A 54,023-nucleotide genomic window follows, 5' to 3' on the forward strand; every position below is an offset into this window, starting at 1 on the left:
TCCTCGTACTGGACGTACTTGGATGACTCCGACAACGCAGCGAGCGTGCGTGCCAGGCGTCGCAGGCCAGGAGGGACTTTCGACACACGCCCTAGGACCTGTCCGGCGCCTCTCGGGGGCTGATCAGGGTCTACGCGGAGACGACCGGGCTTCCGGTCAGCTCCACGCCCGCCGCGCGCAGCTCCTCCAGGGCCCGGTCCGTGGTCTCCCGTGCCACGCCCGCCGTCAGGTCGAGCAGGACGTGGGTGCGGAAGCCCTCGCGGGCCGCGTCCAGGGCGGTGGCGCGCACACAGTGGTCGGTGGCGATGCCGACGACGTCGACCTCGGTGACGTGGCGGGCGCGCAGCCACTCGGCGAGCGTGCTGCCGTTCTCGTCGCGTCCCTCGAATCCGCTGTACGCGGCCTCGTACGCGCCCTTGTCGAAGACGGCGTCGACCGCGCCGCCCGCGACGGCGGGCGCGAAGTTCGGGTGGAAACCGACGCCCTCGGTGCCGGCCACGCAGTGCCGGGGCCAGGTGGCGACGTAGTCCGGGTGCGACGAGAAGTGCTCGCCCGGGGCGACGTGGTGGTCGCGGGTGGCGACGACGTGCTGGTACGCGGCCCCGGCCGCCTCGCCGACCAGCTCGGTGATGGCGGCCGCGACGTCGGAGCCGCCCGTCACCGCGAGGCTGCCGCCCTCGCAGAAGTCGTTCTGAACGTCCACAACGATCAAAGCGCGGTGCATGGCGGGTGTCCTTCGCGGTGTGGGGGAGGGTGCCCGAAGGTGCTCGGGCGGGCCTGGTCGGGGCCGGTTCCGAGCCTAGGTACTTCCCCCTCCGGGCGGGAGGGGGAGGCGCGATCCGGATCAGCCGCGCGGGGTTCGGACGCGGGGTTCGGACGCGGAGTTCGGACGCGGAGTTCAGGAGGCCGGGTTCAGGAGGCCGGGCGCGCGGCAGCCCTCACGCGTACTCCGTCGGCAGCACCGGCTCGCCCCGCGACAGCTGGATCGCCGACATCGGCAGCCCCGCGCGCGCCGCGATGTGCCGGGCGCGGGCCGTCTCCAGGGGCTCGCGGGCCACCACGTCACCGCCCTTGACCAGGGGAATCAGAAGCTGCTTGTCGACCAGCTCGGGCGGCACCGGTCCGGTGCCGACGACCTCGGCCTCGGCGATCCCGTCCGCGTCCGTCCGGCGGGCGGCCCACTTGCGCCCGCCAACGGACACCTTGCCGCCCACCGACTTCTTGGCGACCGGCGTCAGCGGCGCCTTCGGATCGGCCGAGTCGGCCCGGGCGACCAGCTTGTAGACCATGGAGCAGGTCGGGTGCCCGCTGCCGGTGACGAGCTGGGTGCCCACCCCGTACGCGTCGACCGGCGCGGCGGCCAGCGAGGCGATGGCGTACTCGTCGAGGTCGGAGGTGACCACGATCCGGGTGTCGTGCGCGCCGAGTTCGTTGAGCTGCGCCCGTACCCGGTGGGCGACAAGCAGCAGGTCGCCGGAGTCGATGCGGACCGCGCCGAGGCCGGTGCCCGCCACCTCGACGGCGGTACGGACGGCCTCGGCCACGTCGTAGGTGTCGACGAGCAGCGTGGTGCCGTTGCCCAGCGAGTCGACCTGGGCCTGGAAGGCGTCGCGCTCGGTGTCGTGCAGCAGGGTGAAGGCGTGCGCGGAGGTGCCGACGGTCGGGATGCCGTAGCGGAAGCCCGCAGCGAGGTCGGAGGTGGAGTCGAAGCCGCCCACGTAGGCGGCGCGGGCGCAGGCGACGGCGCCCAGTTCGTGGGTGCGCCGGGCGCCCATCTCGATGAGCCGGCGCCCGCCGGCGGCGGCCGACATGCGGGACGCGGCGGCGGCGATGGCCGAGTCGTGGTTGAGGATGGAGAGGATCACCGTCTCCAGGAGGACGCACTCGGCGAAGGTGCCCTCGACGCGCAGGACCGGCGAGCCGGGGAAGTACACCTCGCCCTCGGGGTAGCCCCGGATGTCGCCGGAGAAGCGGTAGCCGGCCAGCCATTCCAGCGTCGGCTCGTCGACGATGCCCTGCTCGCGCAGGAAGCCGAGCACGCCGGCGTCGAAACGGAAGTTCTCGACGGCGTCCAGGACGCGGCCGACGCCGGCGAGCACGCCGTAACGCCGCCCCTCGGGCAGCCGGCGGGTGAAGACCTCGAAGACGGACCGGCGGTCCGCGGTGCCGGCCCGGAGGGCGGCCTGGAGCATGGTCAACTCGTACTGGTCGGTGAAGAGCGCGGTCGACGGGACGTCGACCGGCAGGCCGATGCCGCTCTTCAACGCGTGCGCGTCGCGCGCTTCGTCGTTTCGCAGCCCAAGGTCAGCAGCGTTCATACGATGATGCTAGCGCACTATTCGTCATACTGACGAATAGTGGGGTGGCGCGGCTCCCGGAGGGTGACCCGTTTGTGCGACGGGTCGCCTCAAGTGGCAGCATGGGCCACGTGAGCGTTGCGCCTATCGAGATCGAGCGGACCGAGTCGGCCGAGGAGGTCTCCGCAGTCGTCGAACCGGACGTGCCCTGGGTGACCCTGGTGCACAACGACCCGGTGAACCTGATGAGCTATGTCACCTACGTCTTCCAGGCGTACTTCGGTTACTCCAAGGACAAGGCGCACAAGCTGATGCTCGATGTGCACAACAAGGGCCGCGCGGTGGTCTCCAGCGGCACCCGCGAGGAGATGGAACGGGACGTGCAGGCGATGCACGGCTACGGGCTCTGGGCGACCCTCTCGCAGGACCGCGGCTGATGGCGGGGAGGTTCGAGGCGCGCCCGGGCGGCGGCGCCGCCGTCGCGCTCGACGAGGTCGAGATCTCCATCCTGCGCTCGCTCGCGGTCCAGCTCCTGGAGCTGATCGGCCCCGGCGACGAGCCCGCCGAGGGCGAGGACCCGCTGGCCGCGCTGTTCGCCGAAGGCCCGAGCGAGCCGCCCGCCGACCCGGCGCTGCGCCGGCTCTTCCCCGACGCGTACGCCGACGACACCGACGAGCTGCGCCAGGCCGCCGCCGACTTCCGCCGCTTCACCGAGAACGACCTGCGCGCGCGCAAGCGCCAGGACGCGCTCGCCGTGGTCCGCAGCCTCGACGAGCTGTCCTCGTCGATCGCCTCCGGCGACGGCGGCAAGGGGTTCGGTGGAGGGCCCGGTGAGGGGCTCGGTGAGGGGCTCGGCGCGGGCGAGGGCAAGGCCGGCGACGCGGACGGGGACGGGGACGGGAACGGGAACGGGGACGGCGGCGAGGGCGGCGGAATCCTCGAACTCGCCCCGGAGGGCTCCCGCGCCTGGCTCGGCACCCTCAATGACCTGCGGCTGACCATCGCCTCCCGGCTCGACATCACCGAGGACGAGCAGAGCGAGCGGCTGTACCGGCTGCCCGACTCCGATCCGACCAAGCCGATGGTGATGGCGTACCTCTGGCTCGGCGGTCTCCAGGAGACCCTCGTCGAGACCCTGATGGCCTAACGGCCGACTTCCGGCCCCGGCGGGATCCCGCCGGGGCCGTGTCGCGCGGCACGGAGCTCCGCGGGGCACCCGGTCGCGGTGCCGGGAACCCGAAGGGCTCCGCCATCAGGGCGCTCCGGCGCCCCGCCGTCCCCCGCGTCCGACGCGGCACCCGACCCGTCGCCCATCCGGCCCTGAGCCGCCAGGCCGGCCTCCGGGCCCCGCTCCCGCCTTGCGTGTTCGCTCAGCGGACGCTCAAATCCGGATAACGAATACGTTATTCAAGTGACCCCCTTGCCGTCTTGGGTCACCTTTGTCCACATTTCTCTGTGGCGCAGATCACGCGATCGATCGTCGATCGGCGTCACCCCCGTGATAGATCTTCACGACCACCCAGGGACGCCACCCTTGTCCCCGGGGGCGCTTCGACCGGCTGACCGCCGGTGGCACTCCATCCATATCCGGGGGGATCAGGACCTGGTCCGCGGCACGACGCAGCCCATGAGCTGCAGCGCGGATCGGCATGGAGAAAGGCGCACCACCATGACCTCAGCGCAGGTCGGCACTCAGCCCGAGGGCATCGAGGCGGCGGAATCGGACTCCGCGGCGGGCGAGGGGTATCACCGGGCACTCGGCGCCCGCCAGATCCAGATGATCGCGATCGGCGGCGCCATCGGCACCGGTCTCTTCCTGGGCGCGGGCAAGGGTATTTCCAAGGCGGGACCGAGCCTCATCCTCGCGTACGCGATCGCGGGCCTCGTCATCTTCTTCATCATGCGGGCGCTCGGCGAGCTGCTCATGTACCGCCCCGTCTCCGGTTCCTTCTCGGAGTACGCGCGGCAGTTCATCGGCCCCTTCGCCGGCTTCGTGACCGGCTGGACGTACTGGCTGTTCTGGGTCGTCACCGGCATCACCGAGGTCACCGCCGCGGCCACCTACATGACGTACTGGTGGAACATCCCGCAGTGGCTGTCCGCCCTCGTCTTCACCTTCGTCCTCTACGGCGCGAACCTGATCTCCGTGAAGCTCTTCGGCGAGCTGGAGTTCTGGTTCTCGATGGTCAAGGTCACCGCGATCGTCGGCATGATCCTCATCTGCGCCGGCATCCTCACCCTCGGCTTCTCCGACGCCGGCGACACCGCGTCGGTCACCCACCTGTGGGACCAGGGCGGCTTCTTCCCGAACGGCATCGGCAACACCCTCATGACCCTCCAGATGGTCATGTTCGCCTTCCTCGCCGTCGAGCTGGTCGGCGTCACCGCGGGCGAGTCGAAGGACCCGAAGACCGTCCTGCCCAAGGCCATCAACACCGTGCCGTGGCGCATCGCCGTCTTCTACGTCGGCGCGCTGATCATGATCCTGTCGGTCGTCCCGTGGACCGAGTTCGAGCCGGGCGTCTCCCCGTTCGTCCACGCCTTCGAGAAGATGGGCCTCGGGATCGGCGCCGCCATCGTCAACTTCGTCGTCCTGACGGCCGCGCTCTCGTCCTGCAACTCCGGCATGTACTCCACCGGCCGCATGCTGCGTGACCTCGCGCTCAACGGCCAGGGCCCGGCCTTCTTCACCAAGCTGACGAAGAGCGGTACCCCACTGGTCGGCACCACGTTCTCCGCCGCGCTGATGATGGTCGGCGTCTGGGTCAACTACCAGTGGCCCGGCGACGCCTTCAACTACGTCGTCTCCTTCGCCACCATCTCCGGCATGTGGGCCTGGATCGTCATCCTCGTCTGCCATGTCCGCTACCGCCGCAAGGCCGACCAGGGCCTCCTGGCCGAGTCGCCCTTCAAGGCCCCCGGCGGCATCTGGGCCAGCATCGTCGCCCTCGCCTTCATCGGCATGGTGATCGTGATGATGGCCCTCGACAAGGACGCCCGCGTCTCGCTGTACTGCGCGCCGCTGTGGGGCCTGCTGCTCCTGGTCTCGTACCTGGTCCTGAAGGCCCGCAACCCGGAGTCCGCCGCCTTCGCCAAGCGGTCGTAGTCCTGACTCCCCTGCGCGTACACCTGCTTTGACCTGCGGATTCTCAACATGCGGGCCGTTTCGTACCACTCTCCGGTACGGGGCGGCCCGTCGGCTTATCCTGTCGGCATGCTGACCATCACCCGGGCCCTGTACGACCAGATCGTGGAACACTCCCGCGCGGACCACCCCGACGAGGCATGCGGCGTGGTCGCGGGACCGGCCGGCACGGGCCGCCCCGAGCGCTTCATCCCCATGCTGAACGCGGCGCGCTCGCCCACCTTCTACGAGTTCGACTCGCACGACCTGCTCAAGCTCTACCGCGAGATGGACGACCGGGACGAGGAGCCCGTGATCGTCTACCACTCGCACACGGCGACCGAGGCCTACCCGTCCCGTACCGACATCAGCTACGCCAACGAGCCGCAGGCCCACTACGTCCTGGTCTCCACCGCGGACACGGACGACGCCGGACCCTTCCAGTTCCGCTCGTACACGATCGTCGAGGGGGTCGTGACGGAGGAGGAGGTCAAGATCGTCGAGGCATATGCCTGACCGGACGCCCGACCCCGCTTCCGACCCCGCTTCCGACGTCACTTCCGGAGCCGCGTAGGCCGCTCAAGCGGTGCGCATATGCCCGTACGAGCGGCCGTACGCGGTGATCAAGCCGTACGGGCGGGTGCGGCGCCCGTACCCGTACCCCGCGCCCACCTGCCCGATCGCCCGCCCGGTCCGACAGACGAACGTGATCAGTCCGTCATGTGAGATCACATTCCGGAACCCGGACCGGGAATCGATACGATGTCCGCATGGTTTCCCACGACGTGAGCGAAAAGACGCCGAGCGCACCCCTGCTGCTCGTCGCGCGCCTGCACGTCGACCTGTGCCGTCTCGCCAGCGCGATGTGTCCGCCCCGCGCCGCGCTCTGACCGCCGTACGGCGCCCCTGAGCGCCGCCCGCCGGCCGAGCCCGATCCCGCGGCAGCACCCCAGCAGCAGCACCCCGCACCCGTAACCGGTCACCCCGTACCCGTACTCCGGCACCGCGCCCCCCGCGGGGCCGCGCCGCGCGCCTGCCCCGCACGCCCCGCCCCGCCACCTGCCCCGCCTTCCGACCCAGGAGTCCACATCATGGCCATCGAGGTCCGCATTCCGACCATCCTCCGCACCTACACCGACGGCGCCAAGGCCGTCGAGGGCCAGGGCGACACCCTCGCCCAGCTCCTCGCCGACCTCGAGTCCCGCCACACCGGCATCCAGGCCCGCATCGTCGAGGACGCCAAGCTCCGCCGCTTCGTGAACGTCTACCTCAACGACGAGGACGTCCGCTTCCTCGACGGCATCGACACCAAGCTCGCCGACGGCGACAACGTGACCATCCTCCCGGCCGTGGCCGGCGGCATGGCCTGATCGGACCGGATTCCCATGCGTTACGACTCCCCGCTGGCGGCGGTCGGCAACACGCCCCTCGTCCGGCTGCCCCGCCTCTCCCCGTCGGACGACGTCCGCGTCTGGGCCAAGCTGGAGGACCGCAACCCCACCGGCTCGGTCAAGGACCGCCCCGCGCTCCACATGATCGAGCAGGCCGAGAAGGACGGCCGGCTCACCCCCGGCTGCACCATCCTCGAACCCACCAGCGGCAACACCGGCATCTCGCTCGCCATGGCGGCCAAGCTCAAGGGCTACCGCATCGTCTGCGTCATGCCGGAGAACACCAGCGAGGAGCGCCGCCAGCTGCTCGCCATGTGGGGAGCCGAGATCGTCCCGTCCCCGGCGGCGGGCGGCTCCAACACCGCCGTCCGGGTCGCCAAGGAGCTTGCCGAGCAGCACCCGGACTGGGTGATGCTCTACCAGTACGGCAACCCGGACAACGCCGGCGCGCACTACGCCACCACCGGCCCCGAGATCCTCGCCGACCTGCCGTCCATCACCCACTTCGTCGCGGGCCTCGGCACCACCGGCACCCTCATGGGCGTCGGCCGCTACCTGCGCGAACACAAGCCCGACGTCAAGATCGTCGCCGCCGAACCGCGCTACGACGACCTCGTCTACGGCCTGCGCAACCTCGACGAGGGCTTCGTCCCCGAGCTGTACGACGCCTCCGTCCTCACCACCCGGTTCTCCGTCGGCTCCGCCGACGCCGTCACCCGCACCCGCGAACTCCTCCAGCAGGAGGGCATCTTCGCGGGCGTCTCCACCGGCGCCGCCCTGCACGCGGCCATCGGCGTCGGCCGCAAGGCGCTCAAGGCCGGCGAGAGCGCCGACATCGTCTTCGTCGTCGCCGACGGCGGCTGGAAGTACCTGTCGACCGGCGTCTACACCGCCGCCACGACGGAAGAGGCCATCGCCACCATGCGAGACCAGCTCTGGGCGTGAGCCCGAGCCGGTCCCGTACCGGCGGCCGGTGCGCGAACGGCCGGTGCGCGAACGGCCGGCGCGTGGACGGCTCGCGCGCCCGTGGTCAGCGCGCCAGATGGCGGACCCGGTCCCACAGGGCCGGGTCCGCCTTTCCCGCCTGACGGCGGAAGCCCGACGCCGGGACCTCCCGCAGTTCGTCCGTCTCCAGGAAGCTCTGCCGCCCCCGCGCGTCCCCCACCGAACCCGGCGGCAGCGCGATCACCCCGGGCCGCTCGGCATGGAGCTTGCTGGTGATCTTCGCGACCAGGACGCGGTCACCGCGCCGCGCGAGCACCAGACACGGCCGGTCCTTGGCGCCCGGCCCGTCCTCGTACGGGACCTCCGCCCACCAGATCTCGCCCGCCCGCGGCAGCCGCTCCGCGCCCGCGCGGCCCGGCGCCGCCGGTGCCGTCGACCCCTTCGGCCGGCCCGGCGGACGCGTCCGCTCCGGACCCCGGCCGCGCTCCGGACCGCGCCCGCGGCCCGGCCGCCGGCGGCCCAGCCGGCGCCGCCCGTCGACGAGGGTCACGACGAACGCGAGCAGTACCACCCCGGCCAGCGCGGGCCCCCACAACGTGTCCATAGCGCAGGACGCTACCCGCCGTCCGGCCGCGACACCGAGGCACCCCGCCAACCATCCGAACCGGTGACAGAGCCCGTGAGTTCGCCCACAACGGGCCGCCACGACGGACCGCCCGCCCGCCACGCGCCGTACCCTCGTCAGACCCGTAAGACCGCACGACCTCCCCCCAGCGCGCATTCCGCTCCCGTTCTCCGGAGGTTCACGCTTCATGAAGCTCACCGTCGTCGGCTGCTCCGGGTCGTTCCCGTCCGCGGAATCGGCCTGCTCGAGCTACCTCGTCGAGGCCGACGGCTTCCGGCTGCTCCTCGACATGGGCAACGGCGCCCTGGGCGGGCTGCAGCGTCACATCGGGCTGTACGACCTCGACGCGATCTTCCTCAGCCATCTGCACGCCGATCACTGCATCGACATGTGCGGCTACTTCGTCGCCCGTTACTACCGCCACGACGGCGGCCGGTCCGAGCCGATCCCGGTCTACGCGCCCGCGGACGCGGAGCAGCGGCTGACCGCGGCCTACGACGACACGCCGTCCCCCGGCGCGATGGGCGAGGTCTTCGACTTCCGGACGCTGACCTCGGGCTCGTTCGAGATCGGCCCGTTCTCCGTCCGTACGGAGCAGGTGTGCCACCCGGTCGAGGCGTACGGCATCCGCCTGGAGCACGGCGGCCGTTCGCTCACCTACTCCGGCGACACCGGCGCCTGCGACGCGCTGCACTCGCTGGCCGAGGGAACCGACCTCTTCCTGTGCGAGGCGTCCTTCACCTACGGCAAAGAGGACGTTCCGGAGCTGCACCTCAACGGCCGCGAGGCCGGCGTCCACGCGGCGCGGGCCGGGGTGGGCCGGCTCGTCCTCACCCACATCCCGCCGTGGACGGACGGCGAGCGGAACCTGGCGGACGCGCGCGCGGTGTTCGACGGCCCGGCGGAGCTGGCCCGGGCGGGCGCGGTCTACGCACTCTGACCCCTGTCCCTCCCGTACGGGTACGGGCGCACAGGCGTGCGTACAGGGCGGGTGTGCGCAGCTACGGGCGGGCGTACGGACATACGGCTGTGCGGGCATATGACTGCCCGGATACGGGGAAGGCCCCGGAACCCTGATCTTGGGTTCCGGGGCCTTCCGTCGTACGGGGTGGGGCCGGGGCTCACGCCTTGGTGAGGTCCTCGACCTCCTCCTCGGGCTCGCGGCCCGGGGTGGTGAGGTTGAACTTGGTGATCGCGAAGCGGAAGACCACGTAGTAGACCACCGCGAAGACCAGGCCGATCGGAATGATCAGCCAGGGCTTGGTCGCCAGGTTCCAGTTGAGGAGGTAGTCGATCGCGCCGGCCGAGAAGCTGAAGCCGTGGTGCACGCCGAGCGCCCAGGTGACGGCCATCGAGACGGCGGTCAGGACCGCGTGGATCACGTAGAGGAGCGGGGCGATGAACATGAACGCGAACTCGATCGGCTCCGTGATGCCGGTGACGAACGAGGTCAGCGCGAGGGACATCATCATGCCGCCGACGGCCTTGCGGCGCTCGGGGCGGGCGCAGTGCGTGATCGCGAGGGCCGCGGCGGGCAGCGCGAACATCATGATCGGGAAGAAGCCTGACATGAACTGACCGGCGGTCGGGTCACCGTGGAAGAAGCGCGGCAGGTCGCCGTGCCACAGGGCGCCGGAGGCGTCCTTGAAGGAGCCGATCTCCTGCCAGGCGACGGTGTTCACGAACTGGTGCATGCCGACGGGCAGCAGAGCGCGGTTGACGACACCGAAGATGCCCGCGCCGGCGGCGCCGAGACCGGTCATCCAGTTGCCGAAGTCGGTGATGACGTTGCCGACCGGCTCCCAGACGAGGCCGAAGAAGACACCCATGAGCGTGCCGACGAAGGCCATGAGGATCGGGACGAGCCGGCGGCCGTTGAAGAAGCCGAGCCAGTCGACCAGCTTGGTGCGGTGGAACCGCTGCCAGACGACGGCGGCCAGCAGACCCATGACGATGCCGCCGAGGACCTTGGGGTCGTTGTACGTCGCGGCGACGTCGACACCGTTGTTCTCGGTCGTGTTGACCACGGCCTCGGTGACCGGGAACGACTGGAGCACCTTGCTGTAGACCAGGAAGCCCACGAGCGCGGCGAGCGCGGTGGAGCCGTCGGCCTTCTTGGCGAAGCCGATGGCGATGCCGACGCAGAACAGCAGCGGCAGATTGCTGAAGACCGCGTCGCCGGCATTGCTGAAGACCGACGCGACCTTGTCCCAGCCGAGGCCGTCCTTGCCGAACACGTCGGGCTGGCCGAGGCGGAGCAGAATGCCCGCGGCCGGCAGGACGGCGATGGGCAGCTGCAGGCTGCGGCCGACCTTCTGCAGGCCCTGGAACAGGCCGGCTCCGCGCTTCTTCGCGGGAGCGGCGGCCGGGGCGGTGGCCGTACTCATCAACTTCCTCCTGTAGGCGGCAAGGCGCCGCCCGGGGACAGGAATGAAGGGGGGACGGCGGCGTCTCGGGGCACCCAGTGGTCTGGACCGCATGGTCTAAACCAGTGACTGGTGTAGACCAGTTGTAACACGCGGGGCATAGATAAGGAACCTGTGAAATCTGTGCGCTCCGTCATGGCCCGGCAGGCCCCGCCCCTGCCTCCCGGGCATATGACGAAAGGCCCCCGGACCATGAGGTCCGAGGGCCTGGGGGAGGCGGCGTTCGCGGGTCGGGGCCGGTGCCGCGCGGGCCGGTCCTGTCGGGAAGGGCGGCATATGCCCGGAGGCCCGTGACGCAGGGGGAGGGCGGCGGGGCGCGGTAGGGGGTGCGGCTGGGCATATGCCCTGATGGAAGCGGTGCGGCGCCTGAACCGTCATGCCTTGATGACGCCGCCCTCCATCTCCGCCTCCACCTCCTCCGGCTCGCGCCCCGGCGTATGGAGGTCGAACTTCGTGATCGCGAAGCGGAAGATCGCGTAATAGACGACGGCGAAGGCCAGGCCGATCGGGATGATCATCCACGGCTTGGTCGCGAGCCCCCAGTTGATCACGTAGTCGATCAGCCCCGCCGAGAAGCTGAAGCCGTCGTGCACCCCGAGCCCCCACGTGACCGCCATCGACACACCCGTCAGCACCGCGTGGATCGCGTACAACAGCGGGGCGATGAACAGGAACGAGTACTCGATCGGCTCCGTGATGCCCGTCACGAACGACGTCAGACCGACCGACAGCATCATGCCGCCGATCTCCTTGCGCCGGTGCGGCTTCGCACAGTGCGTCATCGCCAGCGCCGCCGCCGGCAGCGCGAACATCATGATCGGGAAGAAGCCCGAGAGGAACTGCCCCGCGTTCGGGTCACCCGCCAGGAACATCGAGATGTCCCCGTGCACCTGCTCGCCGTTCGGCTTCGTGTACGTCCCGAACTGGAACCAGATCGGCACGTTCAGGAACTGATGCAGACCGATCACCAGCAACGCGCGGTTGGCCACCCCGAAAATGCCCGAACCCCACGCCCCCAGCCCCACCAGCCAGTCGCTGAAGTTCTCCAGCCCCCGCCCGATCGGCGGCCACACCAGCAGACACAGCGCCGCGAACAGGATGCCGACGAACGCCATGATGATCGGCACCAGCCGGCGGCCGTTGAAGAACCCGAGCCAGTCGACCAGCCGCACCCGGTGGAACCGCTGCCAGAACCAGGCCGCCAGCAGCCCCATGATGATGCCGCCGAACACCCCCGGATTCTGGAACGTGTCCGCCGTGAACACACCCTTCAGGTCCAGGCAGCCGCCCTTCACCACCTGCGCGTCGATCGCGCAGGCCTTCGGGAACGCGTGCAGCACCCCCCGGTAGACCAGGAACCCCGCCACCGCCGCCAGCGCCGTCGAACCGTCCGCCTTCTTCGCCATCCCGATGGCCACACCGATGCAGAACAGCAGCGGCAGACCGAGATCCGCGTCCAGCAGCGCGCCGCCCGCCGCCTCCATCACCTTGGCGACGTCCGTCCAGCCCAGACCCTCGTCGCCGAACACGTCCGGCTGGCCGAGCCGGTTGATGATCCCGGCCGCCGGAAGCACGGCGATGGGCAGCTGCAGACTGCGCCCCATCTTCTGCAGGCCCTGGAAGAAGCCGCCCCACCTCGACTTCCGAGGTGCTGCTGCGGCGGCGGCGCTCGCGCTGCTCATCGGCATTCCTCCCGGGCGGCTGGCTGCTGGCGATGCAAACTGGTGTAGACCAGTTGGTAGGCTCCGGGAGGACGCCCGTGAATGGCCCGCCGGTGATCGTCATCTTTCGATAGAACGGCGGTACGCGCGCGCGAGGTTGGGCCAATCGTGGGTTACCGTGGCAAAGCGGACCATCGGTGCGCAGAACGGACAGGGAGAATCGCATGGCCAGCAAGGCTGAGAAGATCGTCGCCGGGCTCGGCGGCATCGACAACATCGAAGAAGTCGAAGGCTGCATCACCCGCCTCCGCACCGAGGTCTCCGACGCCAGTCTCGTCGACGAAGCCGCCCTCAAGGCCGCCGGCGCCCACGGCGTCGTCAAGATGGGCACCGCGATCCAGGTCGTCATCGGCACCGACGCCGACCCCATCGCCGGCGAGATCGAAGACATGATGTGACACCCGTCCCCCAGCGGGTGTGACACGACACGATGCGAGCCCGCCGCCCGTATCAGAAGGGCCCGTTCCGGCAGGGGAACGGGCCCTTCCCCACATGCCACTAGGCTCGGACCATGTCTCGCATCGACGGCCGTACCCCCCAGCAGCTCCGCCCCGTCACCATCGAACGCGGCTGGAGCAAGCACGCCGAAGGCTCCGTCCTCATCTCCTTCGGCGACACCAAGGTCTTCTGCACCGCCTCCGTCACCGAAGGCGTCCCCCGCTGGCGCAAGGGCAGCGGCGAAGGCTGGGTCACCGGCGAATACTCCATGCTCCCCCGCGCCACCAACACCCGCGGCGACCGCGAATCCGTCCGCGGCAAGATCGGCGGCCGCACCCACGAGATCTCCCGCCTCATCGGCCGCTCCCTGCGCGCCGTCATCGACTACAAGGCCCTCGGCGAGAACACCATCGTCCTCGACTGCGACGTCCTCCAGGCCGACGGCGGCACCCGCACCGCCGCCATCACCGGCGCCTACGTCGCCCTCGCCGACGCCATCACCTGGGCCCAGTCCAAGAAGCTCGTCAAGGCCGGCCGCAAGCCCCTCACCGGCACCGTCTCCGCCGTCTCCGTCGGCATCGTCGACGGCACCCCCCTCCTCGACCTCTGCTACGAGGAGGACGTCCGCGCCGAGACCGACATGAACGTCGTCTGCACCGGCGACGGCCGCTTCGTCGAGGTCCAGGGCACCGCCGAAGCCGAGCCCTTCGACCGCGACGAGCTCAACAAGCTCCTCGACCTCGCCTCCGGCGGCTGCGCCGAACTCGCCGACCTCCAGCGCAAGGCCCTCGAAGGAACTCTCTGAGCCTCCGGGACGTCGTAAGCAGTACGGGCGCACGGGTCGAAACCGTGCGCCCCGTCCATTCGCAGGTCAGGTTGGGGGAGGACCCGAAACCGTGAAGCGCCGCCGCACCGCAGCCCTCGCAGTCGCCATCACCACGACAGCCGCACTCACCGCGCTCACCGGCTGCGGAGCCCTCGACAAGGCCGTGGACTGCGTCAAGACCGCCGACGCCATAGCCACCTCCGTCGACAAGCTCCAGCAGGCCGTCGGCAACGCCACCGACGACCCGACCCGGATCGACCAGGCGCTCGACGACATCAACACCGAGCTCGGCAAGCTCAAGGACACGACGGACAACGCCGACCTCTCCAAGGCCGTCGACGACCTCACCAAGGGCGTCGACTCCGTCCGCACCGCCGTCAAGAACGGCGACGCCACCCCGGACCTCAAGCCCGTCACCGACGCGGCCGGCGAGATAGGCAAGGTCTGCACCCCCGGATAATCGGGGCATGACCCGTCTGATCCTCGCCACCCGCAACGCGGGCAAGATCACCGAACTCCACGCGATCCTCGCCGACGCAGGCCTCGACCACGAACTCGTCGGCGCGGACGCCTACCCCGACATCCCCGACGTCAAGGAAACCGGCGTCACCTTCGCGGAGAACGCCCTCCTCAAGGCCCACGCCCTCGCCCAGGCCACCGGCCTGCCCGCCGTCGCCGACGACTCCGGCCTCTGCGTCGACGTCCTCGGCGGCGCCCCCGGCATCTTCTCCGCCCGCTGGGCCGGCCGCCACGGCGATGACAAGGCCAACCTCGACCTTCTCCTGGCCCAGCTCGCCGACATCGACGACACCCACCGCGCCGCCCACTTCGCCTGCGCCGCGGCCCTCGCCCTCCCCGACGGTACGGAGCGAGTCGTCGAAGGCCGCCTCACCGGCACCCTCCGCCACACCCCGGCCGGCACGAACGGCTTCGGCTACGACCCGATCCTCCAGCCCGACGGCCACACGGTGACCTGCGCCGAACTGACCCCGGCCGAAAAGAACGCGATCAGCCACCGCGGCCAGGCGTTCAGGGCCCTGGTCCCGGTGGTCCGCGAACTGCTGGGCTGACGGACGTGGCGACGCCCCAGACACTTGGATGCGTGCTGGGGCGTCGTCTTTGGTACGCCCGATCGGATTCGAACCGATATACGCGACCACCTAAAGATCGCCGCTCACCGTTGGCGTACGGGCGCACGGAGCGATGCCTACTCTACCCGCTGGCCTCCACGACACCAGGTGTCCGTGAATGCATGGCAGTTGGGGCAGAGCAGCCGCAGGTTTTCGCGTCGGTCGTCGTGCCAGTCCCCGTTGATGTGGTCGATCTCCAGAGTCATAGGTCTGCCATGCCACTCAGGGCCGACCCCACACTCGGCGCACTTTTCGGGCACTCCGAGCGCGGACAAAGCCCGGCGCAGAGTCTTGGTAGTGGTTCGGCGCTTGTTGCCGTGAAGGATCAGAACATCGTTCGGGCTTTTGGCGGTCGGACTCGGCTTGCCGAGGCGGTGGGCCTGGCCCAGGAAGTGGGCGGTCGACAGGCCGTCGGCAGCGATCCAGCGTCGGAGATTCTCACGCTGTGCACAGTTGTCCTTCCGGCCCAAACGGACGAGGGCTTCCCTGACCGAGACGGAGTCTGCGACCGCCTCCCTCAGTTGGTTCGGCTCCGGCCGCACGCCCCTGCCGAAGGCCGGGAAATGCGAGACATCGATGTCGAAGTGGGCGAATCGCCGCATCAGGTACCGAGGCAGATTCGCGTATGGCCTCGCCCCTAGGAACGAGATGACCTCGTCGATGTCCACGCACTGAGCGGCCGCTGTCGCCAGCCGCTCGCGCGTGTACTGCGTGCCGCTCGTCACCGGACAGGGCCTTTGTTCCGACCCCGATAGGTATCCGTTGCCGAGTGACAGTTGGGGCAGAGCAATCGCAGGTTCTCGATCTGGTTGTTTCGCCAGTCTCCGTCGACGTGATCCACCTCCAGAGGTACCGGTTTGCCGAGCCACACGGTCAATCCGCACAGTGCGCATTGCTCCTTCACGCCGATCTCCAGCATGACGCTCCTGAGCCGGTTGCCACGGGCTCGCCGGGGGTGGGCCGAGGTGTTCTCGACCAGAATCTCCTCCGGTGCTCGGCGACGCCGGTTGTCCCGCATTCGCTCGGTCCGGGGCGGCGTTGCGAAATGCGAGGTGTCGATGCCGAATGCCTCGATCCGGCGGCTGATGTGCGTGTGGTGACCGCCCACGACCTCAGTGCCCAGCCTGCGCAGTACCTCGCACATGTTCGTGGAAGCCGCCACGGCCTCCTCCAGTACCTCCCGCGTCCACCGCAGCCCCTCCTGTTCGAAGTGGGACGTGTCCACGCCCAGCTTCCGCATGCGGTCGTGCAGATATCGGCGTGAGCCGCTCTTCGGATCCACCCCCAGCCGCTCCAGCGCCTCCGTCAGCGTCCGCGCTTCTCGCGCGGCCTCCTCCAGGCGTTCCTTCGTGTACGCGCTCGTGCCCATCGGGCCCCCTCCGACTCCAGCCGGCCGTTCGTGGCCTCGTACGGACTAACGACTCGAATATCGGACGGTCACGTCATATCGCGTTCGGGAAATGGAACGGCCCACACCGCTTGTTCGAGCGGTGTGGGCCGTTCAGGTGCGCCCCGGGTCAGATGCCCAGGTCGCGGATGATCTTGGCGACGTGGCCCGTGGCCTTCACGTTGTAGAAGGCGTGCTCGACCTTGCCGTCCTCGTCGACGACGATCGTGGAGCGGATGACGCCCGTCACCGTCTTGCCGTAGAGCTTCTTCTCGCCGAAGGCGCCGTACGCCTCCAGGATCTTCTTCTCCGGGTCGCCGACCAGCGTGACCTTGAGGTTTTCCTTCTCGCGGAACTTCGCGAGCTTCTCCGGCTTGTCCGGGGACACGCCGATGACGTCGTAGCCGGCCTCGGTGAGGAGGTCCAGGTTGTCGGTGAAGTCGCAGGCCTGCTTGGTGCAGCCGGGGGTCAGGGCGGCCGGGTAGAAGTAGACGATGACCTTGCGGCCCTTGTGGTCCGCGAGGGAGACGTCCTTGCCGTCCGCGTCGGGGAGGGTGAAGGCGGGGGCGGTGTCGCCGGGCTGCAGTCGCTCGCTCATGGCTGGCTCTCCTCGGGAATGTTCGCGTACGCGATGAGAGCCTAGTAGGGGTCGGGGGCGACCCGACGGCGGTCGAGCTGACAGACTGTCTGTCGACGACCGGAAAAACGACCGGAAAACAGGACTACGGAGGCAGCGCGGTGTCGGAGGCCAGGACCCCTGCGCAGATCGAGGCGGACATCGTCCGCCGGCGCGAACAGCTCGCCGTCACGCTTGACGAGATCGGCATTCGGCTGCACCCGAAGACGATCGTCGGCGACGCCAAGGCCAAGGTCGCGGCTCAGGTCGACCACACCGCCGGGCGGGCGTTCGTCGCCGTGAACCGGGTCGTCTCGGACGTGAAGGCGCGCTTCACGCACGCCGACGGCGCGCCCCGCATGGACCGGGTGGTGCCGGCCGCGATGGTCGCGGTGGCCGTGGTGGGGCTGATCGCGATGTCGTGCCGGGAGAAGGACAAGTAGCGGTTCGTAAGGGCCGTCGGAAGCCCGTGTGGGCCGGAGTACGGTCCCGGGTACGGGCGACACGCCGGGGCAGGTAGGTTCGGACCGTGAGCGACAACACGCACGACAAACTGCCCATCCGGATGCTGCACGACCGGGTCCTGGTCCGGACCGACTCTCCCGAGGGGGAGCGGCGCTCGGGTGGCGGCATCCTCATTCCGGCGACCGCGGCCGTCGGCCGTCGTCTGGCGTGGGCCGAGGTGGTGGCGGTCGGGCAGAACGTCCGTACCGTCGAGATCGGTGACCGGGTGCTGTACGACCCCGAGGACCGTGCCGAGGTCGAGGTGCGGGGCGTGGCCTATGTGCTGATGCGGGAGCGGGATCTGCACGCGGTGGCGGCGGATCGTTTCCAGGACGCTTCGGGTGCCACGGGTCTGTATCTCTGAGCCGGCCTGCTCGGCCCGCACGAGCCTTTTCACGCGAAGGGCCTGGTGACCATGGTCACCAGGCCCTTCGCGCGTTCTTTGCTAGCCTGGGTTCACCACCCGACGAGACGCGCCGTACCGGGTTTCCGCAAAGACGACGCACCCGTTGATGTTCCGTCTCGTGGAGGTGTGGGTCGTCATGGCCTGGGTCGTTCTCATAGTCGCCGGTGTGCTGGAAGTCGGCTGGTCGGTCGGCATGAAGTACACGGAGGGTTTCACCCGTCTGTGGCCGAGTGTGTTCACGATCGCGGGGATCGTGGGGTCGATGGTGTTGCTGGCGCAGGCCACCAAGACGCTGCCGATCGGTACGGCATATGGCGTGTGGGTGGGTATCGGCGCGGCGGGCGCGGCGGTGTACGGGATGTTCGTGCTGGGGGAGCCGGCGACGGCGGCCCGGATCTTCTTCGTCTGTCTGCTGCTGGTGGCGGTGGTCGGGCTCAAAGCCACCTCGGGTCACTGACGGGCGGCTGTTGCGGCTGCGGCGTGGTGCCGGGGAGGCCCGGCGTGCCGGGTGAGCCGGGCGTGTCGGGTCCGTCGGGGGTCGGCGGCGGGTACGGGGTGTACGGCTGGTCGGGTGCGGGCCGCGGGGGTTGTTGAGGGGCCGGTTCGGCGGGTACGGGCGCGGGGGCCGGGCGTGGTGGTTCCTGGTGTGTGGGGCCGCCGGGCCGAGTGTGCCCCGGGCCCTGGCCCGGAACCTGTCCCGGGCTCTGTCCCGGTGTCTGTCCCTGGCCGCCTCGTCCTCCGTTTGGTGTCGTGCCGCGGCCGCGTGGGCCGTGCTGGGGCCCTTCGTGTCCCTGGCCCGCTGGGCTGCTCGCGCTCGGCTCGGGAGGTTCGGCGCCGTCCATCAGCTGGAGGTCGAAGTCCTTGGGCGGGGTGTCGGCGAGGGCGTCGCGGACGAATCGTCCCCAGATCTCGGCGGGTGCGCCGCCGCCGTTGATACGGCGTTGTCCGAGGGCTCCGTAGAGGGGGAGCTGGCGTCCGGTCTTGGGGTCCTGGCCCATCATCGCGATGACGGCGGCGAGGTCGGGGGTGTAGCCGGCGAACCAGGCGGCCTTGTCGTCCTCGGCGGTGCCGGTCTTGCCGGCGGCGGGCCGGCCGGCGGTGAGCGCGGCGGTTCCGGTGCCGTCGTCGACGACCCCGCGCAGGACGGAGGTGGTGGTGTCGGCGGCTTCGCGGCCGAGGGCCTGGACGGGTGCGGGGTGTTTGGCGCGGGGGAGGGTGAGGTCGGTGCCGTCGCGGGTGACCTTGGCGACGAGGGTGTATGTGCCGTGGGTGCCGTGGTTGGCGAGCGTGGCATATGCCTGGGTGAGGTCGAGGACGCTGGCGGTGGCGGGGCCCAGGGCGATGGAGGGGGAGGCGGTCAGGTCGGGGGTACGGGTGGGCAGGCCGAGGTCGACGGCGGTCCGGCGGACCCGGGCGGGGCCGGCGTCGACGGCGAGCTGGGCGTAGACGGCGTTGACGGACTGGTCGGTGGCCTGGCAGAGGGTGATGTCGCCGTAGTTGGTGTCGTCTTCGTTGGCGGGGTCGTAGGGGGCGCCGGTCCAGCCGCGTACGGGGCGTTTGTTGTCGCCGTTGTAGAGGGTGTTGGGGGTGATGGGTTCGCCGTCCTGGGTCCGGGCCTCGTGTTGGAGGGCGGTGGCGAGGACGAAGGGCTTGAAGGTGGAGCCGACCTGGTAGTCGCGGCGGGTGGCGTTGTTGACGTACTGCCGGGTGTAGTCGATGCCGCCGTAGAGGGCGACGACGTCGCCGGTGGCGGGGTCGATGGCGGCGCCGCCGACGCGTACCCAGCGGTCGGCGGGGTTGCGGGCGGGGTCGAGGCGTGAGGTGACGCGTTCCTCGACGGCGTCGGCGAGGGCCTGCTGGCGGTCGGGGTCGAGGGTGGTGGTGACGCGGAAGCCGCCGGCGGCGAAGGTTTTCTCGTCGACGACGCCGTTCTCGTCGAGGTACTGCTCGACGGCCTGGACGAGGTAGCCGCGCTGCCCGGAGAGCCCGGCGGTGGCGCGGACGGGCTTGGGGGTGGGGAAGGCGGCGGCGTCGCGGGCGGCGGGGGTCAGCCAGCCTTCCTTGACCATGCCGTCGAGGACGTAGCGCCAGCGGGCGAGGGCGCGGGCGCGGTTCTCGGGGTGGGTGGCGACGTCGTAGGCGTTGGGGGAGTTGAGGAGGGAGGCGAGGTACGCGCCTTCGGCGATGCCGAGGTCCTTGGCGTTCTTGCCGTAGTAGGCGTGGGCGGCGGCCTGGATGCCGTAGGCGTTGCGGCCGAAGTAGCTGGTGTTGAGGTAGCCCTCGAGGATCTCGTCCTTGGTCTTCTCGTGGCCGACGCGCAGCGAGATGAAGAACTCCTTGGCTTTGCGGGTGAGGGTCTGTTCCTGGCCGAGGTAGTAGTTCTTGACGTACTGCTGGGTGATGGTGGAGCCGGATTGGCGGCCTCGGCCGCGCAGGGTGTTCCAGGTGGCGCGGAGCATGGCGCGGGGGTCGACGGCGGGGGCGTCGCGGAAGTCGCGTTCCTCGGCGGCGAAGACGGCGTGCTGGACGGTGAGGGGGACGCGCGCGAGGCTGACGTTCTCGCGGTCGACGTCACCTGAGCGGGCGAGGGTGCTGCCGTCGCGGTAGAGGAAGACGTTGGACTGGGCGACGGCGGTGGCGTTGGCGGCGGGGATGTCGACGAGGAGGTAGCCGGCGACGAGGGTGCCGAGGAGGAGTAGGGCGCCGAGGGTGGTCGCGGCGAGGAGGCCGTGGAGGATCCGGCGGCGCCGTGAGCGGGGCTTTCGGGCTTTGCGGCCCCTGCCGTTCCGGGGGGTGGGGCCGTCGGGCGGGGACGGCGGGCCTTCGGCGGCGGGCGCGGGGACGGTGGGGTCGCGGGGCTCCCAGGCGGCGGGGTCGGGGGGTGGTGCGTCGCCGGTCATTCCGAAGGTCATACCGGATGAAGAGGACATAACATCACATACTGCCTTCGTGGGGCCCGGTAAAGCGGGAAAACCGGTCGCGGCGGCACGGGAAATCCCCCTAAGGTCGTGCGCTTCGGCTCCGACGGGCGAGTGTGTCCGCGTGTCTGCGCGGGGGTGTCCTGTGGCGGGGGCCGGGATTTCGGGGTGCCCGGAAGTCGGGACACCCCGGATGTTCGTGTGCCCGCATGTCCGCGTGTGTCCGTATACGTCCGTATGCGTCCGTATGCGTTCGCATGTCTGGATGCACGTGGGTCGGTTCTGCTTCCGATACGTCCACCACGAGGAGGGAACGAAGATGCTGCGGCTGTACGCGACGGTCGCCGCGGGTGGTTTCCGGCGCCATGCCACCTACCGGGTGGCCACCTTGGCCGGGGTGTTCACCAACACCGTGTTCGGTTTCGTCCTGTCGTACACCTACATGGCCCTCTGGGACGCGCGCCCCGGCCTCGGCGGATACGGCATGGGCGATGCGCTCGCCTATGTGTGGATCGGACAGGCCCTGATCACCGTGTGCGGGCTGATGGGCGGCGGCTTCGAGGACGAGCTGATCGAGCGGATCCGTACCGGCGACATCGCCGTCGACCTCTACCGGCCCGCCGACCTCCAGGCCTGGTGGTTCGCCGCCAACCTGGGCCGGTCGGGCTTCCAGCTGCTCGGCCGGGGCATCGTGCCGATGGCGTTCGGCGCGCTCGTGTTCGACCTGACGCTGCCGTCCCGGCCGTGGACCTGGCTCGCCTTCGTGCTGGCGGTGGCGTGCGGCTCGGTGGTCGGGTTCGCGGTCTGGTACCTGGTCGCGATGAGCGCGTTCTGGCTGCTCGACGGGCAGGGCGTGGTGCAGGTGGCCTGGCTGAGCGGGCTGTTCTTCTCCGGGATGCTGCTGCCGTTGAACGTCTTCCCGGGCGCGCTGGGCGAGGTGGCGCGGCTGCTGCCGTGGGCGTCGATGCTGCAGGTGCCGGTCGACGTCTATCTGGAGCGGTACACGGGGTGGGGGCTGCTGCGGGCGTACGGATTCCAGCTGGGCTGGGCGGTCGCGCTGCTGGCGGCGGGGCGGGCCGTGCAGTCGGTGGCGACGCGGAAGGTGGTGGTGCAGGGTGGCTGAACGGACCATGGAAGGCGGGGGAGTCGTAGGGGACGGCGCGGGGTCCTGGCGTACGGACGAGGTGGTGGCGTGGCACGCGCGCCCGGCCGAGGCCTGGCGCACCTACCGGATGGTCGCGGGTATGTGGATCCGCTCCACCCTCGCGTACCGCGTCTCCTTCGCGCTGGATCTGCTGGCGAGCCTGGTCGTGACGTTCTTCGACTTCGTCGTGATCCTGCTGATGTTCGGTCAGGTCCGGGGCCTGGGCGGGTTCTCCTTCGCCGAGGTGGCGCTGCTGTACGGGGCGTCGGGGACGTCGTTCGGGCTCGCCGATCTGGTGATGGGCCGGCTGCCGAGGCTGGGCCGGCGGGTACGGGACGGGTCGTTCGACCTGTTCCTGCTGCGGCCGGCGCCGGTGCTCGCGCAGGTGGCGGCGGACCGGTTCGCGCTGCGCCGGCTGGGGCGGGTGATCCAGGGGCTGATCGTGCTCGTGTGGGGTCTGCTGCTGCTCGACGGCGTGGTGTGGACGCCGCTGAAGGTGCTCCTGGTGCCGGTGATGCTGGTGAGCGGGGCGGTGATCTTCTCGGCGCTGATGGTGCTCGGCGCGTCGGCGCTGTTCTGGATGCAGGACGCGGCGGAGGTGACGAACGCCTTCACCTATGGCGGCAACACACTCCTCCAGTACCCGCCGACGATCTTCGCTCAGGACCTGGTGCGGAGTGTCGTCTACGTCGTCCCGCTGGCGTTCGTGAACTGGCTGCCCGCCCTGTACCTCCTGGACCGGCCGATGCCGGCCGGGGTGCCGGGGTGGGCGGCGTTCGCGTCGCCGGTGGCGGCGCTGGGGTGCTGTGCGGTGGCGGGCGTGGCGTGGCGGGCGGGGCTGCGCGCGTACCGCTCGACGGGGAGTTGACGCACGGGGCGCGGGGCGTAAGAGAGACGTGGGACGTAAGAGACGCGGGATGTAGGAGAGAAGGATCCGGTCATGGCGTTCATCGAGCTGGACGGTCTGGAGAAGGTGTTCACGGTGCGCCGCCGGGCGGGGCTGCTGCGCCGGGAGAAACGGGAGGTCAGGGCGGTCGACGGGATCTCGTTCGGGGTGGAGCGGGGCGAGATGGTCGGCTACATCGGCCCGAACGGGGCGGGGAAGTCCACCACGATCAAGATGCTCACCGGCATCCTCACCCCGTCCGGTGGCCGGCTGCGGGTGGCCGGGATCGACCCGTCGAGCGAGCGGAAGCGGCTGGCCCGGCGTATAGGAGTGGTGTTCGGGCAGCGCACCACGCTGTGGTGGGACCTGCCGCTGCGCGACTCGTACACGCTCGTCCACCGGATGTACCGGATCCCCGACGACCGGTTCCGCGCGAATCTGGCCCGCTGTGTGGAGCTGCTCGATCTCGGCGACCTGCTGGACGTGCCCGTACGCCAGCTGTCCCTCGGTCAGCGGATGCGCGGTGACATCGCGGCGGCGCTGCTGCACGATCCGGACGTGCTGTATCTCGACGAGCCGACGATCGGTCTGGATGTCGTCTCCAAGGCGAAGGTGCGGGGCTTTCTGCGTGATCTGAACGCCACACAGGGGACGACGGTGCTGCTGACCACCCACGATCTGACCGATATCGAGCAGTTGTGTTCACGGGTGATGGTGATCGACCACGGGCGACTGATGTACGACGGGGATCTGGCCGGGCTGCACACGGCGGGGGACGGGGAGCGGCAGCTGGTCGTCGACCTGGCACACGAGTCGGCGCCGATCGAGGTGCCCGGCGCCCGGTTCGTACGGGCGGAGGGACCGCGGCAGTGGCTGGCGTTCCCGGCGACCGCGTCGGCGGCTCCGGTGGTGGCGGCGGTGGCCGCCGCGTACCCGCTGGCGGACCTCTCGGTGCGGGAACCGGACATCGAGGCGGTGATCGCGAAGATGTACGGGGGAACTCGTGATGCGGGCCGGGAGTCTGTCAGGTAGGGAGGTGAAGCGATGGTCAGCTTCACGTACACGGCGGCCGACGAAGAGAAGAGCCGCGGCGTCCGACGGATGAAACGCCTGGCCACCGGGCTGCTGCTCGGTGTCGCGGCGGTCTATGCCCTGGCGACCTGGGCCCGCGGCGCGGGCGCGGGCGGCTGGGCGGGCTACGTGGCGGCGGCGGCCGAGGCGGGCATGGTCGGCGCGCTCGCGGACTGGTTCGCGGTGACGGCGCTGTTCCGGCATCCGCTGGGGCTGCCGATCCCGCACACCGCCATCATCCCGACCAAGAAGGACCAGCTGGGCGCGTCACTCGGCTCGTTCGTCGGCGAGAACTTCCTGTCGGCCGACATCGTACGGGGGCGACTGCGCGGCTTCGGCATCGCGCGGCGCCTCGGGGCGTGGCTGGCCGAGCCGGCGCACGCGGAGCGGGTGACCGCCGAGCTGGCGACGGCGCTGCGCGGGGCGCTGACGGTGCTGCGCGACTCCGACGTGCAGGCCGTCGTGGGCGAGGCGATCACCCGGCGGGCGGAGGCGGCGGAGATCGGGCCGGGGCTCGGCAAGACGCTGGAGCGGGTGGTCGCCGACGGCGCGCACCACCGGGCGGTCGACCTGGTGTGCGGGCGGGGCCGGGACTGGCTGGTGCGGCACGGGGACTCGGTCATGGACGCGGTTCAAGGCGGTGCGCCGGGCTGGACGCCGCGGTTCGTGGACCGCAGGATCGGCGAGCGCGTGTACAAGGAGCTGCTGCGCTTCGTCACGGAGATGCGGGACATGCCGGACCACCCGGCGCGCGGCGCGATCGACCGGTTCCTGCGGGACTTCGCGGCCGACCTGCAGTCCGACACGGAGACCCGCGCGCGCGTGGAGCGGCTGAAGTCGGAGCTGCTCGCCCGGCCCGAGGTGCAGGACATCATCGCGTCGGCCTGGTCCTCCGTACGGGGGCTGATCCTGGCGGCGGCCGACGACGACCAGAGCCAGCTGCGGCGCCGCGCCCGCGCCTCGCTGATGTCGCTGGGGTCGCGCCTGGCCACCGACGAGCGGCTGCAGGGCAAGGTGGAGCGCTGGGCGGAGGACGCGGCGGCGTATGTGGTGACGACCTACCGGAACGAGATCACCTCGCTGATCACGGACACGGTCGCGGGCTGGGACGCCGACCAGACCTCGAAGAAGATCGAGGCGAACATCGGCCGCGACCTGCAGTTCATCCGGATCAACGGCACGGTGGTGGGCGCCCTGGCGGGCCTGCTGATCTACACGGTCAGCCACGTGCTGGGGGCCTGACCGCCTGCCCGGGGTCACGGCGCGCGCAGGGCCGCGTCGAGGTGCTCCCGTACCGGTGCGAACAGCTCCCCGTACGGCACGTACCGCTCGATCGCGTCGCGCCCCGCCCAGACGACTCCGCCGTCCGGCCGCTCCTCGCTCACCAGGCTCTCGGGTACGCACGCGATGTACGCCATGTCCTGGCCGGTCTGCGGGTGTGTGCGCTCCCCGAGCAGCCGTACGGCGGTGACGGCGAGCCCGGCCCCCGCCCAGGCCGCGCGCACGGCCGCGCCCTCGGGCGTCTGGCCGGCCTCGACCGGGCCGACGGGGAACCGCCAGAACGGTTCGCCTTCGCCGGCCTGCCCGCGCACGAGGAGTACGCGGTGCTCATGGACGACGACGGCGACGACGATCCCCTGCTGTGTCATGCGGGGATCGTATCGAAACGGGTAAAACGCCCTCGTCAGGCAGCCTTGCGGCTCACGACGTACGAGGCCCCGGCCATCACGCCGGCCACCGAGAACACCGCGGGCCACGCCCCGATCTTCTTCGCCAGCGGGTGCGACCCGGCGAACGCCGCCACATACCCGGCCCCGAGCCCTGCGGCCCCCTTCGCCCCGGCGGCCCGGTACCACTCCCGCCCGGCCACGGCCCCGGCCGCCGCGAGCACGGCCCCACCCAGCGGCCGCTTCTTCGTCCACCGCGCGACGGCATACCCCCCGACGAGCCCGGCGGCGGCGATGGCGGGGGAGAGGGTGCGGGTGCTGGGCATGACGACGGGCCTTTCTCGCGGCGACGGTCTGACTCCTTGAGCCTAACGAGGCCACGCGGGCGGCGGGGGCCTTGGTGGACTTCTGCCAGGGGGAGGGGCTGACTGCGGCTGCCCTTCAGGAGGAGAGTGCGGCGTCGAGGTAGTCCTGCACCGGCTCGAACAACCCGTATGGCACGTACTCCGGGATCTCGCCGTGGGTGACCCAAGCCAACTCGGCCAGTTCCTCGGTGTCCGCTACGTGGGCCGTACCTTCCAGCACCTCGCACGCGGTGTACGACATCAGCCGCCCCGTCTTCGGATGAACGCGCTCGCCGAGCAGCTTCACGGCCGCCACGGTCAGCCCGGTCTCCTCCCGCGTCTCCCGCACGGCGGCGTCCTCGCGGGCCTCGCCAGCTTCGACCGCACCGGCCGGGAACTGCCAGGAGAGCTGTCCTTCGCTGACCCTGCGGCGCACCATGAGTACACGTCCCTCATTCACGACGATGGCGGCGGCGATGCCCGGTTGCTCGTCTGTCTTCTTTTGCTGTGCCACGTGCACCTCTCCAGGTTGGCCAGGATGGGTGGGAAACGACTGGGGGAATGACAGCGCACCCTGTCCCTGCGCTCGGCGCATCCCCCGCCGAGCCCGGCAGAGGATGTGACTGAGTCAGGAACACGGGTGCAGGGCTTGAAGTGGGTCTTTCACGCAGACAACCTTGGCTAACCCGAGCTTGACGAGTTACCGGCTCGCTTGGTCTCGCCCCTGTCCTTCCCTGCTTGCGTCAGAGAACAGCAAGGTGGGCTCGGCGAGGATGTCGCGGCCGGCCTCGCTCTTGTAGATCTCGTCGACGCTGCCGAAGCGCGCCTCGCTGTAGTCGAGGTCGAGCATCTTCGCGGCCTGCCGGACGGACGCCTCGTCGGGACCTTCGATCTCGATGAAGGTGGGGAGATCAGGCCAGGTGTCGAAGTCGAAGTTGACCTCGCCCAAACGCCATTCCTCCCGGTAGTTCTCCTGGTAGCGGACCTCGGCGAGTCCGAGACGGCGAAGGATGTCGGCCATGGCGTGGAGGTCGCCGACCTCGGTCTCGATCTCGGTGGTGCCATCGATCGTGGTCGCGTCGGTGACCTGCTTGAGCGTGAGGGTCGAGCGAGGCCCCTCGTTACGCAGCCGCAGCCAGGCGCCTGTGTCGAGGGCGTCGTTCTCGAAGATCTTGCGGGTGAGAAGGGTGCGGGGGAGCGCTTGTGTGGCTCCCAGGGCGATCAATTTGTCATTGAGGGCGGGTACATCGATGTTCAGGAACGTGGCTTCGTACTCGTGTTTCATGTTCGTTTCCTTGCCCTGGCGGGTCAGTTCTCGGCGGGGGTGATGGGCAGGGCCCGCGCGGCTCGAATGGTCATGCGGCCGACCGATGCGGGAGCCGGGCGAACTGGAACGCGAATCCAGTGGGCTGGAACCCGGCTCAAGGCGGTGAGCGCGCTGCGCCGTCGACCGGGAGTACTCGATGCCGCAGAGCCTCGCGATCGAGGATGAACTCGGTGTCGGACAGCCCTGCTTCTCGGACAAGGCGCTGCATGCGGCTGCCGACATCGGTAGGGGGTTCTGCCCCACGAGTGAGTGGCCAACCGGCTCGGAGCGCTACAACACGTCGCCCTCGATCTCCGTGTACTCCTTGCGGATCAGGTCGATGACCTCGTGGGACTCGGACAGCTCAACTCCATTGATAGAGCTGAGCGCCCGCACTCCGATGGCCGCGTTGGTCGCGAAGGCTGCCCGCATGTCCGTCACGTCGGCGAGACGGACGGGCGCCGTGTCGTGGTCGTGAGCTCCCTTAAGCAGTTCCATGGTGACGCCGACCAGGCACTCGGCTTCAGGCCAGATCACTCGGCTGCCGTCGAAGAAGCCGATGTTCCAGGTTCCTCCCTCCGAGACATACTGGTCTTGGTCGATGAACAGAGCGTCGTCGAATCCATCAAGCTGCGCCTGGCGGCGGTGGTGCAGACTGGCGAAGAGGCCGATGCTTTTCACGGTTGGGATGTCCCGCGTGTATGCGGTCGACCGTACCCGGAGGGGCGGGAGGGGGAGGGCGCCAGCGGGCCGTGAGGTAACCAGCACGTGTGGAGACCTCGCCGAGACTGGGCGCCCGAGATCGAGGCCAGGGTCGAAAATCGTCACGCGGATCGTGGTGGAGCCCGCCGGTGGAAGGGCGCGGCGGGCCAGCGCGCGGACCCGCTCCGTGTCGAGGCTGACGCCGAAGAGCGTTCGACAGTCTCGCCGAAGCCTCTCCATGTGCAGAGCAAGGCCGCGCACTCGGCCGTCATCTACTCGCATGGATGTGAAGTGGCCGTAGTTGGTGAGCGCCAGGGCCTGGATCTGAGCGAGCTCGACCGGTACTCCGTTGAGTTCTGCCATGCGGTCAGAATGCCACCTGACATATTGACTCAACTCTAGAAGACAGACAGAGCAACTGAGTTCGGCGACATTCTGGTCGTTGGGCGGGCGGAGGGGTATCTACGGAGAGGTCGCCACAGTCATGTAGGGGTCCATGCGTCCGAAGGGTGGAATCAAAGAGGGAGCGCGCCGGAAGGACCCACGAAGCGTGCCGCGCTGCGGCAGCGGTTCGAGTGGAAGCCGCGACCCTCGTCCGGGGCAGGGTGGTTGGCCTGGAAGGAACTCGCCAGCGGAACAACTGCTCGTCAGATAACCTGATTGTGGATCAGTCGCCGTCTCCCGCACTCGGGAGCTGACACGTGTCGCCGTCACCCCCACTGGGGTGCTGACACTCAAGGAGCAGCAGATGTCCGGCAAGGACTACAGCTACGACATCCCGGAGCACTCGATCGAATACGTTCGGGTGGATCCGATGTCCATCAAGTTTGACTCCCGCGCCCAGCGCAATCTCAACAAGCCGCGTGCGCGGGCGATCGCCGAGAAGCTGGTTCCCACCGCGCTCGGGACGCCGATCCTCTCTCAGCGTGAAGATGGCATGTACGCGGTCGACGGCATGCATCGCGTCTACGCCTGCCAACTCATCATGGCCGGGGAGGTAGCGGTCTCGGAGCAGGTTCGCAACGCCATCCAGACCGTAACGTGCGAGGTTCACTCAGGTCTCTCGATGGCTAACGAGGCGTCACTTTTCATCATCAAGAATAAGGAGTCATCGAAGGTCGGTCCGAACGATGAGTTCAGGATCGGCGTGCTGGCTGGCCACCCACTCTTCGTGGACACCAACACCGTGTTGGAGAAGCATCAGCTCAAGGTCGGCAGTCGTACCGCCAACAAGGTGGGCGGCATCAAGGCGATTCTCGGCATTGTCGAGGAACACGGCCCTGAGATCCTGGACCAGTCGCTCACCATCGCTGAAGAAGCCTGGGGTCGTACTCCGGACACGTGGCACGCCGTCACTGTCGGGGGGATCGCCACGGTGATCTCGAAGCACCCCGAGGTGGTTAAGCACCCAGAGCTGGCGCAGAAGCTCAAGCGTCAAGGGGACCCGCTTTCCTTCAAGGCCAAGATCCAGACCATCGCCACCAACAACAACACCCGGCTTGATGGCAGTAAGGGGCGAATGAAGGCCGCCCACTTGGCCGTCGCTTCCGCCTGGAATGCGAGCCGCCGCACCAACCGCATTCCTGTCCCGAACATCTTCGAGTAAGCCCAAGAGGCGCGACACCTCGCTCCGCGTGCTCGGGGCGGGGTGTCCTGCTGTGTTCGCACGGCTTCATGGCTTGAGTCTCAGTGGGTCCCGGCCAGAGACTTCGTACGGGTTGCCGACCGTATGGATCAACCGGAGTGCTCGACGGATACGCCGTCGACGAAGGTCTTCCACGTCCTCGCGGGCACAACGAGGACGGAGCCTCCTCGAAGCTTTGAGTCTCGCACCAAGGTTCCCGTGGGTGTGTGGGCGCACTCCACGCACTCGCCTCCTGAGCCGTTGCTGTAGGAGGACTTGAACCAGCGGAGAGCAGCGGGTATCGGGTCACTCATGTCGTGTATTCCTTCAGTAGGGACCTGATGAGGGTGGCCGAGTGGTGCGGGCTCGCGGCGGCGGCGCGCAGGTTGTCGAAGGCTCTGGTGTAGGCCCGGACTTCCTCCGCCCCCTCAAGGTAGATGGCGTCGGTGATGCCGTCTCGGTAGACGATGTCCGGGTCTTCGGGGTCGGGGAACCCCAGCATGGTGAACGTGCCGGTGGCGGGATAGCGGCCAGCGTCGAAGGTGAGGACTTGGAGAGTGACGCTGGGGAGTTCCGCCATGTCCAGCATCTTCTCCAGTTGTTCGCGCATGACGGCTCGATCGCCGATGACGGATCGCAGGGCGCCTTCGTGCACGACGAACCAGGCGTCGGGGGCGTGGACGGCTTGGAGCTTCGCTTGGCGTTCCATGCGGACACGCACCGCACGGTCGATGGCTTCCTCGGACATCTGATTGGTCGCACGGTGGAGTTCGGCGGCGTACGTAGGGGTCTGCATGAGGCCGGGGATGAACTCGCACTGGTACTGGCGGAACGTGGAAGCGTCCTGCTCCAGGCCGATGTAGATCGAGAACCAGGCGGGCACTCCATCGCCATGCGCCTGCCACCAGCCCTTGGTCTTCGCCTGTCTCGCCAGTGACTTCAGGAACTCGCGTAGCTCGCCATCCACCCCGTAGAAGCGGCAGAGCGCTTCGACATCCGAGGGCTGGACTCTGCCCGTCCCCGTTTCCATGCGGTTGACCTTGGAGCCGCTCCAGTCGAGCGCGGTTCCGACGTTGGCGCAGGTGAAGCCGCTCGACTCGCGGAGCTTCTTCAGCTCGATCGACAGGCGCCGACGGCGGGCGGTAGGTGAGCCGGCCATCACAATCCCTTCATTTCCACGGGAGTTCAGTCTGTACGCCATGGCCAAGGCTGCCAATCACTCGATAGTGGGAATCCCTCCATGCACATTGCATAACGGGATGCCGCGACGCGATGCTTGTGACTCGTCACGATCTGTCATCGAGGTGAGAGGTGTGGAGGGCGACATGGGCGAAGACGGGTGCATGATCAGGCGGCCGTGGGAGCTGCCGTTCGCGGCTGAGGCACAGGAAGTGGCCGGGCTGCGACGCATCGTGCGGCTCCATCTCAAGGCGTGGGGCTTGCCTCGACAGATGGGTACCGCTCAACTCTGCGTGAGCGAACTCGTCTCGAACGTGGTTCGGCACGTGGGGCCGGGGACCCCTACGTCCCTCCGCCTGCTGATGAACGGAACGTACCTGCGCATCGAGGTGCGCGACCCCGACTGCGAGAACCTGCCGACGCTCATCGCCGCCACCCCCGATGCCGAATCAGGTCGAGGTTTGGCGCTCGTGGACGCGATGGCCGACCGGTGGGGCGTCTTGTTGGGTTCGGACCGCAAGGTGACGTGGTGTGAGATCGCCACTGATCTCCGTACCCCCAACGGTCATACGGGAGGTACGCGTGTCACACGAGCGGAGGCCATGATCTCCCTCTACGGCGCGGTGGCGTCCCCGCGCGCGATCGACGCGAGTCGTCTGGCCGTAGCAGTGGCCAAAGACGCGGCGATCGACGTGATCGTGGACCTCCTGCATTGGATGGGTGCTCACGGATACGACCCCGACGACGTACTCGACATCGCGACGGCACGATTCGAATCCTGTCCCTGAGCTGGGGTGCCTCCTCAACGAGGTGGCGAGAACTCGGCTGTGCCGCCAAGCCCTGTGATCTAGATTTCGTGCATGGGGATTCGAGACATGCTCAGCGAGGTTGCCACCACCTACGACAGGACGGCCGGTTCGGGGCGTGACGTGAAAGGGCAGCAAGTCCTTCGAGCGGTTGCGAACCGTACCGACCTCGCCCTTCCGCCAGGCTTCTGGGCGAAGGGACACGGGGGACAGACCACGCCGGCCGCAACCCCGTGGATCGGCGTCTTCGAGGAGAACGGTCAGACTGACCCGAAGCAGGGGTTGTACCTCGCCTATATTTTCAGCGCCGACTTGAAGAACGTCTCGCTGACCTTGCAGCAGGGGATCACCTGGCTGGAGACGCGGCTTGGTAAGGGCAAGGCGCGCGAACAGCACCTTCGACGTGAGGCCGCCCGTCTGCGTCGAGCCATCCAGCGGCAGGAACGACAGAACTGGATCGATGAGCCGCGCTTTCGCGACAACGCTGATCGCCCCAAGGCGTATGAGGCGGCCAGCGTTATCGCCAAGACGTATGACACCACGGCTCTGCCGAGTGACGTCGCACTGATGGAAGACCTTCTCCGGGGCATCGGGTTCCTTCGACTCACCAAGGCGGTCCATCAGGGCTTGTGGGAGAGCGACGGTCCCGAGGGCGTGGAGATCTCCTATGACCCGGGCGAGCACGGCACCCCGTCGAGTGATGATCCGCTGGCCAACTTCCTGCCCAAGGACAGCAGTGATTACAAGGCGGAAATCACTGGCCGCCAGCAGGTCAAGCGGCGGAGTCACGAGGCGCTTGTCAACGACTTCGGTCTGCACGTCGTCCAGCGCGGGTTCGAGCCGATCACCCGCCTCCAGCACCCCAAGGACTTGGTGCTGCGCGCCCAGGGCGCACCGAAGGACTCGGGGGAGGAGTGGCTGGTCGAGGCGAAGGTCGTCCGCGACGGAAACCCGACGCAGGCGGTACGCGAAGCTGTTGGACAGCTCTACGAGTACCAGCACTTCCTCTACCAGAAGCAGCCCGAGCCCTTCTTGATAGGGCTTTTCTCCGAGGAGATCGGTGCCTACGCCCCGTACCTGGAGAAGCGTGGAATCGCCTCGATATGGCGAGACGGGGCCGGCTGGGACGGCTCCCCCAGGGCACGGGAGTGGGGCATGACCTCCTGACACTCAGTGTAGTTACCGCCTCAGGCCCTCGTCGCGGCCGTGGCAGTCGCCGTACGTCTCCTTCGAGCCGCACCAGCACGGGGACGTGCGGGGCGGGGGCCAGGGGGTGGCGAGGCCGCGGGCGGCGAGGGTCGTGGTGTATTGGGGGAGGAGGGCCGGGGTGGCCGGGGAGGTGGATTCCGAGGCGGCGAAGGCTTCGTAGGACGGGACCGTCGCCGGGACGATGCCCAGGTTCGGGGTGCCCGACTGGGCCAGTTCGCGCAGCGATGCCTCGATGTCCGTCAGGTGGGCCCGGTACGTGGGGTACTCGGCCTCCAGTTCCGGGTACGCCGCGAGGAGTTCGTCCAGTTCCGCTTCCGGCCAGTGCAGGACCGCGACCGGGAACGGGCGGGACAGCGCCGTGCGGTAGGAGCCCAGTTCGGTGCGGAGGCGGGTGATCTCGGCCTGGAGCTCGGCCGGGTCGGAGGAGCCCAGGGCCCACAGGCGCTTCGGGTCGTGCAGTTCGTCCAGCGGGACGGCCGCCGTGTGGAGGCGGTCCGCGAGAGTGTCGTGCTCGTCGTGCGGGAGGGCGAGCAGCCGGCGGACCCGGTGGCGGCCGGTCAGCAGGGACTGGAGGGCGTACGTGATCTCCTGGGCCGGGTCCACGAGCAGGCGGGCCGCCTCGGTGAACGTCGCCTCCGCGTCCTCCAGCTCGTCGTGCGCCTCCAGCGTCTCCGCCGCGATCTCCCACGGCGCCGGCTCCGCCGGGCGGGCGGCCCGGACGCCGGTGATGATCGCGCGGGCCTCGGCCTCGTGGCCGTACTCCCAGAGGTTCGCCGCCTTCAGCGCCCTGATCAGGAACGGTTCGGCGGGCTCGGGGCAGGACAGCAGGTCGTCGTAGAGGGTCGTCGCGCGTGCGCGGTCGCCCGCCAGTTCGAGGTGCGCCGCCGCGCGGAGCAGCAGCGGTTCGCGGTCCTCCGGGTACTGCCCCGCGGTACGGAGCAGGCGCTCGGCTTCGGTGGTGTGGTCGGCAGGCGTGTCGGGGCGCATGTCGTCCACCGTACTGCTGTACGGCCCTGGAGAGTTGGCGCACGAGCGCTTATCGTGCCCGCCGTGCGAGCCAGGGTGCGCGGGCGGGTGCCGGTCGTCGTTCAGGTGCGCCGGCGGCGCCCGCCTGCCGTCCGCGTGCTGCGGGCCGCTGCCGAGGCTCTCGTCACCTGCGGTCTTGTCGTCCTGCTGTTCGTCGTCCACCAGCTCTGGTGGACCAACGAGCAGGCCCAGGCGCGCGCCCAGGGGCAGGTGAGGAGCCTTGAGGAGGGGTGGGGTGCCCCCGGGACTCCCGAGGCTCCCGAGATCCCCGAGATCCCCGAGATTTCCGATGATCCCGAGACTCCCGGTACCCCTGATACCTCCGATGCTCCGGTGACGGCCGGCGGCGCCTCCACCGACCCCGTACGGACGGGCGCCCCGTCCGACGCCCCGTACGCCGTCCTCCGCATCCCCCGCCTCCGTCTCGCCGTCCCCATCGCCCCCGGCACCGACAAGCGCCGCGTCCTCGACCAGGGCTTCGTCGGCCAGTACCCCGGTTCCGCCGCCCCCGGCCGCCCCGGGAACCTCGCGCTCGCCGGGCACCGCAACACCCACGGCGAGCCGTTCCGCCGCCTCGACCGGCTGCGCCCCGGGGACGACGTCACCGTGCGGACCCGGCAGGGCACGTACACCTACCGCGTCGACCAGGTGCTCCCCGCCACCTCGCCCCGCGACACCGGCGTCATCGCGCCCGTCCCCCGCTCCCGGTACCACCCGGCCGCCGGCTACGACCGGCCCGGCGCGTATCTCACCCTCACCACCTGCACGCCCGAGTTCACGTCCACCTACCGGCTGATCGTCTGGGCGAAGCTAATCTCGTCCGAGTGATAAAACGCCGGCCCCACCTCCTCTGGCTGCTCGTTCCGTACGTGCTGTTCGTCGTCGCCCTCCCCTTCGTGAATCGCGGCATATTCCTCTTCTTCTGGCTGCTCGGGGCGACCGTCCTGACGCCCCTCGCCGTCGGCCTCGCCCACCGCGGTGACCGGAAGCGGACGTGGAAGCGCGCGGAAGAGAGGCGCTCGTGAGCACCGCGCTCTGGATCCTCGCCGGGTTCATGGTCCTCACCGTCGTCCTCGGGCTGCTCGCGGTGCGCCGCCAGGAGCGCGGCGGCGGGCTCGCCGAGTGGTCGGTCGGCGGGCGGTCGCTCGGACCGGTGTTCATCTGGGTGCTGATGGCCGGTGAGGGGTACACCAGCTTCAGCTACCTCGGTGCCGCCGGCTGGGGCTACAACTACGGGGCGCCCGTCCTCTACGTCGTCGCGTACATGTCCTGCGGTTACGCCCTCGGTTATCTCGTCGGCCCCATGCTGTGGGGTTACGCCCGCCGCCACGGCCTCGTCTCGATCAGCGACATCGCCGCGCACCGCTACCGCCGGCCGTGGCTCGGCGCGCTCGTCGCCGTCCTCGCGACCGTGTTCCTGCTGCCGTACATCCAGCTGCAGATCACCGGCATGGGCGTGGTCGTGTCGACGATCTCGTACGGCGGCATCGGCCTCGACCTCGCCTACTTCCTCGCCTTCGCCGTCACCACCGCCTTCGTCGTGGTCAGCGGCCTGCGCGGCAGCGCCTGGGTGTCCGTCCTGAAGGACGCGCTGGTCATCCTGACCCTGGGCTTCCTCGCCGTGTACATCCCGCTGCACTACTTCGACGGCCTCGGCGACTTCGCCCACCGTCTCGTCGACGCGAAGGCGGAGTGGCTGAGTCTGCCCGGTCACAACGGCCGGACGAGCGGTTACGGGGTGGGCTGGTTCGCCTCCACCACCGTCCTGAACTCCCTCACCGTGGTCATCTTCCCGACCACCGTCGCCGGCTACCTGGGCGCCCGCGATGCCGACACCCTGCGCCGCAACGCCGTCTGGCTGCCCGCGTACAACATCCTGCTGTTCATCCCCATGCTGCTCGGCATGGCGGCCCTCTTCGTCGTCCCCGGCCTCACCGGCGCCGACTCGAACCTGGCCCTGTTCAAACTGGTCATCGACGCCCTGCCCGAGTGGGCGGTGGGCGTGGTCGGGGTCGCGGCCGCGCTCTCGTCGATCGTGCCGATGGCGGTGTTCATGCTGGTCATCGGCACGATGTGGGGGCGCAGCGTGCTGTCCCTCGTGCCGCGGCTGAAGCGCCGGGAGAAGGGGATCTCGCAGGTCGTCGTGGTCGTCGCCGGGACGCTCGCGCTGATCCTCACGTACACCGCGCCCAACACCCTCGTCCGGCTGTCCCTTATCTCGTACGAGGGGATGGCGCAGTTCGTGCCGTTGCTGCTGCTGGGGCTGGTGTGGCGGCGGATGACGCTGTACGGGGCGCTCAGCGGGCTCGCCGTCGGTGTCGGGATCGTCTGCGGTCTGGTCTTCACCGGCCACGACCCGCTGTGGGGTGTGAACGCCGGGCTGCTCGCGCTCGCCGCGAACCTGGCCGTCGCGATCCCGGTCAGCCTGTACGGGCCCCAGGGGGCCGCGGGGGAGGAGCCCGTCGAGCTCGCCGACCTGGACGAACCCGACGAGCCCGACGAGCCCGACGAGTCCGGGAAGGAGGGGGCGGTCAGCGCCCCCGTCCCACCGCGAGGGTGACGACCGCGCCCGCGACGCCGAGGACCGCCGAGGCGCCGGCCGCGACGTCCGCGCCGGCCGTCGACAGGGCCAGGGCGAGGGCGACGCCGGCCGAGGAGCCGATGTAGCGGGCGGTGTTGTTGGCGCCGGAGCCCATCGCCGCCCGCGCCTGCGGTACGGAGTCGACGGCGAGGCGCGGCAGCGCGGCGTTCAGCAGCCCGCTGCCCGCGCCCGCCACGATCAGGCCCGGCAGCAGCCGCGGCACCGAGGCGTCGTCCAGGGTGCCGAGGAGCGCGAGGACGCCGGCGGTCGACAGGACGAAGCCGAGCGCGAGCTGGTACGTGGCGGACAGCCGGCCCGCGAGCCTGCGGGTCTGCAGGGCCACCACGAACGCCGTGCCCGACCAGGCCAGGAACAGCCAGGCGGCGGTCAGCGGCGACAGTCCGCCGCCGCTCTGGAGCAGCGCGGGCAGCACGCTGAAGAAGCCGATCACGGCGAGGCCGGTGAACAGCGCCCCGGCGGTGGCCGCGCGGAACGCCGGGCGCCGGAACAGCGCCAGGTCGATCATGGGCGTACGGCTGCGCCGCTCGACGCCCGCGAACACCGCCGCCAGCACCACCGCCGCGAGCAGCAGCAGCAGCCCCACGCTCGGGCGCAGCCAGCCGTCCCGGCCCAGGGTGAGCGCGGTGAGCAGGGCGGCGAGCGCGAGGCCGAGGGTGAGCGCGCCCGCGATGTCCGGGCGGCCGTCGCGCGGGGCGCGGGACTCGGTGAGGGTACGGGTGCCGAGCGCGGCGGCCACGAGGGTGGCCACGGCCAGCGCCTCGTACGTCAGCCGCCAGTCGGCCAGGCTCAGGCTGCCCGCGAGCAGCGGGCCGAGCGCGATGCCCGCGCTGACGAACGCGCCCCACACCCCGGTCGCCCGTATCCGGTCCACGCCCGCCGGGTACGCGTGGGCGAGCAGGCCGAGGCTGGCGGCGAGCACGGCGGCGCTCGCCGCGCCTTGCGCCACGCGCGCGAGGACGAAGGTGAGCGTGGAGGAGGCGAAGGCGCCGAGGCCGGTGGTGAGGCCGAGGGCGAGGGTGCCGAGAAGGAAGACCCGGCGCCGGCCGTGGTCGTCGGCGAGGCTGCCGGCCACCAGGAGCAGGACGGCGAGGCCAAGCGGGGTGCCGTTGAGCAGCCAGGCCTGGAGGGAGGCGGGGGTGCCGAAGGCGCGGCTCATGGACGGCAGGGTGAGCATCGGGGCCGTGTAGTTCATCAGCGTGAGCGCGGTGGCGGCGCTGGTGACGGCCAAAGTGGCGCCGGGGCGGGAAGAGCGGGAAGAGCGGGACGTGCGGGAAGGGGGAGCGGAAGCGCCGGCGGACGGGCGGGAGGACCGGGGGGCGGGCGCCGGGCGCGGCTCCCCTGAGCGGCGACGGTACGCGCGCGGGGCGGCGGGGTCGCCGGTCCGGGCGTCGGTGTCGGCGGGAGCGTGCGGGGGCATGGCGGGACCTCGGCTTCCGTAGGTTCGTTCACTGAACCTTGAGCGTGGGCCCCACCGTAGCAGTCAAGGTTCAATGATTGAACCCACCCGGGTACACTCGGTCCCATGGCTCTCGGCAAGGACTACGCGACCCAGCAGTGCTCCATCGCCCGCGCCCTCGAAGTGATCGGCGAGCGCTGGACCCTCCTCGTCGTGCGCGACGCCTTCTACGGCGTACGGCGCTACAACGACTTCCTCGTCCACCTCGGCGCCCCCCGCGCCGTCCTCGCCGCCCGCCTCCAGTCCCTCGTCGAGGACGGGGTCCTCGACAAGCGGCGCTACCAGGAGTCCCCGCCGCGCGACGAGTACGTGCTCACCGAGCGCGGCCTCGCGCTGTGGCCCGTGATCCGCTCGCTCGGCCTGTGGGGACGCGGGGGCCCGCCCGGTGAACCGACCGCGCCTCCCATGCGTCTCTTCCATCACACCGACTGCGGCACCGAGCTGGGGCCGTACGGCGAGTGCCCGGCCTGCCGGGCCGTCGTACCCCCGGCCGATGTCGAGATGCGGCCCGGCCCCGGACTCGATCCGGATCCGGCCGATCCGGTCAGCCGCGCGTTGCTGCGGCCCCGTCGGCTCCTCGTCCCCCTGGACGGCGATCCGGTATAACAGTCGGAAGAGTCCGCACAGGCGGAAGAGTCCGCACAGGCGGACGAGGGAACGGATGGCGGTCCGCCGACACGGACAGCCGACGGTGAAAGGAGGAGACGGTATGCCCCGCGGGTATCTGCTGCGCGTTCTCGCGCCGGTCTTCTTCCTCCTCGCCCTCGCCGACCTGCTCGTACCGCTCTTCGCCGACGGCGCCGGCGGTGGCGTGACCCTGTCCGCCGCCTTCGCGCTCGCGGCGGCCTCCGCCGTCTGCGCGCTGATCGGCGGGGCCCGCGCGGCCCTGCCCGTACCGCCGACCCGGGTCCGTACCGCCCTGCGCGACCGCGCCCGGCGTACCGCCTTCCTGCCGCAGCGCGACCCCGATGCCCGGGGCCGCCGCAGGCCCAGGGCGCCCGGCCGCTGCCTTCCGACGGCCGCGTAAAGGACCCCGTACGCCGGTACGCCGTACCCGCCCCGCTCCGGGCGCGTACCCCCGTGCCCGCGTCGAGCATCGCCCCGGCGTCCTGCGCGGTTCCGTCCTGCCGAGATCGACAGATCACGCGATCACGCGATCACTGACCTCTTCCGGCACGACGAGACCCCTCGGAGGGCTCCCATGTCCCTGTTCTTCGACGCCTTCGCCGCCCTGATCGAACGCTGCGCCGACCTGCTCACCCCGCTGTTCGCCGGCGCCTCGACGGCCGCCGCCATCGTCCTGTTCACGATGGCGGTACGGCTCGCGGTCCACCCCCTCTCGCGGGCCGCCGCCCGCGGCCAGAAGGCCCGGGCCCGGCTCGCCCCGCAGCTCGCCGCGCTGCGCAAGAAGCACGCGAAGAACCCCGAGCGGCTGCAGAAGGCGGTCATGGAACTGCACGCCAAGGAGAAGGTCTCGCCCCTCGCGGGCTGCCTGCCGAGCCTGCTCCAGGCGCCCGCGTTCTTCCTGATGTACCACCTGTTCTCCAGCGGCCGGATGGCCGGCCACGACCTGTTCGGCGCCCCGCTCGTCGGCCGCGCCGCCGACGCCTTCGGGCAGGCGGGACCGTTCGGCCCGGCCGGTCTCACCTACCTCGCGCTCTTCGTGATCGTCGCCGTCACCGCCACGTACACCTTCGTGCGCACCCGGCGGCAGCAGGCCGCCGCGCCCGCGACGGTGGACACGGACCAGCCCGGCGCCGGGGCCGTCATGGCGCTCACCCGCCACCTGCCGCTGCTGTCCTTCGCGACCCTGATCACCGTCGCCGTGGTACCGCTCGCGGCCGCGCTCTACGTCGTCACCAGCACGGTCTGGACGGCCGTCGAGAGGGCCTTCCTGTACCGGGACATGCCCGCCGCGGCGCTCGCCTCGCCGGCCGTGGGCGCGTGACGCCGGCCCGTACGGGGTCTGTACGAGCCGTCCCTACGAGCTGTCCCTACGAGCCGTCCCTACGAGCCGCCCCTACGGGGTGTGCCGTACGGGGTGTGCCGGGGTGTGCCGTACGGGCTGTTCCGAACGTGCACACGGCTGTCGCGTAAGGGTCCAGAGGGTGGGCGGGGTCTTGCAGAGCATCCCGATCCCGGTGGAGGATCGATCGATCCTCCGATGGCCGCACTCCATCGGCCGGGGTGCCAGGCGGTCCGCTCCCGCGGGCCGTCCGACCAGAGGGAGAAGACCATGAAGCTGCTGCGCGTCGGTCCGGCGGGCGCCGAACGGCCCGCCCTCCTCGACCAGGACGGGACGCTGCGCGACCTGTCCGCGCTGGTCGACGACATCGACGGCCGGCTCCTCTCCGACGGCTCCGCGCTCGAACGGATCCGCGCCGCGCTCGGCGCCGGGGTGTTGCCCGCGCTCGACCCGGCCGGGCTGCGCACCGGCCCGCCGGTCGGCCGGATCGGCAAGGTCGTGTGCGTCGGCCTGAACTACCACGCCCACGCGGCCGAGACGGGCGCCGCCTCGCCCGCCGAACCCGTCCTCTTCCTCAAGGCCGCCGACACCGTCGTCGGCCCGGAGGACACCGTGCTCGTGCCGCGCGGCGCGGAGAAGACGGACTGGGAGGTCGAACTCGCCGTCGTCATCGGCCGCACCGCCCGCTACCTGGAGACCGACGAGGAGGCCCGCGCGCACATCGCCGGGTACACGATCGCCCACGACGTCTCCGAGCGCGCGTTCCAGATCGAACACGGCGGCACCTGGGACAAGGGCAAGAACTGCGAGACCTTCAACCCGCTCGGGCCGTGGCTCGTCACCGCCGACGAGGTCCCCGACCCGCAGGACCTCTCGCTGCGGCTGTGGGTCAACGGCGAACTCCGGCAGGACGGCCACACCGCCGACCAGATCTTCCCGGTCGCCCAGGTGATCCGGTACGTCAGCCACTTCATGACGCTGCACCCCGGCGACATCGTCAACACCGGTACGCCGGCGGGTGTCGCCCTCGGGCAGCCGGAGCCCAAGCCGTACCTGCGGCCCGGTGACGTCGTCGAGCTGGAGATCGAGGGGCTGGGGCGGCAGCGGCAGGAGCTGAAGAGCGCGTAGCCGGGGCCGCTCTCGGGGCGGTCCTCGGGGCCGTCCCGGGGGCCGTCCTCGGGTGAGTGGCCGCGCGGCCGAAGCCGACTCGTCCCGGCCCCGCGGCCTTTCCCCGGGAGTCCGGCATCCTCGCCACACCCGGGATTCTTGTCTCTCCATACGATTTTTTACGGCGACGTTGTGCTCTTCCCGCGCGTCGGCGTCCTGTCGGAGCGTCAAAGTCTGCATATTGCCGCATATGCACGCACATGTAACACGGCGACGCCGTCGAGGAGTGGCGACGACGGCTGCCGCGGCGGCCGCCGTCGCCGCACTCGTGGGCCCTCTCGCCACCCAGGCCCTCGCCGACCCGCTTCCCGGCGGTCTCGGCCCCTGCCTGCCGGGCAGTTGCCCCAGCCCGTTCCCCGAGGTCAACAACGGCCCCCTCGCCGGCCGTGACAACAACATCAACATCTTCGTGGGCGACGACTTCCTCGTCCTCCAGGCGGCGGCGGAGGCCGAGGGCAAGGTCGTGGTCCTCGGTGACTTCGACATGAACAAGCGGGCCGGGGGCTCGCAGGTCTACAACGTCGGTGTCGTGGGCGCCGGTTCGCGCGTCCCGCCCGACAACGGCACCGACTACCTCACCACCGGCAATGACATCACCATCGCCCCTGGCCAGCGCCTGCTCGCCGAAGAGGACGGGGCCTTCGGAGAGGTACGGTACGGGGGCGTGCTCAGCGGCACCGTCCAGCCCTCGGCCGTCGAGGACCCGACCGCGGCGGACCGGTACCGGGCCCTGCGCGGGGAACTCACCGCCGCCAGCCTCTGCTACGCCTACGAGAACGGGGCACCGCGCACCGCGACCGGTACCGCCGTGAACCTCGGTTACGAGACGGCCTTCACCGGCGACGGCCACTCCGCCCTCCAGGTCTTCAACGTCGACTTCGACATGGAGTCGGCGAGCGGCGGCTCGCAGGGGCTGAGCTTCACCGGCATCCCGGCCGACGCGACCGTGCTCGTCAACGTCACCGGCGGGCCGAGCCGGACCATCGACTCCTACGTCAACGGGCTTCCGGACGGGCTGCGCGAGCGGGTGCTGTGGAACTTCCCGGACGCGACGGACGTGATCTTCGAAGGTGGCGCGCAGTTCGACGGCAGCGTGCTCGTCGGCAACCCGGCCGGCACGTCGACGGTGACGATGCCCGGCATGAACGGGCGCTTCTACACCAGCGGTTCGTTCGTCCACACCTCGGCGGCGAGCGGGGGCGGCGGACAGGAAATGCACGCGTACCCCTTCAACGGTGATCTGCCGTCCTGCGCGGTCGAGCCGACGCCGACCCCGACCCCCACGCCGACTCCCACCCCGACCCCCACGCCGACTCCCACCCCGACACCGACTCCGACGCCGACCCCCACCCCGACACCGACTCCGACGCCGACTCCCACCCCGACACCGACCCCGACCCCCACGCACCCGGGTGGCTCGGGCGGTGGGTACGGCTCCGGTGGCGGATACGGCAGCGGGTACGGCGTACGCGCGCACCCCGCGCCGGACGGTCACCTGCCGGACACGGGCGCCGGGTCGATGACCGGAAAGATCGTGATGGGCGCGACGGCCACCGGGCTCGCCCTCGCCGGCGGTGTCCTGGTGGCGCTCACCCGGCGCCGCCGCCGGATGAGCTGACCGGCCCCGGCCCCGGCCGCTCGCTCCGAGGCCGAACCGAGGTCACCCCGAGGGCGTCACAGCGTGACCGTGACGCCCTCGCGGGCCGACCGCCGGGCCGCCTCCAGGACAGCGAGCGCGGCGGCGGCCTCGGCGGCCGGCACCGGGTTCGGGCCGGTGCCGCGCAGGGCGGCGGCGACGGCCGCGTAGAAGGCGGGGTAGTCGCCCGGCAGGGTCCGGACCGGGGTGCCGCCGCCGGTCAGCGGGGACTCGCCGGAGCCGATCCGGCCCCACAGCCCCTCCGGTTCGAAGCCCCACCCGCGGCCGCCGCCGGCGCCAGGGCGCCGGCCCTCGCGGAGCGCGGCCTCCTGCGGGTCGAGCCCGTACTTCACGAACCCGGCCTCCTGCCCCAGCACCCGGAACCTCGGCCCGAGCTGGGCGGTGGTGGCGCTCACCCACAGGTGGGACCGGACGCCGTTCGCGTGGGTCAGCGCGAGGAACGTGTCGTCGTCGGCCTCGGCGCCGGGGCGGCGCACGTCGGACTCGGCGTACACGCGGACGACCGGGCCGAACAGGACCAGCGCCTGGTCGACGACATGGCTGCCGAGGTCGTACAGCAGCCCGCCGATCTCCGCCGGGTCGCCGGACTCGCGCCAGCCTCCCTTCGGCTGCGGCCGCCAGCGCTCGAACCGGGACTCGAAGCGCTGCACCTCGCCCAGCGCGCCCTCGGCGATCAGCGCGCGGAGCGTGAGGAAGTCGTTGTCCCAGCGGCGGTTCTGGAAGACCGAGAGCAGCAGCCCGCGGTCCTCGGCGAGGGCGGCGAGCGCGCGCGCCTCGGCGGCGGTGGCGGCGAGCGGCTTGTCGACGACGACCGGCAGGCCCGCCTCCAGGGCGGCGGTGGCGACCGGGACATGGGTCTTGTTGGGCGAGGCGACCACGACCAGGTCGAGTTCGCCGGCCCGCGCGAGGACCTCGTCGGCCGAGCCCGCGACCCGGACGCCGGGGTGCGCGGCACGGGCCCGCTCCGCGCGCTCGGGGTTGCCGGTGCTGACCGTGTCCAGGACGAGGTCGGGGGAGGCGGCGATCAGCGGGGCGTGGAAGACGGAGCCGGCGAGGCCGTAGCCGACGAGCCCGACGCGGAGCGGCGACGACGGGGTGGCGGGGGAGGAGGCGGGGGCAGGGGAGATCATGGTGTCCACTCTGGCGGTGCCGCCGCCGAAGCGCTAACGCGTACCTGTGTACGTGACGTACGAGGCTACGAGTCGGCGGTCTCGCTCCGCCGGGCGTCCAGCGCGGCGGCCGCCGCCTCCAGCAAGGTCCAGCCGTCGAGCTCCTCCCGCTGCTGTGCCCCCGGCTGCCAGCCGCGGGCCAGCGCCTCGTCGAGCAGGGCCCGGACGGCGCCGGGCTCGTGCAGGTTGAGGGAGGCGCCGCGGGTGTACCCGACGTCGCCGGAGCCCAGGGGAGCACCGCCCGGGACGTATCGGCCGGGGCCCTCGGTGAACACGATGTGCAGCGCGGGGCGTCCGGGGCCCGCCTCCTGCGGGAACAGCGTCAGGGTCTCGCGGCAGTTCGAGGGCCGGCCGTCGGCCGCCGTGTCGTGGCGGTGGCGGAGCGACCACAGGTAGACGCGTCCGTCGGCGACGAGGCGGCGAGGGGTGTTCCCACTGCGAGGCATGGCGTCGAGGGTACGCGGCCCGGGTTCGGCGAGCTCGGGGAATACCGGGAGGACCGGGAGGGCCGGGAAGACCGGCGATCCGATGAGCGGACAGGCGGACCATACGCTGATCGGGCGGAAGGGGTGAGGCGTACGGAGGGCGGCGCCGCGCCGCGGCCCCGCGCGCCCGCCCGGCGTGGCAGCGTCGCGGGCAACCGCACGTCCGCGAGCTGCAAAGGCACCCGCCCATGCGACTGCGCAACGCCCTCGCCCTCGCCGCCCTGACCGCCGCCGTCCCCGCCGCACCCGTCGTCTCGGTCCCTCTCGCGCAAGCCCACGCCCAAGAGATCCCCGCGCGGGCCCAGACGCGGGCGCCCGGCTGCGGTGCGGCCGGCGCCCGGGAGTTCCCCGTCGAGGCCGTCATCCGCGGCGGCCCCGTCGACTACCCGCCCGGCGGCGGCTTCCGTACCTGGGACCTCGACCTCACCAACACCACCGGCGCGCCCTGCGGCGACCTCCACCCGGTCCTCGTCCTCGCCGACCACGACCGGGCGCTGCGGCCGGCCCAGATCCGGGCCGAGTTCCACGACGCGGAGGCCCGGCAGTGGCGGCGGGTCACCTTCGAGGGCACCGACCAGGACGAGAGCGTCGGCGTGTTCGACGAGGCCCCGGCCACGCCCGGCGGCGGGCTGGCGTTCCGCGGGTTCACGGTGCCCGCGGGCGGGACGCTCACCGTCCCCGTACGGCTCGCGTTCAGCGCGGGCGCCGCGTCCGAGGAGGTCGAGGTCAGCGCCGCGATCGTGCGGAAACGGGGCGACGACGGCGACTGGGTCGGGGAGACGGGCGTGTACCGGCTGACCATCGGCTCGGGCGACCCGGACGCCGGAATCGCCCCGGACACCGAATCGCCCGCCGTCCGTCCGGGCCCCTCCGCGCACCCCTCCGCCGCCGCGTCGGTCCCGCCCCTCGAACCCGATCCCCGCACCAGCGCCCTGCCCGCGACCCCGAAGACCGACCCTGGTGCGCCCCCGATCCCGAAGCCCGTCCCGCCCCCGGCCCCGAAGCCGACCCCCAGCCCCACCCCGGAGACCGACCCCGGGTTCGATACCGATACCGATACCGATACCGATGCCGATACCCACACCGAAACCGAAACCGACACCGAAACCGACACCGAAACCGACACCGAAACCGACACCGAAACCGACAGCGTCGCCCCCGACCGGCCCGAACTCGCCCGTACGGGACGGGAATCCGCCTTCCTCCTCGCCCCCGTCTCCGCCGCTCTCCTCGCCGCGGGCGCCGCGCTCCTGTTCCCGGCCCGCCGCCGTGCCGCCGCCCGCACCCGTCGCGCCCGGCACGCGTAGGTCACGCTCCGTACACCTTGCCGTTCACCCGCGTCTGCGACCATCGCCGCGTGGAGAACCAGAGCAGCGTCTCGGACCTGCGGCCGCAGCCCGGCGCGCCCGTCCGGTCCGGCATTCCCGAGCACGGCCGGATCCCGAAGTACTACGCGGTCAAGGTCAAAGTCGCCGCGCTCATCGACGAGTTGGGCGAGGGCGGGCTGCTGCCGACGGAGCGTGATCTCGCCGTGCGCCACGAGGTGTCCCGGGAGACCGTCCGGCAGGCGCTGCGCGAATTGCTGCTGGAGGGGCGGCTGCGCCGGCAGGGGCGGGGGACCGTGGTCGCCGGGCCCAAGCTGGAGCAGCCGCTGTCGCTCGCCAGCTACACCGAGGGCGTCCGCCGCCAGGGCCGCCGCCCCGGCCGTACGCTCATCTCCCTCGACCGGTTCCCGTGCCCCGAGGCGCTCGCGCCCGAGGTCGGCGTGGCGGCCGGCGCGCCCGTGTGGCACATGGAGCGGGTGCTGCTCGCCGACGACGAGCGGGTCGGCCTGGAGAGCACGTACGTCTCCGAGGCCCGAGCTCCGGGCCTGGACGCCGAGTTCGACCCGAACTCCTCCTTCTACACCTATCTCCACGACCGGCTCGGGGTGTCCTTCGGCGACGCCGACGAGCGGATCGAGACCGTGCTCGCCACCCCGCGCGAGGCGCTGCTCGTCGGCACCCCGCCCGCGTTGCCCATGCTGCTGATCCACCGCATCTCGCGGGACACCGCCGGCCGGCCGCTGGAGCGGGTGCGCACCCTCTACCGGGGGGACCGGTTCAGCTTCACCGCCCACCTGGGCCGACAGGCGCGCCCCTAGGGCCTACTCAGGCCGGCCCACCAGTCCTACCAGTCCCACCCGTCCCGTCAGCTCCATCAGCTCCGTCGATGAGTGCGGCGAAGGCGTCGAGGACCCGGCGCAGGCCGAAGGTGTAGGCGTGGGCGGGGTCGTGGGCGCTGGCGTGCGCGGCGCCCGCCGCCGCGCCGACCCGGACGGCGGTCGGGTACGCCTTCTCGTCGAGGACCCGGGCGAGGAGCGGGGCGTTCAGCTCCCACCACTGCCCGTCGTTCATGGCGCTGTCCTGCTGGGCCGCGCGGGTGTCGGCGGCGGCGCGGGCGCAGGCCTGCACGAAGGTGAGCAGGTGGGTCAGGCAGTCGTCCATCTCCACGTCGCCGAGGCCGAGGCCGTCGAGCGCGGACAGTTCGTGCTCGTACTTCGCCATCTGCCCGGGCCCCAGCGGCGGCCGGGTGGTGGAGACGGCCGCGGCCCAGGGGTGGCGGGCGAAGAGGGCGGTGTTCTCCTCGGCGACCGCGGTGACGCGCCGGCGCCAGGGCTGCCCGGCGGTGTCGGTGCGCGGCATGCGGGCGTACGCGGCGTCGAGCATGAGGTCGAGGAGTTCGGCCTTGCCGGGGACGTAGGTGTACAGCGTCATCGGGACGACGCCGAGTTCCTTGGCCACCCGGCGCATGGTCAGCGCGTCCAGGCCCTCGGCGTCGGCGAGGGCGGTGGCGGAGTCGACCACGGCGTCGATGCTCAGGCCCCGGCGTGGTCCCCGGCGGCGGTCGGTGGGGGCGGCGGCGTCGGGGGAGGCGTCGCGCCACAGCAGGCGGAGGGTGTGGGCGGGGTCGCCCGCGCTGGTTCGTTCCGTAGGCACAGGGTCATCCTCTCGCGGAATCACTTCGCATATTTTCTCTGTACGATGTACATTGTACGACGTACAGAGAATGAGAACCCTGTGCGATCCCGGAGGAGTGCCCATGAAGATCACCTCTACTGCCGTGTCGCTCAATGTCGAGGACGTCCCCGCGTCCAGCGCCTTCCTCGTCGAACACTTCGGATTCCGTGAGGAGATGGCCGCCGACGGCTTCGCGTCCCTGACCCGCGACGACGCCGGCGTGAACGTCGTCTTCCTGCGCCGGGGGCTGGAATCCCTCCCGGCGGACCAGCGCGACGCGCACGCCGCCGGCCTGATCCTCGCCTTCGTCGTCGACGACCTCGAAGGCGAGCTGGCGCGGCTGAAGTCCGAAGGCGTCGCGATCACCATGCCGCTGACCGACGAGGAGTGGGGCGAGCGCGCCTTCCAGGTCCGCGACCCCAACGGCGTCATCGTCCAGCTGGTCGACTGGAACGCGCCCACCGCTCAGTGAGGCCGCGGCCCGGCCGGGGTGTCACTCGCTGACGCGGGGACCTGAACGGCCTTGGGGATTCCCGGACTTCCGAGGGATCCCCGAGGTCGTTCCTCGTGGCCCGTCCCCGACCGCAGAAGATCACGGGAGGGTAACGGGTCTAGTCCAGGCTTGTCGGTCCGTTCACCGTCCCGTCGCCCACCGGACCGGTCCGGGCAACCCGCCGCCGCGACGGTAAGTGCCATGAAGGTCATCGTCGTAGGAGCCGGCGTGGTGGGTGCCATGCACGCCTGGCAGGCAGTGGAACGCGGCCACGAGGTCGTGCACCTCGAGCGTGAGGCGGAGGCGCGCGGCGCCTCGCTGCGCAACTTCGGTCAGGTCTGGGTCAGCGGCCGCGCGGGCGGCGAGGAGCTCGACACCGCCCTGCGCGCCCGTGAGTTGTGGGAGGGAATCGGTGCCCGCGTCCCCAAGCTCGGCTTCCGGGCGATCGGTTCGCTCACCCCGATCCGCGGCGACCTCGAACGCGCCGTCGCCGAGGCCGCCGTGGCCCGCGACGACGCCGCCGCCCGCGGCTACAAGCTGCTCACCGCCGACGAGGCCCGCGCGGTCAACCCGGCCCTGCGCGGCTCCTTCGACGCCGCCCTGTGGTGCGAGCGGGACGCCGCCGTCGAGCCCCGTACCGCCCAACTCGCCCTCCGCGAGGCGCTGCTGGCCTCCGGCCGCTACACCTTCCTGCCGAACCGCGAGGTCCGCGAGGTCGTCGGCGAGAACGCGGTCCGCGACGACCACGGCGACGTCCACTCCGGCGACGCCGTCGTCCTGTGCACCGGCGCCTGGCTGTCCGGCCTGGTCCGCGAGGTCGCGGGCGACATCCCGGTCCGCCGCGTCCGGCTCCAGATGATGCAGACGGAGCCGCTCGGCGAGGCGCTCACCACCTCCGTCGCCGACGCCGACTCCTTCCGTTACTACCCGGCCTACGCCTCCGAGGCGCTCGACGAGCTCAACGCCTCCCAGGCCCAGGACCCGACCGCCGCCGCCCACAAGATGCAGCTGCTCATGGTGCAGCGCCTCGACGGCGGGCTGACCATCGGCGACACCCACGAGTACGAGCACCCCTTCGCCTTCGACACCGTCGAGGAGCCGTACGAGCACCTCACGCGCGTGGTCGAGTCCTTCCTCGGCCGCCCGCTGCCGCGCATCCGCCGCCGCTGGGCCGGCGTGTACGCGCAGTGCGTCGACACCACCCGGGTCGTCCACCGCCAGCAGGTGCGCGACGGCGTGTGGCTGGTGACCGGACCCGGCGGCCGCGGCATGACCTGCTCGCCCGCCATCGCCGAGACCACCGCGAACGAACTGGGCTGGTGAACCCATGAACAACGCAGCACACGCCGCATCCGCACAGCGCCACGACCTCGTCGTCCTCGACATGGCCGGCACCACCGTCGCCGACGGCGGCCTCGTCGAGCAGGCCTTCGCCACCGCCGCCGAGCGCCTCGGCGAGGACCCGTCGACGATGATCGACTACGTCCGCGCCACCATGGGCGAGTCCAAGATCTCCGTCTTCCGGCACCTCTTCGGCGGCGACGAGGCCCGCGCCCAGCAGGCCAACCTGGCCTTCGAGGACGCGTACGGCGAGCTGGTCGCGGCCGGGAGGATCGAAGCCCTCCCCGGCGCGGCCGACGCCATCGCCACCCTCACCGAGCAGGGCCGCACCGTCGTCCTCACCACCGGCTTCGCCCGGGTCACCCAGGACGCCATCCTCGACGCCCTCGGCTGGCGCGACTCCGTCGCCCTCACCCTGTGCCCGGCCGACGCGGGCGGTCGCGGCCGGCCCTACCCGGACATGGTCCTGGCCGCGTTCCTGCGCACCGGCGCCGTGGACGACGTCCGGCGGATCGTGGTCGCCGGCGACACCTCGTACGACATGCTCAGCGGCGTCCGTTCCGGCGCCGGGATCGTCGCGGGCGTCCTCACCGGCGCCCACGGCGGAGACGCGCTCACCGATCACGGCGCCACCCGTGTCCTGCCGTCGGTCGCCGGACTGCCCGCGCTGATAGGGGAGTACGAGGCATGACGGCGCCTCCCGCCGAGGCGGCCGGCGCAGCGGCCGCCTCGGGCATCCGCTTCGACGGCGTCTCGGTCGCGTACCACGGCACCACCGTCCTCGACCACCTCGACCTGACGGTCGAACCCGGCGAGGTCATGGCCCTGCTCGGTCCCTCCGGCTCGGGCAAGACCACCGCCCTGCGCGCCGTCGCCGGATTCGTCCGGCCGGCCGCCGGGCGGGTCTTCATCGGCGGCCGCGACGTCACCGACCTGCCGCCGTACCGGCGCGGCATTGGCATGGTCGTGCAGCAGTACGCCCTCTTCCCGCACATGCGGGTGGCCGACAACGTCGCCTTCGGCCTGAAGGCGCGCAAGCTTCCCAAGGCCGAGATACCCGAACGGGTCGCCGAGGCCCTGGAGATGACCGGCATGGCGGCCTACGCGCAGCGCTACCCGCGCGAGCTGTCCGGCGGCCAGCAGCAGCGCGTCGCCATCGCCCGCGCGCTCGCCATCCGCCCCGACGTGCTGCTCCTCGACGAGCCGCTGTCCGCGCTGGACGCCCGGCTGCGCTCCGGGATGCTCACCGAACTCGCCCGCCTGCACCGTGAGTTGCCGCATGTCTCCATGCTGTACGTGACGCACGACCAGGTCGAGGCACTGACCCTGGCCGACCGGATCGCCGTCATGGACCGGGCCCGGCTCCAGGACTGCGGCACCCCGCGCGAGCTGTACCGCAACCCGCGCAGCGAGTTCACCGCCTCCTTCGTCGGCAACGCCAACCTGCTGCCGGTGACGGTCCGTTCGGACGGGAAGGACGGCGTCCTGCTCGACGACCTGGCCCTCGACGTGCCGGTCGCGGACATCGCCCCCGGCGCCGGCGCCACCCTCTGCGTCCGCCCCCACCTCGTCGGTCTCGGCCCCGGCCCCAACGCGCTCCAGGGCAGGATCGCCGAGGTGCAGTGGCGCGGCGCCACCCACCGCCTGGACGTGACGGTCGGCACCGCCGGCCACCGGGTCAAGGCCGATGTCCGCGAACTGCGCGAGACCCCGGCCGTCGGGGACGAGGTGACGCTCCACTTCGCGCGCGAGGACGCCGTCCTGCTGGCGGCGGGAGTGAACGCGGGAGACCACGATGGCTAGCCGGGGCCCCGCGCTCACCAAGAAGGCCGCCGGGCCCGGCACCGAATCCGCGCTGGCGAAGGGGACGAAGTCCGGAGCCGAGACCGCGTCCGAGACCGCGCCGGAGCCGGGCCCCTCCCCGGCCCCGGCCCCCGCCCCCGTACGCGAGACGCCGGATCCCGTACGGGAGACCCCCAGGCGGCGCACCACCCCCGCCTGGGTCTGGTCCCTGCCCCCGGTCCTCGCCCTCGGCCTCGTCTTCCTCTACCCCCTCGCGCTCGTCGTCCGCGAGTCCCTCGCCCCCGGCGCGTACGCCCAGGTCTTCGCCTCCGCCGCGTTCCGCGACGCGCTCGGCACCACCGTGTGGCTCGCCGTCGCGGCCACCGCCGGCTGTCTGGTCCTCGGCTTCGTGCTCGCCCTGGTGATCGCGTTCGTGCCGTTCCCCGGCGCCCGGGCGGTGTCGAAGTTCATCGACGTCTTCCTCTCCTTCCCGTCCTTCCTGATCACGCTCGCCCTGCTGTTCCTGTACGGCACGGCGGGCATGGCCAACGGACTGTGGACGGACGTCACCGGCGCCGACAGCGGACCGTTCGCGTTCCTGACCACCCCGTGGGGCGTCCTGCTCGCCGAGATCACGTACTTCACCCCGTTCGTGATGCGGCCCCTGCTCGCCGCCTTCTCGCAGCTCGACACCGCCCAGCTGGAGGTCGCCTCCTCGCTCGGCGCCCGCGCGCCGCGCATCGTGCGCAAGGTGATCCTGCCCGAGGCGCTGCCCGCGCTCGCCGCCGGCGGCAGCCTCGTCCTCGTCATGTGCCTCAACGAGTTCGGCATCGTGCTGTTCACCGGCGCCAAGGGCGTCACGACCCTGCCGATGCTCGTCTACGGCAAGGCCATCCTCGAATCCGACTACGCGGCGGCCTGTGTCGTCGCCGTCGTCAACGTGGTGATCTCCGTGGGTCTTTACACCCTCTACCGCGTCCTGGTCTCCCGGACCGGTGCCGCCCGATCGCAGGCGGGAGGCGGTCGCCGTGCTGGTGCATAGCCGCGCCGGACGCTGGGGCGCCTGGGCCCTGTTCGCGGTCCTCTTCGTCCCGCTTTTCGCCCTGCCCCTCCTCGTCATCGTCACCGCCTCGTTCAGCACGAACTGGTCCGGCGCCTTCCCCTCCGGGCCGACCACCGAGCACTACACGGCGGCCGTCCGCGGCGAGTCCCTCCAGGCCCTCACCACCAGCCTGGTCACCGCCCTCACCGCCGGCGTGCTCGCGCTCGTCCTCGGCACCTGGGCCGCCCTCACGGCGGCGGCGCTGCGGAAGCGGGGCCGCCGGATCCTCGACGCGCTGTTCGTGCTGCCGGTGGCGGTGCCGTCCGTCGTCGTCGGCCTCGCGGTCCTGGTCGCCTTCTCCCAGCCGCCGTTCCTGCTCAACGGAACGCGCTGGATCGTGATCCTGGCGCACACCATTCTTGTCACCGCGTTCGCCTACCAGTCGGTTTCGGCGGCCATCCTGCGTCTCGACCCGATGTACGAGCAGGCGGCGGCCAGCCTGGGCGCCCGTCCCTCGTACGTCCTGCTCCGCGTGCGGCTGCCGCTCCTGCTGCCGTCGCTGAACGCGGCGGCCGGCCTCTGCTTCGCCCTGTCCATGGGCGAGCTGAGCGCCACGATGATGCTCTACCCGCCGGACTGGCTGCCGCTGCCGGTGCGGATCTTCACGGCCACCGACCGGGGCTCGCTGTTCACCGGCTCCGCGCTCGCGGTGGTCCTGATGACGGCGACCCTCCTCGTGCTGTTCGCCGTGTCCCGGATCCGCACCAAGGCCACGTACCGATAGGACCTTTCTTTTGGATCTTGCTGGGCTCGCGGGGTCCGGCACGCGCGCTCGCCGCGTTGTCGTCAGTCGCCAACGCTCCGCGTTGTCTCCCTCCTCCGCCTTGCGATCACACGCACCGGACCCCGCTCCCTGATCCAGCCTGATCCAAAAGAAAGGCCCTAGCACCCCCGGCACCGCGCCGGCGCCCCACGCCTCCCGACGTACCCTCCTGGAGAAGAACCCATGAGCACCACCCCCCGCTCCTCCCGCGTCCTTCGCGCCTCCTCCGTCAAGCCGGTCGCCGCCGTCGCCGGCTGCCTCGTCCTCGCCGGCACGCTCACCGCCTGCGGCGGCGCCTCCGCCGCCGACGAGAAGGTCGTCACCGTCTACAGCGCCGACGGTCTCAAGGGCGAGGCGGGCGACGGCTGGTACGACAAGGTCTTCAAGGATTTCGAGAAGGAGACCGGCATCAAGGTGAAGTACGTCGAGGGCGGCTCCGGCGAGATGGTGCAGCGCGCCGCCCGCGAGAAGAGCAACACCCAGGCCGACGTCCTCGTCACCCTGCCCCCGTTCATCCAGCAGGCCGACTCCAAGGGCCTGCTCGCGACGTACGAGCCGAAGAACTCCGAGCGGGTGGAGGGCGCCAACAAGGCGGGCAACGGCACCTGGGTGTCCGTCGTCAACAACTACTTCGGCTTCATCCAGAACAAGAAGGAGCTGGACCCGGCGCCGACGACCTGGGAGCAGCTGCTCGACCCGAAGTACAAGAACAAGGTCCAGTACTCCACCCCGGGCGTCGCGGGCGACGGCACGGCCGTGCTCATCAAGGCCATGCACGACTTCGGCGGCAAGGACCAGGCCATGGAGTACCTGAAGAAGCTCCAGGCCAACAACGTCGGCCCGTCCTCCTCCACCTCCAAGCTCGCGCCCAAGGTCGACAAGGGCGAGATCCTGGTCGCCAACGGCGACGTCCAGATGAACTTCGCGCAGGCCAAGTCCATGCCGAACCTCTCGATCTGGTTCCCCTCGAAGCAGGGCGGCACGCCCACCACCTTCGCCCTGCCCTACGCCGGCGGCCTGGTGAAGGGCGCCCCGCACACCGAGAACGGCAAGAAGCTCCTCGACTTCATGCTGGGCGACCAGGCCCAGCGTGAGATCAGCGCCATCGGCGGCGGCTTCCCGGCCCGCCGGGACATCCGGCCCACCGACTCCAACGCGATCGAGCTGGAGAAGCTGCTGGTCGGCGTCGACGTCTTCGAGCCGGACTGGAACGACATCGACAAGAACCTGACCGCGTACGTCGACGCCTGGAAGTCCGCGACCGGCAGCTGAGAGTTCACCGGACCACCACCGCGCGACTCTTTTCCGCGCCAGGGGGTCGCG

60 protein-coding genes, 1 tRNA gene and 1 riboswitch are annotated in these 54,023 nt (G+C 70.8%); of the genes, 39 read left to right on the forward strand and 22 right to left on the reverse strand.

All coding sequences use genetic code 11. The features are described 5' to 3' along the window. Positions 1-130: 130 nt before the first annotated feature. Both ABZ693_RS26325 and ABZ693_RS26330 read right to left on the reverse strand, forming a co-directional pair. Positions 131-724, reverse strand: a complete 594-nt coding sequence (locus ABZ693_RS26325; RefSeq protein WP_359881917.1) for an isochorismatase family protein — start codon at positions 722-724, stop codon at positions 131-133. A gap of 214 nt (positions 725-938) precedes the next feature. Further along, complete coding sequence (locus tag ABZ693_RS26330) at positions 939-2,318, reverse strand: nicotinate phosphoribosyltransferase (RefSeq protein ID WP_435842547.1); 1,380 nt, start codon at positions 2,316-2,318, stop codon at positions 939-941. 101 nt (positions 2,319-2,419) lie between these two features. On the opposite strand from ABZ693_RS26330, the gene clpS reads away from it, so the two are divergent. The 7 genes from clpS (at position 2,420) to ABZ693_RS26365 (ending at position 7,757) form a co-directional block, all read left to right on the forward strand. Continuing rightward, entirely contained in the window at positions 2,420-2,734 is a 315-nt protein-coding gene (clpS, locus tag ABZ693_RS26335) for an ATP-dependent Clp protease adapter ClpS (RefSeq protein WP_359881920.1), read from the forward strand. After that, positions 2,734-3,444 (forward strand): DUF2017 domain-containing protein, encoded by a 711-nt coding sequence (locus ABZ693_RS26340; protein WP_359881923.1) that lies wholly within the window; start codon positions 2,734-2,736, stop codon positions 3,442-3,444. Before clpS ends, ABZ693_RS26340 begins: the two co-directional genes overlap by 1 nt. A gap of 522 nt (positions 3,445-3,966) precedes the next feature. Next, positions 3,967-5,403 carry an amino acid permease gene (locus tag ABZ693_RS26345; RefSeq protein WP_359881925.1) on the forward strand — a complete coding sequence of 479 codons (1,437 nt, stop codon included), beginning with the start codon at positions 3,967-3,969 and terminating at the stop codon, positions 5,401-5,403. A gap of 108 nt (positions 5,404-5,511) precedes the next feature. After that, a complete protein-coding gene (locus ABZ693_RS26350; protein ID WP_359881928.1) occupies positions 5,512-5,937 on the forward strand; it encodes a M67 family metallopeptidase in 426 nt (141 codons plus the stop codon). 254 nt (positions 5,938-6,191) lie between these two features. Beyond that, positions 6,192-6,311: a putative leader peptide gene (locus tag ABZ693_RS26355; RefSeq protein ID WP_359881931.1), complete on the forward strand. Its 120-nt coding sequence runs from the start codon at positions 6,192-6,194 to the stop codon at positions 6,309-6,311. 201 nt (positions 6,312-6,512) lie between these two features. Next, the gene (locus ABZ693_RS26360) at positions 6,513-6,791 is read left to right on the forward strand and encodes a MoaD/ThiS family protein (RefSeq protein ID WP_359881934.1); all 279 of its coding nucleotides are present in this window, start codon (positions 6,513-6,515) and stop codon (positions 6,789-6,791) included. Positions 6,792-6,806: 15 nt separating this feature from the next. Then, entirely contained in the window at positions 6,807-7,757 is a 951-nt protein-coding gene (locus tag ABZ693_RS26365) for a PLP-dependent cysteine synthase family protein (protein WP_359881936.1), read from the forward strand. A gap of 85 nt (positions 7,758-7,842) precedes the next feature. On the opposite strand, the gene ABZ693_RS26370 is transcribed toward ABZ693_RS26365, so the two are convergent. Beyond that, entirely contained in the window at positions 7,843-8,361 is a 519-nt protein-coding gene (locus ABZ693_RS26370) for a type II toxin-antitoxin system PemK/MazF family toxin (RefSeq protein ID WP_359881939.1), read from the reverse strand. 208 nt (positions 8,362-8,569) lie between these two features. Here ABZ693_RS26370 and ABZ693_RS26375 point away from each other — a divergent pair, with 208 nt between their 5' ends. After that, positions 8,570-9,322, forward strand: coding sequence for an MBL fold metallo-hydrolase (locus ABZ693_RS26375; protein WP_359881941.1), 753 nt, complete (start codon positions 8,570-8,572; stop codon positions 9,320-9,322). 181 nt (positions 9,323-9,503) lie between these two features. On the opposite strand, the gene ABZ693_RS26380 is transcribed toward ABZ693_RS26375, so the two are convergent. Both ABZ693_RS26380 and ABZ693_RS26385 read right to left on the reverse strand, forming a co-directional pair. Further along, positions 9,504-10,769 (reverse strand): PTS transporter subunit EIIC, encoded by a 1,266-nt coding sequence (locus ABZ693_RS26380; protein WP_359881943.1) that lies wholly within the window; start codon positions 10,767-10,769, stop codon positions 9,504-9,506. Between the two features lie 413 nt (positions 10,770-11,182). Next, entirely contained in the window at positions 11,183-12,490 is a 1,308-nt protein-coding gene (locus ABZ693_RS26385) for a PTS transporter subunit EIIC (RefSeq protein ID WP_359881945.1), read from the reverse strand. A gap of 203 nt (positions 12,491-12,693) precedes the next feature. On the opposite strand from ABZ693_RS26385, the gene ABZ693_RS26390 reads away from it, so the two are divergent. The 4 genes from ABZ693_RS26390 to rdgB all read left to right on the forward strand — a co-directional run bounded on the left by ABZ693_RS26390 (position 12,694) and on the right by rdgB (position 14,863). Then, entirely contained in the window at positions 12,694-12,927 is a 234-nt protein-coding gene (locus ABZ693_RS26390) for a PTS sugar transporter subunit IIB (protein ID WP_359881948.1), read from the forward strand. A 113-nt stretch (positions 12,928-13,040) separates the two neighbouring features. Further along, positions 13,041-13,772 carry a ribonuclease PH gene (gene rph, locus ABZ693_RS26395; protein WP_359881950.1) on the forward strand — a complete coding sequence of 244 codons (732 nt, stop codon included), beginning with the start codon at positions 13,041-13,043 and terminating at the stop codon, positions 13,770-13,772. 91 nt (positions 13,773-13,863) lie between these two features. Next, entirely contained in the window at positions 13,864-14,253 is a 390-nt protein-coding gene (locus tag ABZ693_RS26400; RefSeq protein ID WP_359881952.1) for a hypothetical protein, read from the forward strand. A gap of 7 nt (positions 14,254-14,260) precedes the next feature. Next, complete coding sequence (rdgB, locus tag ABZ693_RS26405; RefSeq protein WP_359881955.1) at positions 14,261-14,863, forward strand: RdgB/HAM1 family non-canonical purine NTP pyrophosphatase; 603 nt, start codon at positions 14,261-14,263, stop codon at positions 14,861-14,863. A gap of 50 nt (positions 14,864-14,913) precedes the next feature. Here the strand turns inward: rdgB and ABZ693_RS26410 are convergent. The 4 genes from ABZ693_RS26410 to bcp form a co-directional block, all read right to left on the reverse strand. After that, positions 14,914-14,988 (reverse strand) — tRNA-Leu (locus tag ABZ693_RS26410). Positions 14,989-15,000: 12 nt separating this feature from the next. Then, on the reverse strand, positions 15,001-15,648 hold the full coding sequence (locus ABZ693_RS26415) for an HNH endonuclease (protein ID WP_359881957.1): 648 nt from the start codon (positions 15,646-15,648) through the stop codon (positions 15,001-15,003). Beyond that, complete coding sequence (locus ABZ693_RS26420) at positions 15,645-16,292, reverse strand: HNH endonuclease (RefSeq protein WP_359881960.1); 648 nt, start codon at positions 16,290-16,292, stop codon at positions 15,645-15,647. Before ABZ693_RS26420 ends, ABZ693_RS26415 begins: the two co-directional genes overlap by 4 nt. Positions 16,293-16,440: 148 nt before the next feature. Then, positions 16,441-16,908: a thioredoxin-dependent thiol peroxidase gene (bcp, locus tag ABZ693_RS26425; RefSeq protein ID WP_359881963.1), complete on the reverse strand. Its 468-nt coding sequence runs from the start codon at positions 16,906-16,908 to the stop codon at positions 16,441-16,443. Positions 16,909-17,048: 140 nt separating this feature from the next. Here bcp and ABZ693_RS26430 point away from each other — a divergent pair, with 140 nt between their 5' ends. The 3 genes from ABZ693_RS26430 to ABZ693_RS26440 all read left to right on the forward strand — a co-directional run bounded on the left by ABZ693_RS26430 (position 17,049) and on the right by ABZ693_RS26440 (position 18,293). Beyond that, positions 17,049-17,369, forward strand: a complete 321-nt coding sequence (locus tag ABZ693_RS26430; protein WP_359881965.1) for a DUF3618 domain-containing protein — start codon at positions 17,049-17,051, stop codon at positions 17,367-17,369. Between the two features lie 86 nt (positions 17,370-17,455). Further along, positions 17,456-17,794, forward strand: coding sequence for a GroES family chaperonin (locus ABZ693_RS26435; RefSeq protein WP_359881966.1), 339 nt, complete (start codon positions 17,456-17,458; stop codon positions 17,792-17,794). Between the two features lie 84 nt (positions 17,795-17,878). Continuing rightward, positions 17,879-17,937: riboswitch (guanidine-III (ykkC-III) riboswitch) on the forward strand. A gap of 35 nt (positions 17,938-17,972) precedes the next feature. Continuing rightward, positions 17,973-18,293 carry a DMT family transporter gene (locus tag ABZ693_RS26440; protein ID WP_359882061.1) on the forward strand — a complete coding sequence of 107 codons (321 nt, stop codon included), beginning with the start codon at positions 17,973-17,975 and terminating at the stop codon, positions 18,291-18,293. On the opposite strand, the gene ABZ693_RS26445 is transcribed toward ABZ693_RS26440, so the two are convergent. Then, positions 18,271-20,736 (reverse strand): transglycosylase domain-containing protein, encoded by a 2,466-nt coding sequence (locus ABZ693_RS26445; RefSeq protein ID WP_359881968.1) that lies wholly within the window; start codon positions 20,734-20,736, stop codon positions 18,271-18,273. The genes ABZ693_RS26440 and ABZ693_RS26445 overlap by 23 nt on opposite strands. A 340-nt stretch (positions 20,737-21,076) precedes the next feature. Here ABZ693_RS26445 and ABZ693_RS26450 point away from each other — a divergent pair, with 340 nt between their 5' ends. The 4 genes from ABZ693_RS26450 (at position 21,077) to ABZ693_RS26465 (ending at position 25,097) form a co-directional block, all read left to right on the forward strand. Then, a complete protein-coding gene (locus ABZ693_RS26450) occupies positions 21,077-21,877 on the forward strand; it encodes an ABC transporter permease (protein ID WP_359882064.1) in 801 nt (266 codons plus the stop codon). Next, positions 21,870-22,766: an ABC transporter permease gene (locus ABZ693_RS26455; RefSeq protein WP_435842548.1), complete on the forward strand. Its 897-nt coding sequence runs from the start codon at positions 21,870-21,872 to the stop codon at positions 22,764-22,766. Before ABZ693_RS26450 ends, ABZ693_RS26455 begins: the two co-directional genes overlap by 8 nt. Before the next feature lie 72 nt (positions 22,767-22,838). Further along, positions 22,839-23,816: an ABC transporter ATP-binding protein gene (locus ABZ693_RS26460; protein WP_359881971.1), complete on the forward strand. Its 978-nt coding sequence runs from the start codon at positions 22,839-22,841 to the stop codon at positions 23,814-23,816. Between the two features lie 12 nt (positions 23,817-23,828). Continuing rightward, the gene (locus tag ABZ693_RS26465) at positions 23,829-25,097 is read left to right on the forward strand and encodes a DUF445 domain-containing protein (protein WP_359881974.1); all 1,269 of its coding nucleotides are present in this window, start codon (positions 23,829-23,831) and stop codon (positions 25,095-25,097) included. Positions 25,098-25,111: 14 nt separating this feature from the next. On the opposite strand, the gene ABZ693_RS26470 is transcribed toward ABZ693_RS26465, so the two are convergent. The 5 genes from ABZ693_RS26470 to ABZ693_RS26490 form a co-directional block, all read right to left on the reverse strand. After that, positions 25,112-25,504 carry an NUDIX domain-containing protein gene (locus tag ABZ693_RS26470; RefSeq protein WP_359881977.1) on the reverse strand — a complete coding sequence of 131 codons (393 nt, stop codon included), beginning with the start codon at positions 25,502-25,504 and terminating at the stop codon, positions 25,112-25,114. 35 nt (positions 25,505-25,539) lie between these two features. After that, positions 25,540-25,848 (reverse strand): hypothetical protein, encoded by a 309-nt coding sequence (locus ABZ693_RS26475; RefSeq protein WP_359881979.1) that lies wholly within the window; start codon positions 25,846-25,848, stop codon positions 25,540-25,542. 115 nt (positions 25,849-25,963) lie between these two features. Continuing rightward, positions 25,964-26,380 (reverse strand): NUDIX hydrolase, encoded by a 417-nt coding sequence (locus ABZ693_RS26480; protein WP_359881981.1) that lies wholly within the window; start codon positions 26,378-26,380, stop codon positions 25,964-25,966. Positions 26,381-26,566: 186 nt separating this feature from the next. Beyond that, positions 26,567-27,151 (reverse strand): class IV adenylate cyclase, encoded by a 585-nt coding sequence (locus ABZ693_RS26485; protein ID WP_359881984.1) that lies wholly within the window; start codon positions 27,149-27,151, stop codon positions 26,567-26,569. A 312-nt stretch (positions 27,152-27,463) separates the two neighbouring features. Then, the gene (locus ABZ693_RS26490; protein ID WP_359881987.1) at positions 27,464-28,237 is read right to left on the reverse strand and encodes an aminotransferase class IV family protein; all 774 of its coding nucleotides are present in this window, start codon (positions 28,235-28,237) and stop codon (positions 27,464-27,466) included. 385 nt (positions 28,238-28,622) lie between these two features. Here ABZ693_RS26490 and ABZ693_RS26495 point away from each other — a divergent pair, with 385 nt between their 5' ends. Next, complete coding sequence (locus tag ABZ693_RS26495) at positions 28,623-29,480, forward strand: DUF6551 family protein (RefSeq protein WP_359881990.1); 858 nt, start codon at positions 28,623-28,625, stop codon at positions 29,478-29,480. A gap of 128 nt (positions 29,481-29,608) precedes the next feature. Here ABZ693_RS26495 and ABZ693_RS26500 read toward each other — a convergent pair whose 3' ends face one another. Together ABZ693_RS26500 and ABZ693_RS26505 are read right to left on the reverse strand one after the other, a co-directional pair. After that, the gene (locus tag ABZ693_RS26500) at positions 29,609-29,812 is read right to left on the reverse strand and encodes a DUF397 domain-containing protein (protein WP_359881992.1); all 204 of its coding nucleotides are present in this window, start codon (positions 29,810-29,812) and stop codon (positions 29,609-29,611) included. Beyond that, a complete protein-coding gene (locus tag ABZ693_RS26505; RefSeq protein WP_359882069.1) occupies positions 29,809-30,657 on the reverse strand; it encodes a helix-turn-helix domain-containing protein in 849 nt (282 codons plus the stop codon). Before ABZ693_RS26505 ends, ABZ693_RS26500 begins: the two co-directional genes overlap by 4 nt. Positions 30,658-30,811: 154 nt before the next feature. Between ABZ693_RS26505 and ABZ693_RS26510 the strand changes: the two genes are divergently transcribed. Both ABZ693_RS26510 and ABZ693_RS26515 read left to right on the forward strand, forming a co-directional pair. Next, positions 30,812-31,465, forward strand: coding sequence for an ATP-binding protein (locus ABZ693_RS26510; RefSeq protein WP_359881993.1), 654 nt, complete (start codon positions 30,812-30,814; stop codon positions 31,463-31,465). 72 nt (positions 31,466-31,537) lie between these two features. Next, the gene (locus tag ABZ693_RS26515) at positions 31,538-32,650 is read left to right on the forward strand and encodes an MrcB family domain-containing protein (protein WP_359881994.1); all 1,113 of its coding nucleotides are present in this window, start codon (positions 31,538-31,540) and stop codon (positions 32,648-32,650) included. A gap of 12 nt (positions 32,651-32,662) precedes the next feature. On the opposite strand, the gene ABZ693_RS26520 is transcribed toward ABZ693_RS26515, so the two are convergent. Then, positions 32,663-33,679, reverse strand: a complete 1,017-nt coding sequence (locus tag ABZ693_RS26520) for an SEC-C domain-containing protein (RefSeq protein WP_359881996.1) — start codon at positions 33,677-33,679, stop codon at positions 32,663-32,665. 63 nt (positions 33,680-33,742) lie between these two features. On the opposite strand from ABZ693_RS26520, the gene ABZ693_RS26525 reads away from it, so the two are divergent. Genes ABZ693_RS26525 through ABZ693_RS26535 form a run of 3 tightly spaced genes read left to right on the forward strand, consistent with a single transcriptional unit; the run spans position 33,743 to position 36,278 of the window. Further along, positions 33,743-34,546 (forward strand): class E sortase, encoded by an 804-nt coding sequence (locus ABZ693_RS26525; RefSeq protein ID WP_359881997.1) that lies wholly within the window; start codon positions 33,743-33,745, stop codon positions 34,544-34,546. Next, positions 34,543-34,743 (forward strand): hypothetical protein, encoded by a 201-nt coding sequence (locus ABZ693_RS26530; protein ID WP_359881999.1) that lies wholly within the window; start codon positions 34,543-34,545, stop codon positions 34,741-34,743. The genes ABZ693_RS26525 and ABZ693_RS26530 overlap by 4 nt, the downstream gene beginning before the upstream one ends. A gap of 29 nt (positions 34,744-34,772) precedes the next feature. Then, entirely contained in the window at positions 34,773-36,278 is a 1,506-nt protein-coding gene (locus ABZ693_RS26535) for a sodium:solute symporter family protein (RefSeq protein ID WP_359882072.1), read from the forward strand. Here ABZ693_RS26535 and ABZ693_RS26540 read toward each other — a convergent pair. Then, a complete protein-coding gene (locus tag ABZ693_RS26540) occupies positions 36,250-37,737 on the reverse strand; it encodes an MFS transporter (protein WP_435842549.1) in 1,488 nt (495 codons plus the stop codon). The two genes, ABZ693_RS26535 and ABZ693_RS26540, sit on opposite strands and share 29 nt — an antisense overlap. 105 nt (positions 37,738-37,842) lie before the next feature. On the opposite strand from ABZ693_RS26540, the gene ABZ693_RS26545 reads away from it, so the two are divergent. From ABZ693_RS26545 to ABZ693_RS26565, 5 genes are all read left to right on the forward strand, one after another. Beyond that, a complete protein-coding gene (locus ABZ693_RS26545) occupies positions 37,843-38,382 on the forward strand; it encodes a winged helix-turn-helix transcriptional regulator (protein WP_359882003.1) in 540 nt (179 codons plus the stop codon). Between the two features lie 103 nt (positions 38,383-38,485). Beyond that, on the forward strand, positions 38,486-38,803 hold the full coding sequence (locus tag ABZ693_RS26550; protein WP_359882005.1) for a DUF6412 domain-containing protein: 318 nt from the start codon (positions 38,486-38,488) through the stop codon (positions 38,801-38,803). 174 nt (positions 38,804-38,977) lie between these two features. Then, positions 38,978-39,724: a YidC/Oxa1 family membrane protein insertase gene (locus ABZ693_RS26555; protein WP_359882007.1), complete on the forward strand. Its 747-nt coding sequence runs from the start codon at positions 38,978-38,980 to the stop codon at positions 39,722-39,724. A 288-nt stretch (positions 39,725-40,012) separates the two neighbouring features. Next, a complete protein-coding gene (locus ABZ693_RS26560; RefSeq protein WP_359882009.1) occupies positions 40,013-40,870 on the forward strand; it encodes a fumarylacetoacetate hydrolase family protein in 858 nt (285 codons plus the stop codon). Between the two features lie 265 nt (positions 40,871-41,135). After that, on the forward strand, positions 41,136-42,527 hold the full coding sequence (locus ABZ693_RS26565) for a choice-of-anchor A family protein (protein ID WP_359882011.1): 1,392 nt from the start codon (positions 41,136-41,138) through the stop codon (positions 42,525-42,527). Between the two features lie 56 nt (positions 42,528-42,583). Here the strand turns inward: ABZ693_RS26565 and ABZ693_RS26570 are convergent, their stop codons facing one another. Together ABZ693_RS26570 and ABZ693_RS26575 are read right to left on the reverse strand one after the other, a co-directional pair. Further along, on the reverse strand, positions 42,584-43,696 hold the full coding sequence (locus tag ABZ693_RS26570; RefSeq protein ID WP_359882014.1) for a Gfo/Idh/MocA family oxidoreductase: 1,113 nt from the start codon (positions 43,694-43,696) through the stop codon (positions 42,584-42,586). A 65-nt stretch (positions 43,697-43,761) separates the two neighbouring features. Beyond that, positions 43,762-44,181, reverse strand: coding sequence for a hypothetical protein (locus ABZ693_RS26575; protein ID WP_359882016.1), 420 nt, complete (start codon positions 44,179-44,181; stop codon positions 43,762-43,764). A 227-nt stretch (positions 44,182-44,408) separates the two neighbouring features. Between ABZ693_RS26575 and ABZ693_RS26580 the strand changes: the two genes are divergently transcribed. After that, positions 44,409-45,527, forward strand: a complete 1,119-nt coding sequence (locus tag ABZ693_RS26580) for a hypothetical protein (protein WP_359882019.1) — start codon at positions 44,409-44,411, stop codon at positions 45,525-45,527. Between the two features lie 50 nt (positions 45,528-45,577). After that, the gene (locus ABZ693_RS26585; RefSeq protein WP_359882022.1) at positions 45,578-46,363 is read left to right on the forward strand and encodes a GntR family transcriptional regulator; all 786 of its coding nucleotides are present in this window, start codon (positions 45,578-45,580) and stop codon (positions 46,361-46,363) included. A 7-nt stretch (positions 46,364-46,370) separates the two neighbouring features. Here the strand turns inward: ABZ693_RS26585 and ABZ693_RS26590 are convergent, their stop codons facing one another. Then, positions 46,371-47,198, reverse strand: coding sequence for a TetR/AcrR family transcriptional regulator (locus ABZ693_RS26590; protein WP_359882023.1), 828 nt, complete (start codon positions 47,196-47,198; stop codon positions 46,371-46,373). A gap of 103 nt (positions 47,199-47,301) precedes the next feature. Between ABZ693_RS26590 and ABZ693_RS26595 the strand changes: the two genes are divergently transcribed. The 7 genes from ABZ693_RS26595 (at position 47,302) to ABZ693_RS26625 (ending at position 53,972) form a co-directional block, all read left to right on the forward strand. Continuing rightward, a complete protein-coding gene (locus tag ABZ693_RS26595; protein WP_359882025.1) occupies positions 47,302-47,691 on the forward strand; it encodes a VOC family protein in 390 nt (129 codons plus the stop codon). 222 nt (positions 47,692-47,913) lie between these two features. Next, positions 47,914-49,035 carry a TIGR03364 family FAD-dependent oxidoreductase gene (locus ABZ693_RS26600; RefSeq protein ID WP_359882027.1) on the forward strand — a complete coding sequence of 374 codons (1,122 nt, stop codon included), beginning with the start codon at positions 47,914-47,916 and terminating at the stop codon, positions 49,033-49,035. Between the two features lie 4 nt (positions 49,036-49,039). Next, positions 49,040-49,744, forward strand: coding sequence for a phosphonatase-like hydrolase (locus tag ABZ693_RS26605; protein ID WP_359882030.1), 705 nt, complete (start codon positions 49,040-49,042; stop codon positions 49,742-49,744). Further along, positions 49,741-50,856, forward strand: coding sequence for an ABC transporter ATP-binding protein (locus ABZ693_RS26610; protein ID WP_359882032.1), 1,116 nt, complete (start codon positions 49,741-49,743; stop codon positions 50,854-50,856). The genes ABZ693_RS26605 and ABZ693_RS26610 overlap by 4 nt, the downstream gene beginning before the upstream one ends. Next, on the forward strand, positions 50,849-51,877 hold the full coding sequence (locus tag ABZ693_RS26615; RefSeq protein WP_359882035.1) for a 2-aminoethylphosphonate ABC transporter permease subunit: 1,029 nt from the start codon (positions 50,849-50,851) through the stop codon (positions 51,875-51,877). Before ABZ693_RS26610 ends, ABZ693_RS26615 begins: the two co-directional genes overlap by 8 nt. Beyond that, complete coding sequence (locus tag ABZ693_RS26620; protein ID WP_359882038.1) at positions 51,864-52,661, forward strand: ABC transporter permease; 798 nt, start codon at positions 51,864-51,866, stop codon at positions 52,659-52,661. The genes ABZ693_RS26615 and ABZ693_RS26620 overlap by 14 nt, the downstream gene beginning before the upstream one ends. Positions 52,662-52,883: 222 nt before the next feature. Beyond that, a complete protein-coding gene (locus tag ABZ693_RS26625; RefSeq protein WP_359882041.1) occupies positions 52,884-53,972 on the forward strand; it encodes a 2-aminoethylphosphonate ABC transporter substrate-binding protein in 1,089 nt (362 codons plus the stop codon). Positions 53,973-54,023 lie beyond the last annotated feature (51 nt).

The organism is Streptomyces laurentii (genome assembly GCF_040635425.1).
Classification (GTDB): domain Bacteria; phylum Actinomycetota; class Actinomycetes; order Streptomycetales; family Streptomycetaceae; genus Streptomyces; species Streptomyces laurentii.

Coding starts and splice junctions, on each gene's coding strand:
- ABZ693_RS26325 (WP_359881917.1), bottom strand. CDS start 724: ATGCACCGCGCTTTGATCGTTGTGGACGTTCAGAACGACTTCTGCGAG.
- ABZ693_RS26330 (WP_435842547.1), bottom strand. CDS start 2,318: ATGAACGCTGCTGACCTTGGGCTGCGAAACGACGAAGCGCGCGACGCG.
- clpS (WP_359881920.1), top strand. CDS start 2,420: ATGGGCCACGTGAGCGTTGCGCCTATCGAGATCGAGCGGACCGAGTCG.
- ABZ693_RS26340 (WP_359881923.1), top strand. CDS start 2,734: ATGGCGGGGAGGTTCGAGGCGCGCCCGGGCGGCGGCGCCGCCGTCGCG.
- ABZ693_RS26345 (WP_359881925.1), top strand. CDS start 3,967: ATGACCTCAGCGCAGGTCGGCACTCAGCCCGAGGGCATCGAGGCGGCG.
- ABZ693_RS26350 (WP_359881928.1), top strand. CDS start 5,512: ATGCTGACCATCACCCGGGCCCTGTACGACCAGATCGTGGAACACTCC.
- ABZ693_RS26355 (WP_359881931.1), top strand. CDS start 6,192: ATGGTTTCCCACGACGTGAGCGAAAAGACGCCGAGCGCACCCCTGCTG.
- ABZ693_RS26360 (WP_359881934.1), top strand. CDS start 6,513: ATGGCCATCGAGGTCCGCATTCCGACCATCCTCCGCACCTACACCGAC.
- ABZ693_RS26365 (WP_359881936.1), top strand. CDS start 6,807: ATGCGTTACGACTCCCCGCTGGCGGCGGTCGGCAACACGCCCCTCGTC.
- ABZ693_RS26370 (WP_359881939.1), bottom strand. CDS start 8,361: ATGGACACGTTGTGGGGGCCCGCGCTGGCCGGGGTGGTACTGCTCGCG.
- ABZ693_RS26375 (WP_359881941.1), top strand. CDS start 8,570: ATGAAGCTCACCGTCGTCGGCTGCTCCGGGTCGTTCCCGTCCGCGGAA.
- ABZ693_RS26380 (WP_359881943.1), bottom strand. CDS start 10,769: ATGAGTACGGCCACCGCCCCGGCCGCCGCTCCCGCGAAGAAGCGCGGA.
- ABZ693_RS26385 (WP_359881945.1), bottom strand. CDS start 12,490: ATGAGCAGCGCGAGCGCCGCCGCCGCAGCAGCACCTCGGAAGTCGAGG.
- ABZ693_RS26390 (WP_359881948.1), top strand. CDS start 12,694: ATGGCCAGCAAGGCTGAGAAGATCGTCGCCGGGCTCGGCGGCATCGAC.
- rph (WP_359881950.1), top strand. CDS start 13,041: ATGTCTCGCATCGACGGCCGTACCCCCCAGCAGCTCCGCCCCGTCACC.
- rdgB (WP_359881955.1), top strand. CDS start 14,261: ATGACCCGTCTGATCCTCGCCACCCGCAACGCGGGCAAGATCACCGAA.
- ABZ693_RS26420 (WP_359881960.1), bottom strand. CDS start 16,292: ATGGGCACGAGCGCGTACACGAAGGAACGCCTGGAGGAGGCCGCGCGA.
- bcp (WP_359881963.1), bottom strand. CDS start 16,908: ATGAGCGAGCGACTGCAGCCCGGCGACACCGCCCCCGCCTTCACCCTC.
- ABZ693_RS26440 (WP_359882061.1), top strand. CDS start 17,973: ATGGCCTGGGTCGTTCTCATAGTCGCCGGTGTGCTGGAAGTCGGCTGG.
- ABZ693_RS26445 (WP_359881968.1), bottom strand. CDS start 20,736: ATGACCGGCGACGCACCACCCCCCGACCCCGCCGCCTGGGAGCCCCGC.
- ABZ693_RS26460 (WP_359881971.1), top strand. CDS start 22,839: ATGGCGTTCATCGAGCTGGACGGTCTGGAGAAGGTGTTCACGGTGCGC.
- ABZ693_RS26465 (WP_359881974.1), top strand. CDS start 23,829: ATGGTCAGCTTCACGTACACGGCGGCCGACGAAGAGAAGAGCCGCGGC.
- ABZ693_RS26470 (WP_359881977.1), bottom strand. CDS start 25,504: ATGACACAGCAGGGGATCGTCGTCGCCGTCGTCGTCCATGAGCACCGC.
- ABZ693_RS26475 (WP_359881979.1), bottom strand. CDS start 25,848: ATGCCCAGCACCCGCACCCTCTCCCCCGCCATCGCCGCCGCCGGGCTC.
- ABZ693_RS26485 (WP_359881984.1), bottom strand. CDS start 27,151: ATGAAACACGAGTACGAAGCCACGTTCCTGAACATCGATGTACCCGCC.
- ABZ693_RS26490 (WP_359881987.1), bottom strand. CDS start 28,237: ATGGCAGAACTCAACGGAGTACCGGTCGAGCTCGCTCAGATCCAGGCC.
- ABZ693_RS26495 (WP_359881990.1), top strand. CDS start 28,623: ATGTCCGGCAAGGACTACAGCTACGACATCCCGGAGCACTCGATCGAA.
- ABZ693_RS26500 (WP_359881992.1), bottom strand. CDS start 29,812: ATGAGTGACCCGATACCCGCTGCTCTCCGCTGGTTCAAGTCCTCCTAC.
- ABZ693_RS26505 (WP_359882069.1), bottom strand. CDS start 30,657: ATGGCCGGCTCACCTACCGCCCGCCGTCGGCGCCTGTCGATCGAGCTG.
- ABZ693_RS26515 (WP_359881994.1), top strand. CDS start 31,538: ATGGGGATTCGAGACATGCTCAGCGAGGTTGCCACCACCTACGACAGG.
- ABZ693_RS26520 (WP_359881996.1), bottom strand. CDS start 33,679: ATGCGCCCCGACACGCCTGCCGACCACACCACCGAAGCCGAGCGCCTG.
- ABZ693_RS26535 (WP_359882072.1), top strand. CDS start 34,773: ATGGTCCTCACCGTCGTCCTCGGGCTGCTCGCGGTGCGCCGCCAGGAG.
- ABZ693_RS26540 (WP_435842549.1), bottom strand. CDS start 37,737: ATGCCCCCGCACGCTCCCGCCGACACCGACGCCCGGACCGGCGACCCC.
- ABZ693_RS26545 (WP_359882003.1), top strand. CDS start 37,843: ATGGCTCTCGGCAAGGACTACGCGACCCAGCAGTGCTCCATCGCCCGC.
- ABZ693_RS26550 (WP_359882005.1), top strand. CDS start 38,486: ATGCCCCGCGGGTATCTGCTGCGCGTTCTCGCGCCGGTCTTCTTCCTC.
- ABZ693_RS26555 (WP_359882007.1), top strand. CDS start 38,978: ATGTCCCTGTTCTTCGACGCCTTCGCCGCCCTGATCGAACGCTGCGCC.
- ABZ693_RS26560 (WP_359882009.1), top strand. CDS start 40,013: ATGAAGCTGCTGCGCGTCGGTCCGGCGGGCGCCGAACGGCCCGCCCTC.
- ABZ693_RS26570 (WP_359882014.1), bottom strand. CDS start 43,696: ATGATCTCCCCTGCCCCCGCCTCCTCCCCCGCCACCCCGTCGTCGCCG.
- ABZ693_RS26575 (WP_359882016.1), bottom strand. CDS start 44,181: ATGCCTCGCAGTGGGAACACCCCTCGCCGCCTCGTCGCCGACGGACGC.
- ABZ693_RS26580 (WP_359882019.1), top strand. CDS start 44,409: ATGCGACTGCGCAACGCCCTCGCCCTCGCCGCCCTGACCGCCGCCGTC.
- ABZ693_RS26595 (WP_359882025.1), top strand. CDS start 47,302: ATGAAGATCACCTCTACTGCCGTGTCGCTCAATGTCGAGGACGTCCCC.
- ABZ693_RS26600 (WP_359882027.1), top strand. CDS start 47,914: ATGAAGGTCATCGTCGTAGGAGCCGGCGTGGTGGGTGCCATGCACGCC.
- ABZ693_RS26605 (WP_359882030.1), top strand. CDS start 49,040: ATGAACAACGCAGCACACGCCGCATCCGCACAGCGCCACGACCTCGTC.
- ABZ693_RS26610 (WP_359882032.1), top strand. CDS start 49,741: ATGACGGCGCCTCCCGCCGAGGCGGCCGGCGCAGCGGCCGCCTCGGGC.
- ABZ693_RS26615 (WP_359882035.1), top strand. CDS start 50,849: ATGGCTAGCCGGGGCCCCGCGCTCACCAAGAAGGCCGCCGGGCCCGGC.
- ABZ693_RS26625 (WP_359882041.1), top strand. CDS start 52,884: ATGAGCACCACCCCCCGCTCCTCCCGCGTCCTTCGCGCCTCCTCCGTC.